Source organism: Streptomyces sp. P17, assembly GCF_032436805.1.
GTDB lineage: Bacteria > Actinomycetota > Actinomycetes > Streptomycetales > Streptomycetaceae > Streptomyces.
Genome location: NZ_JAVRBF010000064.1, coordinates 1 through 43,654, shown reverse-complemented (window position 1 = coordinate 43,654; position 43,654 = coordinate 1). Strand labels below are relative to the sequence as shown.

Genomic DNA, 43,654 nt, shown 5'->3' with positions numbered 1-43,654 from the left:
CCTTCGTCCGGCACGCCGAGGGCACGCACCGAACACCGCGGGCACCGCACAGGACTTTCAAAACACCCCCTAGCTCCTCGCCAGGCGGAGGGTCAGGATCTGGAACGGGCGCAGCTCGACGCGTACGGCGCCGTCGGCGACCTCCGCCTCGGACAGCGGGCGTTCGAGGAGGTCGGTGACCTGGGCGCTTGCGAGCGTGAAGCCGGGGCGCAGGACGCCCTGGGCGCGGCCGCCGCGGGACTCGTAGAGCCGTACGACGACATCGCCGGACCGGTCGTCGGCGAGCTTGACCGCCTCGACCGTCACGCCCTCGCCGTCCACGCGGACCACGGGCTCGGGCGCCCCCGCCGCGTCCGCCACCCGCAGCGGGAGGTTGAGGGCGTAGCCCTCGGCGACGGCGTCCTCGATGGTCGCGCCGGGGAGCAGCGCGTACGTGAACCGGTGCTTGCCCTGGTCGGCCTCGGGGTCGGGGACGCGCGGGGCGCGGACCAGGCTGAGGCGGACCGTGGTGGTCGTCCCGCCGTCCTCGCGGACCGTGCGGGAGATGTCGTGGCCGTAGGTGGAGTCGTTGATGACGGCGACGCCGTAGCCGGGTTCGCCGAGGTGCACCCAGCGGTGTCCCGACACCTCGAAGCGGGCCGCCTCCCAGGTGGTGTTGGTGTGCGTGGGCCGCTGGATGTGACCGAACTGGATCTCGGCGCAGGAGTGGGGGGCCCGGATGTCGATCGGGAAGCCCGCCTTGAGGAACTTCTCGGCCTCGTGCCAGTCGATCTCGGTCTCGAAGTCGATGCGGGGGCTGTCGGCGCGCAGGGTGATGGTCTGGGTGATCGTCGAGCCCCTGCCGAAGGACCGCACGACCCGGATCGAGCCGACCAGCGGGTCCCGCTCGACGGCCGCGATCTCCGAGGCGTCCAGCAGGTCCGTGTAGCGGTTCCTGTAGTGCTTGTCGACGTCCCAGGCGTCCCAGTAGTTGGGCAGGTCGGTGTGGAGGCGGAGCAAGTTGCCCTGGTCGGCGAGGACTTCGCGGCCCGCGCGCCGGTCGTACACGGAGGACAGGGTGCCGTCCTCGGCCAGCTCGACGCGGACGAGGCCGTTGTCGAGGGCTCGGTCCTCGACGATGACGACGTCGTTCGGGGAGGCGTCGGAGACGGGGGCGCTGGCACCGGCCGGTACCTCCACCAAGCGGGTCCCGCCGTCCCGGCCGCGCACCACCTCGCGCCGCTGATACGGGCTGGTGTTGAAGACCCGCGTCTCCCCCGCGCCCAGCGCACCGACCGCCTCGGCCGTCAGCGCCTCCAACTCCTCGGCGACCCGCGCGTATTCGGCCTCCGCCTCCCGGTGCACCCACGCGATCGAGGACCCCGGCAGGATGTCGTGGAACTGGTGCAGCAGCACCGTCTTCCACAGCCGGTCCAGCTTCTCGTACGGGTACACATAGCCCGGCGCGTGCAGCGCCGCCGTCGTCGCCCACAACTCCGCCTCGCGCAGCTTGTGTTCGCTGCGCCGGTTGCCCTGCTTGGTGCGGGCCTGGGTGGTGTAGGTGGCGCGGTGCAGCTCCAGGTAGAGCTCACCGACCCAGACCGGGGCGTCCGGGTACTCCTCGCGGGCCTTGGCGAAGAAGTCGTCCGGATGTTCCACCACGACCTTGGGCGAGCCCTCCAAGTCGGCGAGCCTGCGCGCCCGTTCCATGATCTCGCGGGTGGGACCGCCACCGCCGTCGCCCCAGCCGAAGGGAGCCAGGGAGCGGGTGGCCCCGCCCTTCTCGGAGTAGTTGCGGACCGCGCGGGACATCTCCTCGCCGCTGAAGCGGGCGTTGTAGGTGTCGACGGGCGGGAAGTGCGTGAAGATGCGGGTCCCGTCGATGCCCTCCCACCAGAAGGTGTGGTGGGGGAACTTGTTGGTCTGGTTCCAGGAGATCTTCTGGGTGAGGAACCACTCGTTGCCCGCGAGCTTGGCGAGCTGCGGGTAGGCCGCGTTGTAGCCGAAGGAGTCCGGCAGCCACACGCCCTTGGTCTCGATGCCGAAGTGCTCGATGAAGAACCGCTTGCCGTGGATGAACTGCCGGGCGACCGCCTCGCCGCCGGGCAGATTGCCGTCGGCCTCCACCCACATGCCGCCGACGGGCGCCCACTGGCCCTTCTTCACCGATTCCTGGATACGCGCCCACACCTTCGGGTGGTTGTCGCGCACCCACTCGTACTGCTGGGCCTGTGAGCAGGCGAAGATGAAGTCGTCGTACTCCTCGGCGAGCGCGGTGACATTGGAGAAGGTCCGGGACGTCTTGCGCTTGGTCTCGCGGATCGGCCAGAGCCAGGCGGAGTCGATGTGCGCGTGGCCGACGCCGGAGATCACATGGGCGCTGGCGTGGGCGGGCTTGGACAGGGCGGGCACCAGGGCCTCGCGGACCGCGGCCGCCGAGCCGGAGATGTCGTCCAGGTCGAGCAGGTCCATCGCCCGGTCCAGGGCGTGCGCGATCTCGTGCCGGCGCGGGTCGTGCTCGCCGAGTTCCAGCATCAGTTCGCGCAGCACCTGGATGTCCAGGTCGAGGTGGAAGACCTCCTCGTCGAGGACGGCGAGGTCGGCGCGTTTGAAGGTGTAGAGCGGCTTGTCGCCGGCGGTCAGGACGTCGCCGAGCGGGGTCGGGCCCGCGAAGTCGTTGGCCAGGATGTCCGGGTTGGAGGCCGCCTCGACGAGGTAGTCGATCCGCTCGCCGCCGGTCGCCGGGTTGGCGATCGGGACGTACTGGTTGAGGGGGTTGACCGCCTTGAGCGGGGTGCCGTCGGTCAGGTGGACCAGGGCCTCGGCCTGGTTGCCGGGCCAGTCCCCGACGAAGCCGAGGTCGATGACCGCCTCGACGCGCCTGCCCGCCCACTCCTCGGGTACCTGTCCGCGCATCCGGAACCAGGTCGTGCCCCAGGGCGGGCCCCAGGGCGTGTCCATCGCGAAGGGGGCGTAGGAGGCTGCCGCCGCCTCCTCGAAGGGGACCGGCTCGCCCGGCGCCTGCCAGGCCTCGACCTCGAAGGGGGCAGTGGCCGCGTAGCGGGCGGGCTTGATGCGCTGGGTGTGGAGGCGCTCGACGCGCTCCTCGATCCGTCGGCGTTCGTCGTGCATGGAAGTCTCCAGGGAGCGAGCGGGGGAAAGCGCCTACACGGGTTGCCCAAGGTACGCGAGGCCTGGATGGACCGCGGTGTAGCCCTGGACCAGCCTGCGGGCGACGTTCACCGAGTCGACCAGCGGGTGCAGCGCGAAGGCCTTCACGGCCGTCGTTAGGGAGCCGGACTCGGCGGCGGCGAGGACCTCGCGCTCGACCGCCTTGACCGAGCAGACGAGTCCGGTGGCGTGACCGGGCAGGGGGTCGACGGCGACGGGGTGCGCGCCGTTGGCGTCGACGAGGCAGGGAACCTCGATGACGGCGTCGTTGTCGAGGACGGAGAGGGTGCTCTGGTTGCGCACATTGAGGATCAGGGTGGTGCGCTCGTCGCGGGCGATGGCCCGCATCAGCGCGAGGGCGACCTTCTCGTAGCCGCCGGACAGGTCGTCGGCGTCGCGCTCGCCGGCGCCCGCCGTCTGCCGGTTCTCCGACATGTAGGTGGCCTCGCGCTCGGCGCGGGTGCGGTCCCAGGCGGTCAGCGCCTCGGCGTCCGGGTCGGTCATCTCGTCGTAGAACCGGGCCTGTTGGTCGCGCAGGAAGGCGCCGCGGGTCTGCTCGGCCTCCTGGTAGGCGTGTACGGCCTCGCGGTTGAAGTAGTAGTAGTGCAGATACTCGTTGGGGATCGCGCCGAGGGACTGGAGCCAGTCGGGGCCGAAGAGCTTGCCCTCCTCGAAGGAGCCGAGCAGGGCGGGGTCGGCGAGCAGCCGCGGGAGTTCGTCGCGGCCGGCGACGCGCAGGCCGCGGACCCAGCCGAGGTGGTTGAGGCCGACGTAGTCGATCCACGCCTCGGCCGGGTTCTTCACGCCGAGCACGCGGGCGATACGGCGGCCGAGGCCGACCGGGGAGTCACAGATGCCGATGACGCGGTTGCCGAGGTGGCGGGACATGGCCTCGGTGACCAGCCCTGCGGGGTTGGTGAAGTTGATGACCCAGGCGTCGGGCGCGAGCCGGGCCACGCGCCGGGCGATGTCGACGGCGACGGGCACGGTCCGCAGGCCGTATGCAATACCACCGGCGCCCACCGTCTCCTGTCCGAGGACACCCTCGGCGAGGGCGACGCGCTCGTCGTTCGCGCGGCCCTCAAGGCCGCCGACGCGGATCGCGGAGAAGACGAAGTCGGCGCCGCGCAGCGCCTCGTCGAGGTCGGTGGTGGCCGTCACCTCGGGCGCGTCGGGGACCTGCGCGGCCTGCTCGGCCAGCACCCGGGTCACCGCGCCGAGCCGCCGCGGATCCAGGTCGTGCAGGACGACCTCGGTCACCCGCCCCTCGCCCCGGTCACCGAGCAGCGCCCCGTACACGAGCGGCACCCGGAATCCGCCGCCGCCCAGAATCGTCAGCTTCACTTCTGCACCTTTCCTGCCACGACCACGTCGACGCCGGCCTCCTCCATGGCGGAGCGGGTCACCGTGTCCACGGGAGCGTTCGTCACCACCACGTCCAGGTCCTCCGGACCGCAGACCCTCGCCATACCCGTGCCCGGGAACTTCGCCGAGTCCGCCAGCAGGACGGCCTTCTCGCTCGCCGCGATCATGGCCCGCTTGACCGGCACCTCGACCACGGTCGTGTCCATCACCTGCCCGCCGGGGCGCACTCCGCTGGTGCCGAGGAAGAGCCAGTCGGCGTGCAGCTGGCGCAGATTGTCCTCGGTGAGGAAGCCGACCAGGGAGCGGTACTCGCGGCGGACCATGCCGCCGAGGATGACCAGCTCGATGCCCTCGTCGTCGGCGAGTTCCTCGTAGACCACCAGATTGCTGGTGATCACGGTGATCCGGCGGCCGTGCAGTTGACGGGCGAGGCGATAGGCGGTGGTGCCGATGTCGAGCAGCACCGACTGACCTTCCTTGATCATCGCCGCTGCACGTTCCGCTATGGCGTCCTTCTCGGCCACGCGGACCTCGGCGACCTCCGCGAACGGCTGGTCGCCCTCGTCCACGACCGCTCCGCCGTGGACCCGGGTGAGCAGGCCCTCCTCCTCCAGTTTGAGCAGGTCACGCCGGATGGTGGCGGGGCTCACCCCGAGCTGCTCGGAGAGATCGGTCACGGCTGCGGGGCCGCCGGAGCGCAGGGCCCGCAGGATGAGTTGATGTCGTCGTTCTGCCAGCACAGCATGAACACTACTCGTCATTTTCAATCAAATCTATGCTCAGTTCTGCTCGAATATTGGCCAATCTCGCGGAGCGGCGCACGATTCCGGACACCGAAATGAAGAGTTCTGACGAGCTCCAGCTTTGACGACCTCCCGACGACCTCCCGGCCGCTTCCGACGAAGGGATGTGCGCGTGGACGACGACCGGCCCGATGTGCTGCTGACCGGGCTGCTCTTCTACGACCTCGTCCTGACCGGTCTCGGCAGGCCACCGACGCCGGGCGAGGAGATCTGGACCGAGGGCATGGGAAGCAGCCCCGGCGGCATCGCCAACCTCGCGGTGGCCGCCTCCCGCTTCGGCCTGAGGACCTCCCTGGCCACGGTCTTCGGCGACGACTTCTACGGCACCCACTGCCGTGCCGTCCTCGCCGGCCAGGAGGGCATCGACCTCGCGCTCTCCCGCACCGCGCCCGGCTGGCCCACCCCGGTCACCGTCTCCCTGGCGTACGGCGCCGACCGCGCCCTCGTCACCCACGGCCAGGAACCGCCGCACTCGCAGGACGCGCTGATGGGCGACCCGCCCGAGGCGCGCACCGCCCTCGTGCACCTGGAGGCCGAACCGCGCGAGTGGATCGGCAAGGCGGCCGCGAACGGCACGCTCGTCTACGCCGACGTCGGCTGGGACCCCACCCAGCAGTGGTCGGCGAGCCTGCTCGACCAGCTCTCCCTGTGCCATGCCTTCCTCCCCAACGAGACCGAGGCGATGGCCTACACCCGGACCGACAGCGCCCGCGCCGCGCTCGGCACGCTCGCCGAACTGGTGCCGGTGGCCGTGGTCACGGTCGCTGGGCAACGAGTCCGACTACGGGGCGAACCACGACGCGGCGGCGGGCTGGGTGCGCCGGCACGATCCGACGCGGCCGGTCCCGTACGAGGGCGCGGCCAAGCTCGACTGGGCGGCTGCGGACGACGCCTCCGACATCGCCTGCCCGATGTACGCGCCGATCGAGGACTGTGCCGCGCACGCGCTCTCCGGGGAGCAGACGAGGCCGCTGATCCCGTGCGAGTACGCGCACGCCATGGGCAACAGCAACGGCACGCTGGCCGACCACTGGTCCGCCATCGAGTCAACGCCGGGTCTTCAGGGCAGCTTCATCTGGGAGTTCTGGGACCACGGGATTCTGCAGCGCGTGACAGACGGCAGACCCGCCGGGCGCTCCGGCGCCGGGCCGTACGACAACGGTGTCGCCGCGCCCGGCTATCGCTGGGCGTACGGCGGCGACTTCGGCGAGGCGATCCACGACGGCGCGTTCATCGCCGACGGGATCGTCTTCCCCGACCGCACGCCCAAGCCCGTGATGTACGAACACCGGGAGATCGCGGCGCCTGTGCTCCTGCAGTCCTACCGGCATGAGGGTCCGGTGGTGTTGAACCACCAGTGCTTCCGGGGCCTGGACTGGCTCGAAGCCCGCTGGGAACTGACGCTCGCGGACGGCCGTACCCTCACCGCTCCCGCCGAGCTGCCGGATCTGAGGCCCGGCGAGACGGCGGCGTTGCCGCTGCCCTTCGCGCTGCCGGACGACGGTGGTGAGGCCTGGGTGACGCTCCGGGTGACCACGAAGGACGACGAGCCGTGGGGACCGCGTGGCACCGAGGTGTGCGCGCCCCAACTGCGGCTGCGCGGCGCCCAGGCCGAATGCGACGCGATCGGCGAGGCGTTCGAGCTGCTCGACCGGCGCGGCGTCGGTTACAGCGTCCTCGCGGGCAACCACGACGTCCGCTCCTCGACGAACGACCAGCGCGGTGCGACGCCGTACCTCGACACCTTCGGCCCGGAGCCCTTCGCCGGCAAGCCGACCTTCGGCGGGGCCTCGCCCGACGGCTACAACACCTTCCATCTCTTCAAGGCGGCCGGGCGCGAGTGGCTCGTCCTCGCCCTGGACTGGCGTCTTTCGGACAAGGGCTACGCCTGGGCGAAGGACGTCATCGCCCGCCACCCGAGCGCGCCCGTCATCCTCACCACCCACGAACTCGTCTACGGCGACGACGCGTTGTCCTCCTACGGCCAGCAGCTGTGGGACAAGCTGGTCAAGGACCACGACCAGATCTTCCTCACGCTCAACGGCCACTACTGGCCGGCCGCCCGCGCCGTCCGCAAGAACGCCGCGGGGAACGACGTTCACCTGCACCTGACCAACTATCAGAACCGCTACTACGGCGGCGCGGCGATGATCCGCCTCTACCACTTCGACCTCGACCGGAACACGATCGACGTGGAGACGCTCTCGCCGTGGATCCTGGGCCGCGCCGCGAAGGGGCTCAACGAGCTGGAGCGGGAGGAGATGGTGCTGTCCGGTGACGCGGACCGGTTCTCCGTCGACATCGACTCGCGGGACCGCGACCACGGCCGGGGGGTCACTCTGGGCGGCCGACTGCGCGTCCGCAAGGGCGAGCGGCTCACCCTCAGTATCACGGTGACCAGCGCCTCCCGCCCCAACCCCCAGGGAATCCTGCCGGAGTTGGCGCATGTGGACGTCATCCGGGGCGCGGTGCGCGGTCCGGTGGCCGACCGGGACAGCTGGCGGGCGCCCGACACCAAGGTCGTGCACACCAGGGACGTCAGCGGCCGCAAGGGGACCTACACCCTGCGCATCCCGCTGGTCGCCGGGGACGAGTCCTTCTACGTCCGTCTGCGCGGCAGCGACGGCAACCGGAACGGCGCCGGATACCTCGGCGCGTCGGTCGACCCGCACGGGCCGATCGTCCACGAGCCCGGCAACGGTGACCCGTGGGCCGATACGTGGTTCTATTCCAACCCGGTGTTCGTCGACGTGAAGGGTGTTTGATGAAGCGTCAACTCGTGTCCCTGACCGCCTTATTGGGTGCCTTCGTGCTCGGCGCGGGCACCGCCTCTGCCGCCGGTGACCCGCGCTGGGAGGAGACCGGCACGGCGTACACCGACACCCTGGGCGGCGGGCAGGGTCTCGCGAGCCGGGCCGACGGCTCGCTGCTGTACCGGGGCCTGGCGGACATTCCGCTGTCGCTGCGGATCAAGGGCTGGAACCACGTCGGCGACCCGGACATCGCCCAGGGCCATGTCTTCGACGCCTACCAGGGCCCGGACACGGCCACCTCCAAGATGTTCGCGGTGACCACACCGGCCGGGAAGCGCTACGAGTACGTGCACCGGCTCAACCCGGGCGAGAAGCTGAACAACTCCTTCGCGACCGTCTCGCCGGACGGACAGTGGATGGTGTCGGGCGAGTGGGGTGAACAGAACCGCCTCCAGGTCTTCCCCACCCCGCTGCTCAACCCCTCCACCCCGCCGGCCGGCGGCGACCTGAAGGAGGCCTGGCAGATCACCCTGGACAAGCCGGTACGGGACATCCAGGGCTGCGACTTCGTCACGGACACCCGCCTGGTGTGCGCCTCCAACGACGCCACCGGCTCCCTCTTCCCGGAGATCCGCCCGCTCCTCCAGGTCGACCTGCCCCGCAAGCTCGACGGCGGGCCGATCACCGGTGCGGTGAAGTCCCTGTTCGCCCTGCCGCAGCGCGGTATCTGCACGGGCGCCTTCGAGGCGGAGGGTGTGGACTACGACACGAAGAGCGGCACCCTGCGCGCCGAGGTGATCCAGCCCGGCGTGTGCGCGGTGTCGACGACTGTGTACTCGTACCACCAGGTCACCAACTGATCGACCAGGGGTTACGGTGGCCGCGTGACCACGGAAGAGTCGCTGCGGCCCCAGTCCCTCATGCTGACGTTCCTGGGCGAGCAGGTGCTCGGCCGGGACGTCTGCGTGTACTCGGGCAGCGTCATCGATGTCTTCGCCCGCGCGGGCATCGGCGAGCAGGCGACGCGCTCGACACTGACCCGGATGGTCAACCGCGGCCTGCTGCGCCGCCAGCGCGAGGGCCGCCGGATGTACTTCGGACTCACGGACCGCTCGACGGCCGTGCTGCGCGACGGCGAGCGGCGGATCTGGCACACCGGCGCGGTCAACCGGCAGTGGGACGGCACCTGGACCCTGCTCGGCTTCTCGCTCCCCGAGTCCTGGCAGCGCCAGCGCCACGACCTGCGCTCCCAGCTCACCTGGAGCGGTTTCGGACCGCTGTTCAACGGCCTGTGGATCGCGCCGGGGCAGATCGATGTGACGGAACTGGTCGCCGAACTCGGCCTGTCCGCCCATGTGAAGGTCTTCCGTGCCCACGCGGACACCGGCACCGACATCGGCGCGATGATCGAGGAGACCTGGGAACTGTCCGAACTGGCGGCCCGCTACGAGGCGTTCGTGGAACGCTGGCAGCCGTGGGAGACCCAGGTCCCCGGCGCCGACGACGCCCTCACCCTGCGTCTGCGGCTTCAGGCGGAGTGGCTGCGCCTGATCCGCCGCGACCCCCGGCTGCCGGTCCGCCATCTGCCGGAGGACTGGCCGGCGGACCGGGCCGAGAAGACGTTCCGGGCCGTTCATGAACGGCTCACGCCGCTCGCTCAGGAGGCCGCGGAACGTCTGCTGGACCTGGTGCCGGTGCGCGACGATCAGGCGTAGAACCGCGACAGGCTCTGCAACACGGCCGCCGGCTTCGCCCCGCCCTCGATCTCGATCGTGCCGTCGACGGTGATCTGCACACCCCCCGGCACCTCCTCGACGTCAGCGAGCTTTCCCACGAGACGGATCCTCGACCCGACCTTCACCGGGGAAGGGAAACGCACCTTGTTCAGGCCGTAGTTGACCTTCGTGGTGACGCCCTGGACGTCGAGCAGCCCGGTGAACAGGGGGATGAAGAGGGAGAGGGTGAGATAGCCGTGGGCGATGGGAGCGCCGAAGGGGCCCGCGGCGGCCTTCTCGGGATCCACATGGATCCACTGGTGGTCCCCGGTGGCATCGGCGAAGGTGTCGATGCGCTCCTGGGTGACCTCGGTCCACTCGCTGGTGCCGAGGTCGCTGCCGGCCAGCTTCTTCAGCTCGTCGAGGCCGTTCACGGTGATGCTCATGGGGGTTCCTTAACTGTTGCCGTACCGACTGCGGACACGGGACTTGAGGAGTTTTCCGGAGGCGGTGCGCGGGAGGGCGTCCGCGAGCACCACCGACTTGGGGATCTTGTACTTGGCGAGGCGGCCGGAGAGGGAGGCGAGGATGTCGTCGGGGTCGAGCGAGGCGCCCTCGCGGGGCACCACGACCGCGCGCGGGACCTCGCCCCACTTGTCGTCGGGCACGCCGATGACCGCGCACTCGACGATGTCCGGGTGGGCGAGGAGCAGGTCCTCGATCTCGGCGGGGTAAATGTTCTCCCCACCGGAGATGATCATGTCCTTGATGCGGTCGACGATGAAGACATAGCCGTCCTCGTCGATCCGGGCCGCGTCCCCGCTGCGGAACCAGCCGTCCGCGAAGGAGGCGGCCGTCTCCTCGGGCAGCCCCCAGTAGCCGGACATGACGTGCGGTCCGCGCACGACCACTTCCCCGGTCTCGCCGACGTCGGCCGGGGTCAGGTCGGGGCGCACCACCCGCACGTCGCTGAAGAAGTGCGGCACGCCCGCCGACCCCGCCTTGCTCACCGCGTGTTCGGCGTCCAGGAAGAGCGCGCCGGGCGCGGTCTCGGTCATGCCGTAGCCCTGGAGGAAGGTCAGTCCGCGCTCCTGGTAGGCGGCGATCAGCGGGGTCGGCACCGGGGAGCCGCCGCAGGTCAGGATCCGCAGGGAGGACAGATCGGCCCCGGCCCAGCGCGGATGCCGGGCCAGCTGGTCGAACATGGTCGGCACCCCGAACATGAAGCTGATCCGGTGCCGTTCGACCAGGTCGAAGGTGGCGTCCGGGTCGAAGGCCTCGACCAGGACACAGGTGCCGCCCTTCAGCAGGACCGGGAGCGCCAGCATGTTCAGGCCGGCCGTGTGGAACAAGGGGGCGGAGACCAGGGCGCGTTCGTCGGTGACGAGGTCGGTGTCGACGAGGACGTTGACCGCGTTCCAGATGAGGTTGCCGTGGCTGAGCATGGCGCCCTTGGGGCGGCCGGTCGTCCCCGAGGTGTACATGATGATGCCGGTGTCGTCGGGGGCGACGGGTTGGTCGATGGGTTCGTCCGAGGCCGCGGCGAGGACGGCCTCGTACTCCTCGCCCACCTCCACAAAGGTGCGTACGTCCGTGCCGCCCGGCAGTCCCGCGACGAGCCCGGTGTGCGACGGGCCGTGGATCAGCGCCTTGGCGCCGGAGTCGGCGAGCTGGTAGGCGATCTCGGGTCCGGCGAGGCGGGTGTTGAGCGGGACGAAGACCGCGCCGAGGGTGCCCGCGGCGAACAGGGTCTCCAGGTAGGAGGGGTGGTTGGGGCCGAGGTAGGCGATCCGGTCGCCGCGGCGCAGGCCCCGGGCGCGCAGGGCATGGGCGAGGCGCGTGGTGCGGTCGTACAGCTCGGCGTACGTGAAGGCCGTGTCGCCGTGGATCAGGGCGGTGCGGTGCGGGGTCTTGCGGGCCCGGCGTGCGGGCCAGGACCCCGTTCCCTCGTTGCGCATCGGGCACCCCTTACGGTGTGGTCAGCCCGAGCAGACGGGCGGCGTTCTCCTTGAGGATCTTCGGCCGGACCTCTTCCTTGATCTCCAGCTTCGCGAAGTCGGCGAGCCAGCGGTCGGGGGTGAGGACGGGGAAGTCCGAGCCGAAGAGGACCTTGTCCTTCAGCAGTGTGTTGGCGTACTGCACGAGCTGCGGCGGGAAGTACTTGGGCGACCAGCCCGACAGGTCGATGTGCACGCCCGGCTTGTGGGTGGCGACGGCGAGGGCCTCGTCCTGCCAGGGGAAGGACGGATGCGCCAGGATGATCTTCAGGTGGGGAAAGTCGGCGGCTACGTCGTCGATGTGGAGCGGGTTGGAGTACTTCAGCCGGATTCCGCCGCCGCCCGGCACCCCGGCGCCGATCCCGGTCTGCCCCGTGTGGAACAGGGCTATGGTCCCCGTCTCCTCGATCACCTCGTAGAGGGCGTACGCCACCGAGCGGTCGTTGGGGAAGAAGCCCTGGATGCTGGGGTGGAACTTGAAGCCCTTCACGCCGTACTCCTCGACGAGGCGGCGGGCCTGGCGGACCCCGGCCTTGCCGCGGAAGGGGTCGATGGAGGCGAAGGGGATGAGGACGTCGGAGTTGGCCGCCGCGGCCTCCGCGACCTCCTCGTTCGGGACGGGCGCGGTGCCGGTGGCGGACTCGGCGTCGACCGTGAAGATCACGGCGGCCATGTTCCGCTCCCGGTAGTGGGCGGCGGTCTCCTCCAGGGTCGGCTTCCGCTTGCCCTCGACCTTGAAGTAGGCCGAGGAGGCGGCGTGCAGGTCGTCGTCCAGGGAGGAGTGGCCCTTGGAGGAGACCTCCGCGTGGGTGTGGACGTCGATCGCGACGAGTTCGCTGATGTCCATCAGGCCTCCGGAAGCTTCGGCGCCGGGATGCCGACCGTCTGGAGTTCCGCGCCGACCGATGCGGGCCAGGCGTCGGCCAGGGTGTCGGGGGTCCAGCCGCCGTCGGCGTACGCCGTGCTGATCTCCTGCGGATGCGACCAGAGTGCCACCTTGTCGCCGCCGATGCCGATGCACTGCCCGGTCACCGTCCGGGCCGCCGCGGAGGCGAGGAAGGGGACGAGGGCCGCGCAGTCCTCGGGGGTGCCGAAGCCCTCGCCCTTGCGAAGCACGTCGGGGAGCGGCTCACCGTTCCTCATGGCCTCGATGTACGGCGCGAAGGCCGGGATCGTCTCGGTCATCGCGGTCGCGGCGACCGGCACGATCGCGTTGACGGTGATGTTCGCGCGGCCCAGCTCCATCGACCAGGTGCGGGCCATGGCGGCGATGCCCGCCTTGGCCGCCGCGTAGTTGGTCTGCCCGAAGTTGCCGCGCTGTCCGGCCGGGGAGCCGACCAGGATCAGGCTGCCGCCCTCGCCCTGCTCGCGCATCCGGACGGCGGCGGCCCGGGCGCAGGTGAATGTGCCCTTCAGATGGGTGGTGATCACCGCGTCGAAGTCGTCGTCGGTCATCTTCCACAGCACCTTGTCGCGCAGGATGCCGGCGTTGGTGACCAGGATGTCCAGCCGCCCGAACGCCTCGACCGCGCGGTTCACGAGCCGCTCGGCGGCTTCCGTGGTGCCGACCGCGACCACCTCGTCGACGGCCGTGCCGCCCGCCTCGGTGATCGACTTCACGGCCTGTCCGGCGACCGCCTCGTCCATGTCGTTGACGACCACCGAGGCGCCGTGGGCGGCCAGGGCGTGGGCGTAGGCGAGGCCGAGGCCCCGGCCACCGCCGGTGACGACGGCGGCCTTGCCGGTGAGATCGATGCTGGGCACGAGCGAATCCCTTCACATGGGCTGCGGGGTGAGATCGAAGTTAAGAGCAATAATTGGTGACGTCAATAGTTGTCCCCGACCGCCGGCTGCGAAAGACTGGGGCCATGAACACCAAGACCACCTCGATCGACGCGAACGAGCCGTGGATGCGCGAGCTGCACGCGGACACCGGCTATCTGCTCTACCGGCTGGGCCTGCGCTCGGGGCAGCTGTTCAACTCCTGCCTCCAGGAGTCCGGACTGCGGCTGCGCCACTACGCGGTGCTGCGCTACCTCGCCACCTGCGACGGCGCCCTCCAGCGCGAGCTGAGCGCCCGCCTCGGCTACGACCCGAGCGCGATCGTCGGCCTGGTCGACGACCTGGAGAAGGCGGGCTTCGCCGAGCGCCGCCCCTCCCCCGACGACCGCCGCAGCCGGATCGTCGTCCTGACCGAGGCCGGCCGCGCCTTCCTGCGCGACACCGACGAGGCAGGCCTGAAGGTGACCAACGAACTCCTGGAACCGCTCGACGCGGGCGAGCGCGAGACCCTGCACGCCCTGCTGCTGCGGATCGCACAGGACGGACTGAACTGATGTTGTGCAAATGATTGACGGCTGCACGGCAACTGCCTAACTTCACGGAGGCATCGCCCCGTCCCCCAGGGAGCCCACCGTGCAGCCATCCCGAACCACCCCGGAATCCCGGCAGTTGCGCAGAGTCGCCCTGTCCGGCCTGCTCGGCACCGCTGTCGAGTTCTACGACTTCCTCGTCTACGGCACGGTCGCCGCGCTCGTCTTCGGCGACCTGTTCTTCCCCGACGCCGACCCTGCCGTCGGCACGATCGCCGCCTTCGGCACCTTCGCCGCCGGTTATCTGGCCCGGCCCCTCGGCGGCATCCTCTTCGGCCACTTCGGCGACCGGGTCGGCCGTAAGTCGATGATGCTGCTGACCATGCTTCTGATGGGCAGCGGCAGCTTCCTGATCGGTCTGCTGCCCACCTACGACGCGATCGGCGTCTGGGCGCCCGTCCTGCTGGTCCTGCTCCGTGTCGTGCAGGGCATCGCGATCGGCGGTGAGTGGGGCGGCGCCACGCTCATGGTCGTCGAGCACGCCGAGCGGACCCAGGGCGCGCGGCGCGGGTTGTGGTCCAGCTTCACCCAACTCGGCGCGCCGCTGGGCTCCTTGCTCTCGGCCGGGGTCGTCACGCTGGTCGCCGCCCTGCCCGACGACGACTTCCGCTCCTGGGGCTGGCGCGTGCCGTTCCTGCTGAGTGTCGTGCTGCTCGGCGTCGGTATGTTCGTCCGCCTCAAGGTCGCCGAGAGCCCGCTGTTCACCAAGCCCGAGCCGAGCGAGAAGCCGCCCGTGCTGGAGGTGCTGCGGCGCCCGAAGCCGGTCCTGCTGGCGGCCTGTGTGGGTATCGGCGCGTTCACCGCGCAGTCGCTGCTGACCAGCTTCATGATCACGTATGCCGTGGACGAGGGCTACAGCCGCTCGCAGGTGCTCACCGCCGTGACCGTCGCCTCCGGCGTCGCCCTGCTGGTGCTGCCCACCGCCTCCGCCCTGTCCGACCGGGTCGGCCGCCGCCCCGTGGTGCTGACCGGCGCGATCGCCTCCGCCGCGCTCGCCTTCCCGGTCCTGGCCCTGGTCAACTCCGGCTCACCCGGACTGCTCATCCTCGCCCTCGCCCTCGGCCACGGCGTCGCCCAGTCCACGATGTACGGCCCCCTGGGCGCCCTGCTCACCGAGATGTTCGGCACCCGGGTCCGCTACACCGGCGCCTCCCTCGGCTACCAGGCGGCCACCCTGCTCGGCGCGGGCTTCTCCCCGCTGATCGCCAGCAGCCTGCTCGCCTCGAACGGCGGCGGCAGCACGCCGGTCTCCCTGCTGCTGTGCGGCGGCGCTGCGATCACCGCGCTGACGGTGTGGCGGATCCGGGAGACTCACACCGACGCCCTGCAGCCCAGCACGACCCGTTCCGCGACCCCCACCCCGGAAGGGACTCCCCGTTGAGAACTCTCGCCGTCGCGCTGGCCGTCACCCTCACGACAGCCGCCGCACTGCCCGCCTCCGGCACCCACCTGGAGGGCCGACTCCCCTCGGGCGCCACCTATGTGATGGACATACCCGCGGACTGGAACGGCACGGTCCTGCTGTACAGCCACGGCTACCGGGCCGACGGCTGGCCCAACCCGCCCCAGAACGCTCCCGATTCAGGCACCAAGGACCGGCTCCTGGACCAGGGCTACGCACTCATCGGCTCCTCCTACGCCACGACCGGCTGGGCCGTGACCGACGCCGTACCCGACCAGCTCGCCACGCTCGACGTCTTCACGGAGAAGTTCGGCACGGCGGACCGGACCCTGGCGTGGGGCACCTCCTACGGCGGCCTGGTCACGACCACCCTCGCCGAACGGCACGCCGACCGCTTCGACGGCTCCCTGTCGATGTGCGGCCTGGTCCAGGGCGGAGTGGCGAACTGGAACAGCACCCTGGACCCGGCGTTCGCGCTGAACACGCTGCTCGGCTCGGACGTCCGGCTCACCGGATTCGCGGACCAGGCCCAGGCACAGGGCGCCGCGGAGACGCTCACCGCGGACGTCACGGCCGCCCAGGAGACCCCGCAGGGCCGTGCCCGCATCGCCCTCGCCGGGGCCCTGCACAACATCCCCGGCGACGCCGTACCGGGCCTGATCCAGCTTCCCGCCTTCAGCTGGCGCCAGGAGGCCGAGAACCGGGCGGGCGGCAACCCCTCCTGGAACACGGGCGTCGACTACACGGCGATGCTCCAGCGCTCGCCCCTCCGCAAGGAGGTGACCGAGCTGTACAAGAAGGCGGGGATGTCCCTGCGCGCCGACCTCAAGGCCCTCAACCGCGCACCCCGTATCACCGCCGACACCCCGGCCGTACGGTGGATGCGCGGGACCAGCGTCTTCAAGGGCCGTCTCACCGACCCCCAGTTGAACATCCACACGACCGGCGACACCCTGATACCCGTACAGGCCGAGAGCGCCTACCGCAGGGCCGCCACCGCGGCGGGCTCGGGCGCCCTGCTCGCCCAGGCCTACGTCGAGGCGCCCGGCCACTGCACCTTCACCCCGGGAGAGATGGTGGGCGCCCTGCACACCCTGGAGTCCCGGCTGGACACCGGCCGCTGGAAGGCATCGCCGGATGCGCTCAACTCCCTTGCGCGGCAGGCGGATCCGACCTCCGAGCCCCGCTACACCGGGTACACGCCCGCCCCCTACCCCCGCCCCTACGACCTCGCCCACCCGGGAGACGCCCGGCCATGACGCCTCGCTCCGCGCCCGGCCGGCTGCTGTCCGTGCTCGCCGCGTTCGACCACGAGCACCCGGCCCTGAGCCTGACGGACATCAGCCGGCGGGCCGGACTGAGCCTGACCACCGCGCACCGCCTGGTGGGCGCCCTCACCGAGTGGGGCGCGCTGGAGCGCGACTCCTCCGGCGTCTACCACGTGGGACTCAGACTGTGGGAGCTCGCGGCACTGGCACCGCGCGGTCTCGCCCTGAGGCAGGTCGCGCTGCCGTATCTGGAGGACCTGTACGAAGCGACCCACGAGAACGTGCAGTTGGCGGTGCGGGACGGAGCGGAGGTCGTCTACATCGAGTGGCTCTCGGGCCGTTCGGCGGTGGGCGTCCATATCCGCGTCGGCGCCCGCTGGCCCCTGCACGCCACCGGAGTCGGCCTGGCCCTGCTGGCCCACGACGACCCCGCCCACCAGGAGGAGTACTGCACCGGCCCGCTCGCGTCCTTCACCCCGTACACCGTCACCGACCCCGCCCGGCTCCGCCGTGAACTGGCCGAAGTCCGCCGCACGGGCGTGGCGGTGAGCAGTCGTCAGGTCACCGCCGACGCCCTGTCGGTGGCCGCGCCGATCCGCGGTCCCGGCGGCGCGGTGGTCGCCGCCGTGTCGGTGGTGGTCCCCGAAGCCGGCGCCCAGGTACCGGTGCTGGCCCCGGCGGTGCGGATCGCGGCGCGGGGGATCTCGCGGGGGTTGGGGTGGCTCCCGGCGGGACGCTGAGCCACCCCGACGCTCGCGTCAGGCGCGGGTCACTTCTGCTCCACCCTCACCCAGTCCACCTCCGCCCGCACTCCCCCGGCCGCGATGCGGTCCACGCTGGACTGCGGGAGGCCCCAGTACGGGGACGTGACCTTGTTCCAGCCGGCCGGATAGGCCCCGCCCAGAGCGAGGTTGAGGATCACGTACTGGTTGTGGTCGTAGACCCACTGGCCCCGGGTCGACTCCAGCTTGTTGCGGGAGGTCTCCTGGACCAGGCGGTCGTCGACGTAGAAGCGCATGCCGACCGGGGTCCACTCCACCGCGTAGGTGTGCCACTGGTCGGCACGGCCGCCGTTCGGATAGATCTGACGGGCGCCGATGTTGCCGTCGGCGGAGTAGCCGGGGCCGTGCAGGGCGGTGCTGGTCCAGTCGCCGTAGCCGATGTTCTCCATGATGTCGGTCTCACCGGACGCCGGCCAGGACACCGACGGGTCGTCGACGTTGCTGCCGAGCAGCCAGAACGCCGGCCAGAAGCCGTCGCCCACCGGAAGCCGCATCCGTGCGCTGACCCGGCCGTAGGTGAAGTCGAACTTGGTGTTGGTGTCGATGCGGCCCGAGGTGAAGTCGTAGGTAGCGCCGCCCGCCTGGGTGCAGCCCTTGCAGTGCTTGGCCTCCAGGATCAGACTGCCGTTCTCCTGGCGGATGGTGTCCGGGGAGTCGACATAGGCCTGGGACTCGCCGTTGACCGAGCCCATCTCCGTGCCGGTGCGAACCACGCGCCACTTGGAGCGGTCCAGGGATGCGGTGGTGAAGTCGTCGAAGAAGGTGGTGCGGTACGCGCCCGGCTGGTCCGCCGGGAGCGCCGGATAGGCCGCCGCCTCGCTGCCGCCGGTGCCCCAGACCTGGAACTCGTAGAGCGAGTAGCCGAACTGGGCGGTGGCCGGGGCCGGGTTGTAGAAGGAGCGGCGTTCCTTGCCGAGCATGCGGACGTAGCGCCCGGTGGCCGGCTGGGGAAGGCGGATCGAGTCGTGCAGGCCCACCGCCTCCGCCGGGGACTTCACGTTCGCCCGGCGGGACGCCACCTCGGCCGCCGAGGGGCGGTACACCGTGCGCCAGGAGCGGTTGTCGTCGGAGACCTGGAGTTCGTAGTCGACGGCGAACGCGGCCTCCCAGTAGAGGTCGATCGTGTCGATCGTCGAGGGTGCGCCCAGATCGACGGAGACCCAGCGGTCCGCGTTCCAGTCGCTGGACCAGCGGGTCTGGTCCGCCTTCAGGTCGGCCGGCCAGCCTCCGTCGGTGACGAACGCCGGGGAGTTGCCCGCGTGTTGGTAGAAGTTCGTGTAGGCCGGATGGTTCAGGGCCAGGTTGGCGCGGCTCGTGGCGGCGGGGGCCGGTTCGCCGCCGTACACCTTGAACGAGTAGAGGGAGTAGCCCCACGGGGTGGCGCGTTCCACGCCGCGCATACGGACGTAGCGGCCGGTGACTTCCTGAGGGTACGTGTGGGCCGTGACCGAGCCTCCGGTGCCGTCGGTCTCCGTGTAGAAGGGGGTCCAGTCCGTGCCGTTTCCCGACACCTCCAGGACGTAGCGCTTGCCGTAGGCGGCTTCCCAGTCGAGGACGACGCGGTTGATGCGGATCGTCTGTCCGAGGTCCAGTCGGATCCACGCGTTGTCGGCGAAGTCGCTGGACCAGCGGGTCGCGCCGTTGCCGTCGAAGGCGAGGCCGGGGGCGAGGCCCGCGCTCTCGCTGCCGGAGGCGGTGACGCCGGCCGGGTTCGCCGCGTACGCGGCTGCCGCGCGGTCGGTGTCCCAGGCGACGGCGGCCGCGACCTGCTCGGGCGCGGGGGCGGCGAAGGCGGGGCCCGCCGTGAGCACGGCCGCCGTGCCGAGCGCGGTCAGGAGGATGTGTGGGGTACGGGTGGGCATGCAGCTCTCCTTGAGCAGGGAGGTGGGGGCGCCGGTTCCCCGTAAAGCCTCAGGGCTTAATTTAGGTTGTGATTTAAAACTCAATGGAAGCGGTCGTCAAGATGTTGCGCATGCGGGACCGCCGACCGGAAGCTACGGGGAACCGGTGCCGTGGCACGCGCGCCGACCGACGCCGGCGGTCGGACGTGTCGGGTACCGCGTCGGTGGCGGCCCTTCCGGGCGGAACTGCGGGAGGGGCCGCCGCGCGGCGCGCTGCCCTTCCCGGCGGAACTGCGGGAGGGGCCGCCGCGCGGCGCGCTGCCGCAACCCCTGCGCGTTCAGCCCAGCAACGTGCGGGCCAGGTACGTCACTTCCTCACCGGCGTGCCGCGCCGTCGCCCGGCACGCGAGGGTCGTGTCGGAGGTGACCTGTGCCGGGGTGATCCGCCAGCGGACCGTCAGTTCGTCGCCCGCTCGCAGGACGGGGGCCGTGAGCGGGTCCAGGGCCTGGATGTCCCAGCCGCCGGGGGCGCGGAGGGTGAGGCGGGGGGTGGTCCAGGGGCGGGCCGAGCCGTTGGCGAGGGTGGCGGTGAGGGTGAACTCCGGGCCCTGGCCGGTCACTTCCAGCGTCAGCCCGAACGGTTCGCGGGGGTGGGCCGGCGACCAGGAGTCACGCATCAGCCTCACCAGGGCGTCCGCCTGGGCCGGGCGCGCCGACGCCAGGTCGTTTTCCTCGCCGGGGTCCCGGGACAGGTCGTACAGCTCCACGTCCCACTCCTCGTCGGGCGCGCCGCGGTCCTGGCCCGGCGCGAAGCGCACCGCCTTGAGGTCGCCGCGCCGCAGCGCCTCCGCCAGGCGCCGGCCCCGGCCCCGGTCCACCGCGTCGGAACGCGGGGTGACTCCACTGTGGTTGCGGTAGAAGTACAGGCTGTTGTGGCGGGCCGGGTCGTCGGAGCCGCGCAGCAGCGGGGCCAGGGAGAGGCCGTCCACGTCCGTCGGGGCGGGGGCCCCGGCCAGGTCGGCGAGGGTCGGCAGGAGGTCGGTGAGGGGAGTGGGGCGGTCCGTCGTGCCGGCCGGGATGTGCCTCGGGGACCAGGCGATGAGCGGGACGCGGATGCCGCCCTCGTAGAGGTTGCGTTTGTAGCCGCGCAACGGGCCGTTCGCGTCGAAGAGATCGGGGTTCGTGCCGCCCTCCTCGTGCGGGCCGTTGTCACTGGTGATCAGGACGAGGGTGCGGCCCGCCACGCCGAGTCGGGTGAGGCGGTCGACGACGTCGCCGACCAGCGAGTCGAAGGTGGTGATCTGCGCGGCGTGCCGTCGGTCGGGGCCCGGCCAGGGGCGGTCGCCGTACTCGCCGTCGTCCGGTGTCTGGCTGGGGGCATGCGGCAGGGTCGGGGTGAGGTACAGCAGGAACGGCTCGGCCCGGTGCGCGTCCAGGAAGGCCAGCGCGCGCTCCTTGAGCAGGTCGGGCGCGTAGATCTCGCGGGCGTCGCCGCGGTTGGCGGGGATCTCCTGGCGGGTGCCGTTGTGCCACAGGTACTCGGGGAAGTAGTCGTGGGCGTGGCGGTGGTCGATGTAGCCGTAGAACTCCTCGAAGCCACGGGAGTTGGGGTGGCTCGGCTGGTCCGGCTGCTCGGGTCCGAAGCCCCACTTGCCGAAGACGCCGGTGCGGTAGCCGAGCGACCGCAGCGCCTCGGCGAAGGTGAAGTCCCGGTCGGTGAGCGCCCCTTGGCCGCCCGGGCCCCACGGGTTCTCCCTGACGGTGGCGTGGCCGGCGTGCAGTCCGGTGAGCACCGAGCAGCGTGAGGGCGCGCAGACGGGGGCGGTGGCGTAGGCGTCGGTGAAGCGCAGGCCCTCGGCGGCCAGGGCGTCCAGGCGGGGGGTGCGGATGAGTTTCTGGCCGTAGGAGCCGAGTTCGCCGTAGCCGAGGTCGTCGGCGAGGATCACCACGAAGTTGAGCCGGCCCGAACCGGACTGCCCGGCCGGTACGGCGGAGGCATGCTTGCCGTCCGGCGCGGGCCGCGCCTTGTCGCCCTCTTCGCACGCGGTGACCGCCGTGGCCGCGACCGGCACGGCGGCGGCCGCGGTGAGGAAGCGGCGGCGGCTCGGCATACGTGTCTCCTGAGAGGCGACGGGCGTGGGGTCCGGAGACGATGGTGATCGCAGCCGTCGGTCCAAGACCAGGCACACGCTGTGAACGCTCTGTTTCGACTTTGGAGAGGGAAAGTCCCGACCCCTGGTTCCTTCTCCACCGCATCGAAATGATCACAAGCGGAGGCACGATATCCCTCTCACCGGTGAGGACGCCGCCCCATCCGGCCTCCGATACTGAAACGGCCTCTTGCCCCGAGGAGCCGCCCATGTCCCCGCCGCCCTGGCTCGCCCCTGCCGTCACCCGCCTGCGCACGGCCAATCCGTACGTCGTCGACGCCGCGCTCGCCGCGCTGGTGCTGTTCGCCGCCTCCCTCCAGTGGATCTTCCCGGACGAGGGGGACGACCGCCTCACCTGGCAGGGCTGGCTGCTGGCCGCCGCCACCGCGGTGCCCCTGGTGTGGCGGCGCCGGGCGCCGTTCGCCACGGCGTGCGCCGTCTCCATGGCCACGCCCGCGATGGCCCTGTATCACGCGCCGCCACCGGACGTGGTGTACGGCGGTCTCGTCGTCCTCTACACGATGGCCGCCCAGGGCCGGGTGTGGCAGCACCGGTTCATGCTGGGGGGCTGGATCCTCGGGGTCGTCCTCACCATGCAGCACAAGGAGGAGCCGCTGCCCTTCGAGTACGCCTTCCAACTGCTGAGCGTGGTCGGGGCGTACGGCTTCGGGATGCTCTCCCGGGTCCAGCGCGCCTACACCGCCGCCCTGGTGGACCGGGCCCGGCGCCTGGAGCGGGAGGGGGCCGCGGACACGGCCCGGGCTACGGCCCAGGGCTCCCGGTGCCTGGGGGTGCGCGTCGGCTCGGCGACCACCTCCGCTCCGGCGTCCGACGGCTTCCGCGTCGTCGCCGTGGAGTCGTCCACCTGGAACGCCACCCGGATGTGTCCGGCGACGCGCCGCCCGACCTCGGCCTCGTCGATGAACGCGGCGTGGTTCGGGTCGGTCAGCTCCAGGGTTGCGCGGCCCGCCTCCAGGATGGTGACCCGCCCTCCGGGGGAGGAGAACGCGGCGCGTTCGGGCAGGCCGGGGACATCGCGGTAGAAGCGCAAGGCCTCGTCGTAGTCGTCCGCTGTGACGACAGGGCGGAGTTCCCGGACAGCGGGTGCGTCAGACCTGGGAGCTCCTCGAAGATCGTGAGTGCGGCCATGGTCAACTCTCCTGCCGGCACCGTTGATTCCTCCCCCGGGGGAGCGATACGACCCCGCCTCTCCCCCGTACGACCGAGCCCGGCAAACCGCTCCCTCCGGCGATCCCGTGACCCCCGGCCCAGGACGAACCTGAGAGCACTCGTCCACCGTCCGGCCGCCGGAGGCCCCCGTGCTTTCCACGCTCGCCCGGACGGCCACGCGCCGTCCGCTCACCGTCATCCTGCTCTGGCTGCTCTTCCTGCTGCTCGGCTTCGGGCTGGGCGCGGGCGTCTTCGGGCGGCTCTCCGACGATGTGCCGGACGTGCCCGGCACCGAGTCGGAGCTGGCCGAGGAGTATCTGTCCGGCCTGGATCCGGCCGGTGAGACCGTCACCGCCGTCGTCGCGGGCGAGCCGGTCTCCGACGCCGCTCTCCGCGCCCAGGTCGAACGGGCCGTCGCCGAGGTCCGCGTGATCGCCGGAGTGGCCGCCGTACCCGATCCGTACACCACGCCCGGGCTCACGGCCCGGGACGGACAGGCCCTGATCATCCCGGTGACTTCCCGAGCGTGTTCCTGCGCAGCATGGGTCTGGCCGTGGCCGCCGTGGTGGTCGTCGACATGCTGGCCGCGGTCACTCTGCTGCCCGCCCTGCTGACGAAGTTCGGTGGCAAGATCCCACCCTCGCGCGTGAAGCCGGACAGGGAGGAGGGCCGCCTGTTCGCCCGCCTGGCCCGCTTCGCCGCGCGCCGCCGTATCGCCGTGGTGGCCACCGTCGTACCGGTGCTCCTGGTGCTGGCGCTGCCGGTCGCCGGCATGACGATCAACATCGGCGACGCCAAGCAACTGCCGTCCAGCACCGAGGCACGGCAGCTGTACGACACCGTCGACGCGCACTTCCCGCCCGGCACCGGGGTCTCCCCGATCACCGTCGTCGTCAAGCCCGGTACCGATCCGGCGACCGCCGAGCGGATCAGCGCGCTGTCCGGCGCCGAGTCGCGTGAACTGCCGGGCGGCACCACGGTCGTGGAGATCCAGCCGCCCGGCAGCGTCGACGGCTGGGCCGCGACGGACCTGGTCGAGCGGATACGGGACCTGCGCGGCGACGAACCCGTCGAGGTGACCGGGGTCGCGGCCCGGCTGGTGGACTTCAGGGAGATGCTCGCCGAACGGGCGCCCTGGGCCGCCGTGACCGTCCTGGCCGGAATCTTCGCACTGCTCTTCGCCTTCACCGGCTCGGTGCTGATCCCGCTGCGCACCATCGCGACCACCCTGCTCAGCCTGGGCGCCGCGCTCGGTGTGGTGGTGTGGGTGTTCCAGGACGGGCATCTGGCCGGACTGCTCGGCGCCGAGGGCCTGGGCGCCCTGAGCCTCACCGCGCCGCCGCTGATCGTCGCCATCGCCTTCGGGCTCGCCATGGACTACGAGCTGTTCATCCTGGCCCGGATGCGCGAGGCACGGGAGCGGGGTGAGGACGACAGGGAGGCCGTGGTGAGCGGGCTGCGCCGCTCCGGGCGCGTGGTCACCTGTGCGGCGCTGCTCCTCGCGGTCGTGTTCGGCGCCTTCATGACGGGCGGCTTCTCGCCCATCCTGCAGATCGGCCTCGGGCTCACCCTGGCGGTGCTGATCGACGCCACCGTCGTACGGATGCCGCTGGTCCCGGCGACGATGGCGCTGCTCGGCCGCCGTGCCTGGTGGGCGCCGCGTCCGCTGCGGCGGATCCATGACCGGTTCGGTCTGAAGGAGGCGCCGACGGCGCCCGAGCCGCCGGTGCCGACGAAGGTCTGAGACGCACCGGAATCTCATACCGCTCACGCCGGTTCAAAGGATCACCCCAGGTACGAGGCGCACGATGCAGAGTTCTACGACAGCTCGATGCTCGGTGACGTGGTGGTCGTGACCAACTCCGGGGAGGAGACGGTCGACCCGGCCAACGGCCTGAACGGCTGGAACCCGTCCTGGGAGCAATGGAAGGCAGGCAACGCGCTGTAGCGCATTCACGGGGTGAACTCCGTTGGCGTGAACGGGATTTCTCTGCTTCACCTCTTGACGACCGGAGTGCCGGGGAGCACATTGGCGGCACTTTGAGAGCGCTCTCAAAGGTTCTCAAGGGCTCCCCGCACCCCACACCCGTACCCGAGAGGCAGCACCCCCCATGAGTGAAACCTCCGGCACACCCCACAGACGACGGCGCCCGGTGCGGCGCGCACTCGTCGCGGTCCTCAGCGCCCTGGGCCTGGCGGCGGCCGCCGTCGCGTCCGCGGACGCCGCCGCTCCGCCACCCCCGTCGGGCTGGACGCAGGTCTTCGTGGACGACTTCAACGGCGCCGCGGGCACCGGCGTCAACACCGCCAACTGGCAGTACGCGACCGGCCACGGCTACCCCGGCGGCCCCGCCAACTGGGGCACCGGCGAGATCGAGAACATGACGTCCAGCACCGACAACGTGTCCCTGGACGGCAACGGCAACCTCCGCATCACCCCGCGCCGGGACGCCTCCGGCAACTGGACGTCCGGCCGTATCGAGACCAACCGCGGTGACTTCCAGCCGCCGGCGGGCGGCAAGCTGCGGGTGCAGTCCCGGATCCAGATGCCCAACGTCACCGGCGCGGCCGCCCGCGGCTACTGGCCGGCGTTCTGGATGCTGGGCACGCCCTACCGCGGCAACTACTGGAACTGGCCGAGCGTGGGCGAGCTGGACATCATGGAGAACGTCCAGGGCCTCAACACCGTGTGGTCGACGATGCACTGCGGTACGAGCCCCGGCGGTCCGTGCAACGAGACGACGGGCCTCGGCGGTTCGCGGGCCTGTCCCGGCGCCACCTGCCAGGCGGGCTTCCACACCTACGCGATGGAGTGGGACCGCTCGACCAGCCCGGAGCAGATCCGCTTCTACGTCGACGACGTCAACTACCAAACCGTGCGGGCCGATCAGGTCGACGCGACGACCTGGGCCAACGCCACCAACCACGGCTTCTTCATCATCCTGAACGTGGCGATGGGCGGCGGTTTCGTCGACGCGTTCGGCGGCGGCCCGGACGCGGCGACCGTGCCCGGGCAGTCGATGGTCGTCGACTATGTCCAGGTGCTGTCCAGTGGGAGCGGTACCACACCTCCGCCGACCGGCAACCGTGACGCCTACAGCGCCATCCAGGCCGAGTCCCACGACAGCCAGTCCGGCACGATCACCGAGGCGACCTCGGACACGGGCGGCGGCCAGAACATCGGAGCGATCGCCAACGGCGACTGGGCGCTGTTCCGGGGTGTCAACTTCGGCTCCACGGCGGCAACTCAGTTCGTCGCCCGGGTCGCGAGCGGCGCCGGGTCCGGGGTGAGCGGCCTGGTCGAGGTGCGCCTGGACAGCCGTAGCAACGCACCCATCGGGAGTTTCGCGCTGGCCAACACGGGCGGCTGGCAGAGCTGGCGCACGGTCCCGGCCAACATCAGCGCGGTGACGGGCACGCACGATGTCTATCTGACCTTCACCAGCGGACAGCCCGCCGACTTCGTGAACGTCAACTGGTTCAACTTCGGCCGCTGAGAGGAGCGGTGACGCGCCGGCGGTCCGGTCCTCGGACGGGAAAGACCGGACCGCCGGCACGGCTCACGGTGCGAGACTGCGCGACATGCCCAGCGAACTGGACTACCTCCGTGAGGTCGAGCGCCTCGCCCACCAGATCAAGGTGGCGGCGTACGACGAGGGCTGGCCCGCCCTGGACGCGGACCCCGAGGCCGCGACGCCGCTCCAGCGCCGGGTGAACGCCCTGGCCAGGGCGCTGCACCACTACCACTTCGAGGGCGACGGCTGCCTGCAGGAGGACCGCCCCCTGGTCCGGCTGTTCGGTGCCGCGGTACTGAAGCCGGGGATCATGGAGGGGTACGACGAGCTCTGCGCGCGGTTCGGAGTGGAACCCCGGCCCGAAGGCTGGGCGTTGTGGCACACCTGGGGTGACGGCGAGCTGAAGGTGACCATGGTGGTGTCCGCCGTGGAGACCACCGAGGGCCTCTTCCAGAACTGGTCGCACGGCAGACCGGTGGATCCGGTGACCCCACTGCCGTCCCGGGTCGCGCTGGTCCATGGGGGCTGGATCGGCCCGATGACGTTGTCACCACGCGGTGCCCGCCGCTTGGGCACTGAAGGACGAACGCTCAGGTAGACGCCCCTGAGGGGCGCGGGGCTGTGTCGATATGCGGCTCCGCCGCGTGGGCGCGACCAGCCACAACGGCACCGCACCCGACCGACGACCCAGGGGCCCCGTCAGCGCAACTCCGCCCGGAACGCCGCCGGCGTCACCTCCGTGTGCTGGTAGAAGAACTTGGAGAAGTTCGCCGCGTCGGGGAAGCCGATCGCCGCGCCGACCCGGCCGACCGGCAGATCCGTGTGGGCCAGCAACCGCTTCGCCTCCAGAATCACCCGCTTGTCGATAAAGCTCTTCGGCGTCTCACCCGTCGCCGCGCGTACTGCCCGCACGAGGGTACGGCGCGAGCAGCCGAGCTGATCGGCATACGCGCTCACGCTGTGATTCGTGGCGAAGTCCCGCTCCACCGCGTCCCGGAAGTGGGTGAAGGCCGAGTCGGCCTCCCTGCGAGCCGTGTCGTGCGAACTCGCCGCCAGATGCGCGAGCCGCAACAAGAACGCCGAAAGTGAGTGCCGCAGAACCGCGGTGTGCAGGCTCAGGGGGAGCGTGGTCGTGTCCTTGTACTCGCGGCGGAGCTGGCCGAGCGCCGAGCGGAGTGCCGCCAGTTGCGGCTCGTCGGGGTGGAGCAGGGGCGGCAGGTCGTAGCGGTACAGGCCGGTCGCCTCCACCGTCGCCCGGGGCAGGAAGCCGGGCTGCATGGTGAGGACGGTTCCCCGGTACTCGCTCGTCGTCGAGAAGCGGTGGATCTGCCCGGGCCGGATCCAGAGCAGGTCACCGGCGCCCGCCTCGTGCTCGGTGAAGTCGATCATGTGGCGGACGGGACCCTCGTCGAAGAGCATCACGACATGGAAGTCGATGCGGTGCACCCGCTCCAGCGGCACATCGGCGTGCCAGGTGCGGTCGGGGCGCATCGGGCCGACCTGCATGCCGACGCCGAGCACGCTCAGGTCGACCGGGAAGGGGAAGGTTCTGATTCCGTCCTCGCCGCCGCCTCGCACTCTTCTGTCCGCCATGTCCGCCCGTGTCTCGTGCTCGGTGTCCCACTTTCACCACAGGCTGACACACGGCGACCTTCCCTCGAAAAAGTCCGACTTTTAGTTTTGAACGCGTCAGAGCAGGAACCCCCTCCCATCGAGGACTTCTTGAAGATGAGCACGCAGACACCGGACAGCTTCGAATGGACCGAACTCGACCGGCGTGCCGTCGACACCGCGCGGCTGCTGGCGGCGGATGCCGTGCAGAAGGTCGGCAACGGCCACCCTGGCACCGCGATGAGCCTCGCGCCCGCCGCGTACACGATCTTTCAGAAGGTGATGCGACACGACCCCGCGGATCCGGAGTGGACCGGCCGTGACCGCTTCGTCCTCTCCCCCGGCCACACCTCACTGACGCTGTACACCCAGCTCTTCCTCGCCGGGTACGAGCTGGAGCTGGACGACCTGAAGGCCTTCCGCACCCAGGGTTCGAAGACGCCCGGTCACCCGGAGTACGGCCACACCGCGGGCGTCGAGACCACCACGGGGCCGCTCGGCCAGGGCGTCGCGAACGCCGTCGGCATGGCGATGGCCGCCCGCTACGAGCGCGGCCTGTTCGACCCCGGGACTCCCGAGGGCGAGTCCCCCTTCGACCACACCATCTGGGCGATCGTCTCCGACGGCGACCTGCAGGAGGGCGTCTCCGCCGAGGCCTCCTCGCTGGCCGGCCACCAGAAGCTGGGCAACCTCGTCTTCCTCTACGACGACAACCACATCTCCATCGAGGGCGACACCGCGACCGCGTTCTCCGAGGACGTGCTGAAGCGCTACGAGGCCTACGGCTGGCACACCCAGCGGATCGAGCCCTCCGAGGACGGCGACGTCGACGTCCACGCCCTGTACGCGGCGCTCAAGGCCGCGCGGGACGAGACCGAGCGCCCCTCGATCATCGCGATGCGCACGATCATCGCCTGGCCCGCCCCGAACGCGCAGAACACCGAGGCCTCGCACGGCTCCGCGCTCGGCGAGGACGAGATCGCCGCCACCAAGCGCGTCCTGGCCTTCGACCCCGCGCGCACCTTCGAGGTCGCCGACGAGGTCCTCGCCCACAGCCGCCGCGCCCTCGACCGGGGCGCCGAGGCCCACGCCGCCTGGGACAAGCAGATCGACAAGTGGCGCGGCGCCAACCCCGAGCGCGCCCAGCTCTTCGACCGCGTCGTCGCCGGTCTGCTCCCCGAGGGCTGGGAGTCCGCGGTCCCGGTGTTCGAGCCCGGCAAGTCCGTCGCCACCCGTGCCGCCTCCGGCAAGGTCCTCCAGGCGCTCGGCGCGGTCCTGCCCGAGCTGTGGGGCGGCTCCGCCGACCTGGCCGGCTCCAACAACACCACGATCGACAAGACCAGCTCCTTCCTGCCGATGGGCAACCCGCTCCCGGAGGCCGACCCCTACGGCCGTACCGTCCACTTCGGCATCCGCGAGTTCTCCATGGCCGCGGAGATGAACGGCATCGCCCTGCACGGCAACACGCGCATCTACGGTGGCACCTTCCTGGTGTTCTCCGACTACATGCGCAACGCCGTCCGGATGTCCGCGCTGATGCAACTGCCCGTCACCTATGTGTGGACGCACGACTCCATCGGCCTCGGCGAGGACGGTCCCACCCACCAGCCGGTCGAGCATCTCGCCGCGCTGCGCGCCATCCCGGGCCTGAACGTCGTGCGGCCCGCCGACGCCAACGAGACGGCCGTCGCCTGGGCGGAGATCCTGCGCCGGCACGCCACCGACCCGGCCCCGCACGGCCTCGCGCTGACCCGTCAGGGCGTGCCGACGTACGAGCGCAACGAGGACGCGGCCAAGGGCGGTTACGTCCTGCGCGAGGCCTCGACCGGGACACCGGACGTCGTCCTCATCGCCACCGGCTCCGAGGTGCAGCTCGCCGTCGCCGCGCGCGAGCAGCTGGAGGCCGAGGGGATCGGCACCCGGGTGGTGTCGATGCCGTCCGTGGAGTGGTTCGAGCAGCAGCCGCGCGAGTACCGGGAGGCCGTCATTCCGCCGTCCGTGCGAGCGCGTGTCGCCGTGGAAGCCGGGATCGGTCTGACGTGGTACCGGTTCGTGGGTGACGCAGGACGCATCGTCTCCCTCGAACACTTCGGCGCCTCCGCCGACGCCAAGACCCTGTTCGCCGAGTACGGCTTCACCGCCGAGAACGTCGCCGCAGCGGCCCGGGCAGTGCTCAATTCGAAAACGGGCCTCGCCGCCGCGCGTGGTTGATCCGACCGCCAGAAAGAAGATGATCGCGAAATGACCGAAGTACCCGTCCTCAAGCGCCTGTCCGACGAGGGCGTCTCCATCTGGCTGGACGACCTGTCCCGTAAGCGGATCGCCTCCGGCAACCTCGCCGAACTCATCGCCACGAAGCACGTGGTGGGCGTCACCACCAACCCGTCCATCTTCCAGGCCGCGATCGGCTCCGGATGGGGGTCCCCCCGGTCGAGCGAGGCCGAGACTGGGGGAGGCTACGAGGAGCAGCTCGCCGACCTGGCCGTACGCGGGGTCACCGTCGACGAGGCCGTACGGATGATGACGACCGCCGATGTGCGCGCCGCCGCCGACGTGCTGCGTCCGGTGTACAACTCCACCGGCGGCCGGGACGGCCGGGTCTCCATCGAGGTCGACCCGCGGCTCGCCCACGACACCGCCGCCACCGTCGCCGAGGCCAGGCAGCTCGCCTGGCTCGTCGACCGCCCCAACGTCATGATCAAGATCCCGGCGACCAGGGCGGGCCTGCCGGCCATCACCACGGTCCTCGCCGAGGGCATCAGCGTCAATGTCACGCTGATCTTCTCGCTGGAGCGCTACCGCGAGGTCATGGACGCCTATCTGCTGGGCCTGGAGAAGGCCGCCGAGCGGGGCCTCGACCTGGCCGCCATCCACTCCGTGGCGTCCTTCTTCGTCTCCCGCGTGGACAGCGAGATCGACAAGCGGCTGACCGTCCTCGGCACCGACGAGGCCCTCGCGCTCAGGGGCCGCGCCGCCCTCGCCAACGCCCGCCTCGCCTACGAGGCGTACGAGGAGGTCTTCGCCTCCGACCGCTTCGTGAAGCTGGCGACCGCGCAGGCCAACAAGCAGCGCCCGCTGTGGGCGTCGACCGGGGTGAAGGACCCGGCGTACAAGGACACGCTCTACGTCGACGAGCTCGTCGCGCCCGGCACGGTCAACACCATGCCGGAGGGCACCCTGAACGCGACGGCCGACCACGGCCGGATCACCGGCGACACCGTCACCGGCGGCTATGTCCAGGCCCGCGCCGACCTGGCCGCCGTAGAGGCTCTCGGGATCTCGTACGACGAGGTCGTGCAGCGGCTGGAGGACGAGGGTGTCGCCAAGTTCGAGGCGGCCTGGCAGGACCTGCTGGACGCCGTCACCAAGTCTCTGCAGAACAAGGGGGTCGACGGGGAATGACCACCGACTGGACCAACCCGCTGCGCGACGCCCGCGACCGGCGCCTCCCGCGGATCGCGGGACCCTCGGGGCTCGTCATCTTCGGCGTCACCGGCGACCTGTCCCGCAAGAAGCTGATGCCGGCCGTCTACGACCTCGCCAACCGCGGTCTGCTGCCGCCGGGCTTCTCCCTCGTCGGGTTCGCCCGCCGGGACTGGGAGGACCAGGACTTCGCGCAGGTCGTGCACGACGCCGTCAAGGAGCACGCCCGCACCCCCTTCCGCGAGGAGGTCTGGCAGCAGCTCGCCGAGGGCATGCGGTTCATCCCGGGTGACTTCGACGACGACCAGGCGTTCAAGCAACTGCGCGCCGCCGTCGACGAGTTGGACACCTCCCGGGGCACCAGCGGCAACTACGCCTTCTATCTCTCCGTACCGCCGAAGTTCTTCCCGAAGGTCGTCCAGCAGCTGAAGAAGCACGGTCTCGCCGACGCGCCGCAGGACTCCTGGCGGCGTGCGGTCATCGAGAAGCCGTTCGGCCACGACCTGAAGTCGGCCGAGGAGCTCAACAAGGTCGTCCACGAGGTGTTCGACCCGGAGCAGGTCTTCCGGATCGACCACTACCTGGGCAAGGAGACCGTCCAGAACATCCTGGCGCTGCGCTTCGCCAACCAGATGTTCGAGCCGATCTGGAACCGGTCGTATGTCGACCACATCCAGATCACGATGGCCGAGGACATCGGCATCGGCGGCCGGGCCGGCTACTACGACGGCATCGGCTCGGCCCGTGACGTCATCCAGAACCACCTGCTCCAGCTGCTGGCGCTCACCGCCATGGAGGAGCCCGCCGCCTTCGACGCCGGTTCGCTGCTGACGGAGAAGCTGAAGGTCCTCAAGGCCGTGAAGATTCCGGAGGACCTGGGCCGGCACACCGTGCGCGCGCAGTACGCGCCCGCCTGGCAGGGCGGCGAGAAGGTCCGCGGCTACCTCCAGGAGGACGGCATCGACCCCGCCTCCACCACGGACACGTACGCCGCGATCAAGCTGCAGGTCGACAACCGCCGCTGGGCCGGAGTGCCGTTCTACCTGCGCACCGGCAAGCGGCTCGGCCGCCGGGTCACCGAGATCGCGGTGGTCTTCCAGCAGGCGCCGCATTCCCCCTTCGACCGCACCGCCACGGAGGAGCTGGGCAAGAACGCGATCGTCATCCGCGTCCAGCCCGACGAGGGCATCACCGTCCGCTTCGGCTCCAAGGTGCCCGGCACCTCCATGGAGATCCGGGACGTGACGATGGACTTCGCCTACGGCGAGTCGTTCACGGAGTCCAGCCCGGAGGCGTACGAACGCCTCATCCTGGACGTCCTGCTCGGCGACGCCAATTTGTTCCCCCGTCACCAGGAAGTGGAAGAGTCCTGGAAGATCCTCGACCCCATCGAGGAGTACTGGGCACGGCACGGCAAGCCGGCGCGGTACGCCTCGGGCAGCTGGGGACCCGAGGAAGCCGACGAGATGCTCGCACGAGACGGACGGAGCTGGCGCAGGCCATGAAGATCGACCTGACCGACACCACGGCAAGCAAGATCAACAAGGCCCTCGTGCAGGGTCGCCGCGCCATCGGCACCCCCGCCGTGGGCATGGTCCTGACGATGGTGATCGTCACGGACGAGGAGAACGCCTACGACGCGATCAAGGCATCCGAGGAGGCCTCGCACGAGCACCCCTCGCGCACCCTGGTCGTCATCAAGCGGCACGCCCGCACCCCCCGCGACCGCACCGCCTCCCGCCTCGACGCCGAGGTGCGGGTGGGCGCCGACGCGGGCACCGGCGAGACGGTGATCCTGCGGACCTACGGCGAGGTCTCCGAGCACGCCGACTCGGTGGTCCTGCCGCTGCTGCTGCCGGACGCCCCGGTGGTCGTGTGGTGGCCGGTTGAGGCTCCCGAGAACCCGGCCAAGGACCCGCTGGGCGCGCTCGCCCAGCGCCGGATCACGGACCTGTACGCGGTGGAGAACCCCTTCGAGGTCCTGGAGACCCGGGTCCGCTCCTACGCGCCCGGCGACACCGACCTCGCCTGGACCCGGCTGACGCCGTGGCGGTCGATGCTCGCCGCGGCCCTGGACCAGGCCCGGGAACGGATCATCTCGGGAGCCGTGGAGGCCGAGGCCGACAACCCGGCCGCCGAACTGCTCGCGCGCTGGCTGGAGGCACGGCTGGGCGTGAAGATCGACCGGATCGTCACCGCGGGACCCGTGGTCACCGCCGTCCGTCTCGGCACCTCGAAGGGCGAGATCGTCATCGACCGCCCCGAGGGCCCGCTGGCCACGCTGTCCCTGCCGGGCCAGCCCTCGCGCACCCTCGCGCTGAAGGTCCGCTCCACCTCCGAACTCATCGCCGAGGAGCTCAGGCGCCTCGACGCGGACGAGATGTACGCCGTCGCCCTGCGGGGCGAGGTCGCCAAGGAGACCCCCTCTCATGTCTGACTCCCCCAAGCTCACCCGGCGGCCCCAGTGGACCGCCCTGGAGGACCACCGCGCCGAGTGGCACACGCACCTGCGTGACCTGTTCGCCGCGGACCCCGAGCGCGCGGACCGGTATGTGGTGCGCGTGGGCGATCTGCGCATCGACTACTCCAAGAACCTCGTCACCGACGAGACGCTCGCCCTGCTCCAGGAACTGGCGGCCGCCACCGATGTGTCCGGACTGCGCGACGCCATGTTCCGCGGCGAGCGGATCAACATCACCGAGGACCGGGCGGTGCTGCACACCGCGCTGCGCGCCCCGCGGGACGCGGTGGTCGAGGTGGACGGCGAGAACGTGGTGCCGGGAGTGCACGCCGTCCTCGACAGGATGAGCGACTTCGCGAACCGCGTCCGCTCCGGCGAGTGGACCGGCCACACCGGCAGGCGCATCAGGAACGTCGTCAACATCGGCATCGGCGGCTCGGACCTCGGCCCGGCGATGGCCTACGAGGTGCTGCGGCCGTACTCCGACCGCGAGTTGACGTTCCGCTTCGTCTCCAACGTCGACGGCGCCGACCTGCACGAGGCCGTGCGCGACCTCGACCCCGCGGAGACGTTGTTCATCGTCGCCTCGAAGACCTTCACCACCATCGAGACGATCACCAACGCCACCTCCGCCCGCTCCTGGCTGCTGGCCGGGCTCGGCGGCGAGGAGAAGGCGGTCGCCAGGCACTTCGTCGCCCTGTCGACGAACGCGGAGAAGGTCACCGGGTTCGGTATCGACCCGGACAACATGTTCGAGTTCTGGGACTGGGTCGGCGGCCGCTACTCGTTCGACTCCGCGATCGGCCTCTCCCTGATGATCGCCGTCGGTCCCGAGAACTTCCGGGAGCTGCTGGACGGCTTCCGGATCGTCGACGACCACTTCAGGAGCGCCCCCGCCGAGGCCAACGCCCCACTGATCCTGGGCCTGCTGGGCATCTGGTACGGCAACTTCTTCAGTGCCCAGTCGCACGCGGTGCTGCCGTACAGCCACTACCTGTCGAAGTTCACGGCCTACCTCCAGCAGCTGGACATGGAGTCCAACGGCAAGTCGGTGGACCGCGAGGGACATCCGGTGGACTGGCAGACCGGCCCCGTGGTGTGGGGCACGCCCGGCACCAACGGGCAGCACGCCTACTACCAGTTGATCCACCAGGGCACCAAGCTGATCCCGGCCGACCTGATCGGGTTCGCCCGGCCCGTGGCCGAGCTGAGCGAGGAACTCAAGGCGCAGCACGACCTGTTGATGGCCAACCTGTTCGCACAGGGGCAGGCGCTCGCCTTCGGCAAGACCGCCGAGGAGGTCCGCGCGGAGGGCGTGGCCGAGGAGCAGGTGCCGCACCGCACCTTCCGCGGCAACCACCCGACGACCACGATCCTCGCCCGTGAGCTGACCCCGTCGGTGCTCGGCCAGCTGATCGCCCTCTACGAGCACAAGGTGTTCGTCCAGGGCGCCGTCTGGAACATCGACTCCTTCGACCAGTGGGGCGTGGAGCTCGGCAAGGTCCTCGCCAAGCGCGTCGAGCCCGCCCTCACCGAAGGCGCCGAGGTCCCCGGCCTCGACGCCTCCACCGCGGCTCTCGTGGCCGCCTACCGTGAACTCAAGGAAGTGCACTGACATGCAGCTCGGACTCATCGGCCTCGGCAAGATGGGCGGCAACATGCGCGAGCGGATCCGCCGCGCCGGCCACACCGTCATCGGCTACGACCGCAACCCGGACCTCGCCGACGTCGCCTCCCTCGCCGAACTGGTCGACAGGCTCGAAGGACCGCGCGTGGTGTGGGTGATGGTCCCGGCGGGGGCCGCAACCCAGTCCGTCGTGGACGAGCTGGGACAGCTCCTGTCCCCCGGCGACGTCGTGGTCGACGGCGGCAACTCCCGCTGGAGCGACGACGAGAAGCACGCCAAGGAACTCGGCGAGAAGGGCATCGGCTTCGTGGACGCCGGTGTCTCCGGCGGCGTCTGGGGCCTGGAGAACGGCTACGCGCTGATGGTCGGCGGCGACGCCGAGCACGTGGCCAGGGTCCAGCCGTTCTTCGACGCGCTCAAGCCGGAGGGCCCGTACGGCTATGTCCACGCGGGCAAGGTCGGCGCCGGCCACTTCGCGAAGATGGTCCACAACGGCATCGAGTACGCCATGATGCAGGCCTACGCCGAGGGCTGGGAGCTGCTGGAGAAGGTCGACTCCGTCACCGACGTGCGCGAGGTCTTCCGCTCCTGGCAGGAGGGCACGGTCATCCGCTCCTGGCTGCTGGACCTCGCGGTCAGCGCCCTCGACGAGGACGAGCACCTGGGCAAGCTGCGCGGCTACGCGGAGGACTCCGGCGAGGGCCGCTGGACCGTCGAGGCGGCCATCGACAACGCCGTACCCCTCCCGGCGATCACCGCCTCCCTCTTCGCCCGGTTCGCCTCCCGCCAGGAGGACTCCCCGCAGATGAAGATGATCGCGGCGCTGCGCAACCAGTTCGGCGGCCACGCCGTCGAGTCGGCGAAGTAGGTCAGGACGTGGGGGATCTCCTGCTGGTCCGCCACGGCGAGACGGAGTGGAGCGTGTCGGGACAGCACACCAGCTGGACCGACCTGCCCCTCACCGAGCAGGGAGAGGAACAGGCCAAGTCGCTCGCTCCGCTGCTCTCGTCCCGGACCTTCTCCCTGGCGCTGACCAGCCCCCTGGGCCGCGCCCGCCGCACCGCCGAACTCGCGGGCGTCACAGGGGCGTTGCCCTGCGAAGACCTCCACGAGTGGGACTACGGCGGGTACGAGGGCATCACGACGGTCGACATACACCGCACGCGGCCGGACTGGTATCTGTGGACCGACGGCGTCCCGCCCGGCCCTTCCGGGCACCCCGGCGAGTCTCCGGCGGAGGTGGGACAGCGGGCCGACCGCGTGCTGGCCCGGGTGGACGAAGCCGAGGGGGACGTGGTCCTCGTGGCCCACGGTCACTTCCTGCGGGTACTGACCGCGCGGCGGCTGGGGCTGTCCCCGGCGGAGGGCCGACTGTTCCAACTGGCCACCGGCACGGTGAGCCGGCTGTCGACGGAGCACGGGCGACCGGTCATCGCCGAATGGAACGTACGGGCATAGGGGTTTGACACCGCCCAGGAGGCCCGCCAGAGTCGCGGCTGATGGAGATCAACGATCTGACACCGGCCGAACAGCGCGTCTGGCGGGCCTTTCCCACGGGCGCGGACGTGGACTTCCGGTCCGACACCAGCGACGGGGGCCCCGAACCCACCGTCCGGGCACGCGTGTTGCGGGCGCTCCTGCTCAACGGGCCGCACGAACCGGGTGAGACGGCCGCCCTCAAGGTGGCGGGCGCCCGCGTCACCGGGATTCTCGATCTGCGCTACGCGACGGTCGACAGTGTCGTACGTCTGAGCCACTGCCACTTCGACGAGGTCCCGGACCTCTCCGGCGCCCAGCTGAAGTACCTCAACCTGACCGGGTCGGACCTGCCCGGTCTGGCGCCCGCGCGGGTCCGGGTCGACGGCGGGCTGCGGCTGACGGACTGCCGGTTCCGGGGGCCGGTACGGCTCGATGGGGCGCAGATCGCCGGGGCGCTGTATCTGGCTGGCGGGCTGGATCCTGGCCCACGACGATCCGGGCCGGCGTGACCCGCACCGTCAGCCGCCAGTGACCGCCCGTACGGCGTGCTGCGCGGCCAGCCGCACCGGCGCGTTCTGGGCGCCGTAGCCCCGGTAACCGTCGTCGCGCTGGACGAGTTCGAAGAAGACGCGGCCCACGGTCCGGGTGTAGCAGTGCCGGAAGGCGCCGCCCGTGTCCTGGTCGTAGAGGATGCCCAGTTCGCGGTAGGACTCCAACTCGCCGTCGGCGAAGTCGAATCGGGCGGCGAGGTCGTCGTAGTAGTTGGCGGGGACCGGGAGCAGGCGCCCGCCCGCCGCACGGAAGCGCCGCGCCGCCGTGACCACGTCGTCGGTGGCGAGGGCGATGTGCTGGGCGTGCACCGTGTCGTCCCCCGGCGCCGCGCCGACGGTCAGGGCGATACGGACGCTGCCGTCGGCGTTGGTGACGGCTCGGCTGCGCAGCAGTCCGTAGGGGTCGGCGACGTCCACGCTGGGCTGGGCGTGCAGACCCAGGACGCTGCGGTGGAAGAGGGTCGCCTCGTCGAAGTGGTGCCAGGGCTGGGTGAGCGCGAGGTGGTCGACACCGGTCACAGAGGTGGCCGCGGGGGTGTGCGGTACGTCCTCGAAGTCGCCGCGCCAGTCGGACAGCGCCCCGCAGAAGAAGAGTTCCGTGCCGTCGGGAGCCGCCACCGCGTCCAGGGCCGCGTCCTCGGGGGCGCGGCGGCGTGGCAGCACCGGGGCGAGCAGGGCCTCGGCGCGGCGGGCGGCGCCCTCGGGGTCGGGTGACTCCAGGCCGATCGCGGCGAGTTGGACGCTTTCCCGGCGGGCGGCACCGCCGGTGTTGACCAGGAGCCGGGCCTCGCCCTGCTGCCACAGGTCGACGGGCTTGCTGCGGTGGCGTGCGGCGCGGGCGAAGCCCAGGGCGGACAGTACCGCCGTGACCGGTTCGGCGTCCGGCGTGAGGAGTTCGGCGAAGGCGACCCCGGTGGGGACGACGGGGGCGGGCGGCTCGGCCAGGCCCACGGCCTCCTTGAGGACCAGCAGGGAGCGCCGGCCGTCCACGGCGGTGGGGCCCGCCTCGGCCTGCCTGAAGACGTCGTTGAAGACCTCCAGCGACAGGGGACCTTCGTATCCGCTGCGCAGGACGTGCCGGACGAGCCCGGCGACGTCGAAGCCGCCCTGGCCGGGGAAGCAGCGGTGATGGCGGCTCCACTGGAGGACGTCCATGCCGAGCAGCGGGGCGTCGGCCAGTTGCAGGAAGAAGATCTTCTCGCCGGGGATGTCCTCGACGCCCTTGGGGTCGGAGCCGCGGGAGAGGATGTGGAAGCTGTCCAGGCAGGTGCCGAGGGCAGGGTGGTCGGCGGTCTCGACGATGTGCCAGGCGTGGTCGTACGTACTGACGTGACGGCCCCAGGCGAGCGCCTCGTAGGCGACACGGATGCCGAAGTCCTGTGCGAGTTCCGCGAGTTCGCTCAGCTGCCGGGCGGCGAGTTCGTCGTCGTCGATCGCCCTGGGGTCAACGCTGGAGCAGACCAGCACCGTGTCGGCGCCGAGGCGGCCCATGAGTTCGAACTTGTGCCGGGCCCTGCGCAGATTGCGGGCGAAGTCGTTCTCGGGCACGGCCTCGATGTCCCGCATCGGCTGGTAGAGGTCGATGGTCAGACCCAGGTCCGCGCAGCGGGCGCGGACCTCCTCGGGGGTGAGCGGGCTGGCCAGCAGGTCGTTCTCGAAGATCTCGATCCCGTCGAAGCCGGCCCGGGCCGCGGCCGTGAGTTTCTCGGTGAGGGATCCGCTCAGACAGACGGTGGCGATGGACGTACGCATGTCGATGACTCCTAGGGGGTGTTTTGAAAGTCCTGTGCGGTGCCCGCGGTGTTCGGTGCGTGCCCTCGGCGTGCCGGACGAAGGCCCTCGTACTGGACGTACTTGGGTCTTTGGCCGGTGCGGCGAGGGTGCGTGCCGGGCGCCGTGGGTGCTGTGCGGGACTTTCAAAACACCCCCTAGGGGACGGCCGGTACGGTGTCCGCGAGTTCGGCGATGTCCGCGAGCATCCGCGCGCTGTCCGGCTCACGGCCGGTGAACAGCCGGAACGCGTCGACGGCCTGGAACACGGCCATGCCGCCGCCGTCGAGAGTGGCGCAGCCCAACTCGCTGGCGGAGCGGAGCAGTTCGGTCTCCAGCGGGCGGTAGACCACCTCGGCCACCCACAGCCCGGGGTGCAGCAGCTCGGCGGGGAAGGGCAGTCCGGGGTGGGCGGCCATGCCGGTCGGGGTGGCGTGCACGATGCCGTCGGCCGCCCGCAGGAGCCCGGCCAGCCGGTCGGGGGACGCCGTATCGGCGCGTCCCTCGCCGAAGTGCCGGTTCAGGGAGCCGGCGAGGTCGGCGGCCCGCTCGGGCAGCGCGTCGACGACGGTGACGCGCTCGGCGCCAAGGGTGAGGATGGCGTGCGCGACGGCCGCACCGGCGCCGCCCGCGCCGAGCTGGACGACCCGCTCCAGCGGCGCGTCGGGCAGCCCGCGCGCGAAGGACGCGGCGAATCCGGTGACGTCGGTGTTGTGGCCGACGGCCCGCCCGCCCTCGAAGACGACGGTGTTGACCGCCCCGAGCGCCTGGGCCTGCGGGGACAGCGCGTCGAGGTGCTCGATGACGAGCTGCTTGCACGGGTGGGTGATGTTGAGCCCGTCGAAGCCGAGATCACGCGCGGCGCGCACCAGCTCGCCGACCCGCTCGGGCGGTGCGCCGAGGACGTCGATGTCGATCAGCCGGTACAGATATCTGAGCCCCTGCCGGTCGGCCTCCCGCTCGTGGAGGGCCGGGCTGAGCGAGGGTCCGATACCGGAACCGATCAGTCCGACGAGATACGAGTCCTTGGGCACCGCGGACCTCCAGGGCAACTAATGTACGAACTAGTACGTTAGTCATAGCACCCTTCCCTGGGCAGAGGAAGTAGTCCGCGGCGAGCTCTTACAATCGCGACACCGATCGCGACACCGATCCACACCCGCCCTCGCCCGAAGGAACCCGATGACCAGCGTCGACGAACAGGCACAGCAGGGCGGACGGATCCGTGACGCCGCCCGCACCCAGGCCGAGATCCTCGACGTGGCGACCCAGGAGTTCGCACGCGCCGGCTACGACGGCGCCCGCGTCGACGAGATCGCGGCCCGCACCCGCACCACGAAGCGGATGATCTACTACTACTTCGGCGGCAAGGAGCAGCTGTTCACGGCCGTCCTGGAGCGGGCGTACGGCGTGATCCGCGAGGCCGAGCAGCAGCTCGACGTCGAGCACCTCGACCCGGTCGCGGCCATCCGGCGCCTGGCGGAGGTCACCTTCGACCACCACGAGGCGCACCCCGACTTCATCCGCCTGGTCAGCATCGAGAACATCCACGGCGCCGAGCACATCGCCGCCTCCGAGAAGCTGGGCAGGATCAGCTCACCGGCGCTGGACGTGATCCGCCGCATCCTGGCGGCGGGCCAGGAGTCCGGCCTGTTCACGGCCGACGTCGACGCCGTCGACCTGCACGCGATGATCAGCTCCTTCTGCTTCTTCCGGGTCGCCAACCGGCACACCTTCGGCGCCCTGTTCGGCCGTGACCTGGTCGATCCCGCCCAGCGCGAGCACTACCGCACGATGCTCGGCGACATGGTGATCGCCTACCTGACGGCGGAGCGCGCGGCGGACTGACCGGACACCGGGCGCGCGCGACAGCGCGTACGGCACGACCCCTTGACACGCGGGAAACGCGGGCGCAACATCCCTTCCCACCGGGACTAACTATCCAGTGGGTTAATTAGCCGAAGATCCGGCCCTTCTCCCCGCCGCTCACTCCCCCGTAAGTTGGAGTTCCCTCAAAGGAGCCGCCGTGTCCGTCCCCACCCCCGCCCCCCCGCCCGGGCAGCCGAAGAAAGCCGCGACCGCTGCCTGGATCGGCAGCGCCCTGGAGTACTACGACTTCTTCATCTACGGCAGCGCGGCCGCCCTGATCTTCCCCGAGGTCTTCTTCGACGAGTCCGACCCCGCCACCGCGACCCTGCTGTCGCTGGCCACCTTCGGCGTGGCGTACGCCGCCCGCCCGATCGGTGCGCTCTTCCTCGGCCACTACGGCGACCGGGTGGGCCGTAAGAAGATCATGGTCTTCACGCTGATCCTCATGGGTCTGTCGACGTTCCTGATCGGCTGTCTGCCCACCCGGGAGCAGGTCGGCACGCTCGCCCCGGTGCTGCTGGTGCTCTGCCGTGTCCTGCAGGGCATCTCGGCGGCCGGCGAGCAGGCCAGCGCCAACTCGATGACGCTGGAACACGCGCCACCGAACCGGCGCGGCTTCTTCACCAGCTTCACCCTCAGCGGCACCCAGGGCGGCCAGCTGCTCGCCACGCTCGTCTTCATCCCGATCGCCGCGCTCCCCGAGGAGCAGTTGCTGTCGTGGGGCTGGCGGGTGCCGTTCTGGATGAGCATCGCGGTCGCCGTCGTCGGCTACGTCATCCGCCGCAAGCTGGACGAGACGCCGGCCTTCGCCCAGCAGGCGGCGACGGAAGGCGTGGTCAGGCTGCCGCTGGCGGTGCTGGTGCGCGAGCACTGGGCGGATGTGCTGCGGGTGATCGCGGGTGCGCTGGTCGCCTCGGTGAGCACGATCTTCACGGTGTGGGCGCTGGCGTACGCGACGAGCGACTCCGTCGGCATGAGCCGCTCCTCGATGCTGTGGGTGGGCGCGCTGGCGAACCTCGTCGCGCTCGCCGCGATCCCCCTGTGGGCCACGCTGTCGGACCGCATCGGGCGCCGCCCCGTGTTCCTGACCGGCGCGGCGGGCAGCGCGGTGATGATGTTCCTCTACCTGTGGTCGATCTCGACGGGCAGCTACCCGCTGACCCTGCTCCTGGGCATCGTGACCTTCGGTGTCGTCTACAGCGCCGCGAACGGTGTCTGGCCCTCCTTCTACGGCGAGATGTTCTCGACGCGGATCCGGCTGTCCGGCATGGCGATCGGCACGCAGATCGGCTTCGCGGTCGCCGGTTTCGCGGTGACCTTCGCCGCGCAGATCGCGGGCCCGGACGGCGACAACTGGTCGGCGGTGGCCCTGTTCACCGCGGCCCTGTGCATCCCGCCGGTCATCGCCGCCGTCTCGGCCCGCGAGACCCACAAGGTCCCGACGGAGCAGCTCGGCGAGCGCACGCCCAAGGAGGCGGCCCAGCGGGAGACGGTGACGGCCTGACCTCGCACTCCGCAGCGAACCCCGGACGTCCCTGAGGCTCCGGGGTTCGCGCGGTCAGGCATTCGACCAGCCCCGCTCGCAGAGGACGAGCCGATAGCCGTCGGGGTCCTCGATCGTGACACCCCACTGGTTCCAGTACGGGTTCGGCGACGGCACCCGCTTGCCGCCGTGCTCTTCGATCCGCGTGACGAGAGCCTCCGGGACAGGCCCGTCGACATAGATCACCAGCAGGTCTTCCTCGGTGGGCCGGGGCTCGACGGGCCGGGCGGGCTCATGGACGAGTTCGAGGTGCCAGTCGGCGTCGGGCCAGCCGAGCATCAGCAGATCGTGCTCGCCGGGTTCGGCTCCGCCCTCCGCCCGCCATACGACGCCGAGCCCCAGCCCCTCGCCCCAGAAACGCTCGGCGGCCGCCAGGTCGCGGCAGGGGCGGGCGATACGGATGTGACTGCGACCGTCGACGGGCATCGGGTCCTCTTCTCCTCCCGGCTGCCTGATCTCCTCGGCAGCGTAGGCGGCGCGTGGCCGCCGGACCATCGGTCGTCGGCCCTGCGCCGTTGGTCCTAGGACTCCGGGGCGCGGTTATGGTTGCCGATCACAGGGCCGGGCGAGGCGAAGGGCGGGGCGTGGGCGTGGCGGGGGCCGGATGGATACGGGTGCCGGTCGGCGATGACGCGACGCGCTGGGCCACGCGGGGCCGGGGACACCGGGTGCTGCTCGTCGTCCACAACGTGACCGCGGCGACGCGACTGCTGGACGTACTGCCCCTTTTCCACGACGACTTCAGGGTGCAGCTGCTCGCCACCTGCCCGGGGTCCTCGGCGTTCGCGGCCGGCGTGGAGGACGTGCTGGCCGGGATGGGGGTGCCTGTGCTGCCGTGGGAGCAGGCCGCGGGGACCCCGGTCTCATTGGCGATATCGGCGAGCTTTGGCGGTCAACTACGGTCACTTCCTGGACAGTTGGCCGTATTGTCCCATGGTGTCGGATACACTAAAAGGCTGGCGACACCCGACACCCGACACCCGACACCCGACACCCGACACCCGACACCCGACACCCGACACCCGACACCCGACACC

The 43,654-nt window shown here is 70.8% G+C and carries 31 protein-coding genes and 6 pseudogenes; 23 read left to right on the top strand and 14 right to left on the bottom strand.

The features are described from left to right. Positions 1-69: 69 nt before the first annotated feature. Genes RMT89_RS32640 through RMT89_RS32630 form a run of 3 tightly spaced genes read right to left on the bottom strand, consistent with a single transcriptional unit; the run spans position 70 to position 5,255 of the window. Positions 70-3,111, bottom strand: coding sequence for a glycoside hydrolase family 38 C-terminal domain-containing protein (locus RMT89_RS32640; protein ID WP_315887352.1), 3,042 nt, complete (start codon positions 3,109-3,111; stop codon positions 70-72). Between the two features lie 33 nt (positions 3,112-3,144). Beyond that, positions 3,145-4,494, bottom strand: a complete 1,350-nt coding sequence (locus tag RMT89_RS32635; protein WP_315887351.1) for a 6-phospho-beta-glucosidase — start codon at positions 4,492-4,494, stop codon at positions 3,145-3,147. After that, positions 4,491-5,255 carry a DeoR/GlpR family DNA-binding transcription regulator gene (locus tag RMT89_RS32630; RefSeq protein WP_315887350.1) on the bottom strand — a complete coding sequence of 255 codons (765 nt, stop codon included), beginning with the start codon at positions 5,253-5,255 and terminating at the stop codon, positions 4,491-4,493. Before RMT89_RS32630 ends, RMT89_RS32635 begins: the two co-directional genes overlap by 4 nt. A gap of 175 nt (positions 5,256-5,430) precedes the next feature. Here RMT89_RS32630 and RMT89_RS32625 point away from each other — a divergent pair. The 4 genes and pseudogenes from RMT89_RS32625 to RMT89_RS32610 form a co-directional block, all read left to right on the top strand. After that, positions 5,431-6,087, top strand: a pseudogene (locus RMT89_RS32625) (PfkB family carbohydrate kinase); the annotation flags it as partial. Further along, the gene (locus tag RMT89_RS32620; RefSeq protein WP_315887349.1) at positions 5,972-8,083 is read left to right on the top strand and encodes a glycoside hydrolase family 2 TIM barrel-domain containing protein; all 2,112 of its coding nucleotides are present in this window, start codon (positions 5,972-5,974) and stop codon (positions 8,081-8,083) included. The pseudogene RMT89_RS32625 and the gene RMT89_RS32620, both read left to right, overlap by 116 nt. Next, positions 8,083-8,931 carry a hypothetical protein gene (locus tag RMT89_RS32615; protein ID WP_315887348.1) on the top strand — a complete coding sequence of 283 codons (849 nt, stop codon included), beginning with the start codon at positions 8,083-8,085 and terminating at the stop codon, positions 8,929-8,931. Before RMT89_RS32620 ends, RMT89_RS32615 begins: the two co-directional genes overlap by 1 nt. Positions 8,932-8,955: 24 nt before the next feature. Then, a complete protein-coding gene (locus tag RMT89_RS32610) occupies positions 8,956-9,786 on the top strand; it encodes a PaaX family transcriptional regulator C-terminal domain-containing protein (RefSeq protein ID WP_315887347.1) in 831 nt (276 codons plus the stop codon). On the opposite strand, the gene RMT89_RS32605 is transcribed toward RMT89_RS32610, so the two are convergent. From RMT89_RS32605 to RMT89_RS32590, 4 genes are read right to left on the bottom strand one after another with little or no spacing between them, the layout of a single operon-like run. Beyond that, positions 9,777-10,232, bottom strand: a complete 456-nt coding sequence (locus tag RMT89_RS32605; RefSeq protein WP_315887346.1) for a MaoC family dehydratase — start codon at positions 10,230-10,232, stop codon at positions 9,777-9,779. The two genes, RMT89_RS32610 and RMT89_RS32605, sit on opposite strands and share 10 nt — an antisense overlap. 9 nt (positions 10,233-10,241) lie before the next feature. After that, on the bottom strand, positions 10,242-11,744 hold the full coding sequence (gene menE / locus RMT89_RS32600) for an o-succinylbenzoate--CoA ligase (protein ID WP_315887345.1): 1,503 nt from the start codon (positions 11,742-11,744) through the stop codon (positions 10,242-10,244). A gap of 10 nt (positions 11,745-11,754) precedes the next feature. Further along, complete coding sequence (locus RMT89_RS32595) at positions 11,755-12,630, bottom strand: amidohydrolase family protein (RefSeq protein WP_315887344.1); 876 nt, start codon at positions 12,628-12,630, stop codon at positions 11,755-11,757. Beyond that, positions 12,630-13,547, bottom strand: coding sequence for an SDR family oxidoreductase (locus tag RMT89_RS32590; RefSeq protein WP_315887343.1), 918 nt, complete (start codon positions 13,545-13,547; stop codon positions 12,630-12,632). The genes RMT89_RS32595 and RMT89_RS32590 overlap by 1 nt, the downstream gene beginning before the upstream one ends. Before the next feature lie 104 nt (positions 13,548-13,651). On the opposite strand from RMT89_RS32590, the gene RMT89_RS32585 reads away from it, so the two are divergent. From RMT89_RS32585 to RMT89_RS32570, 4 genes are all read left to right on the top strand, one after another. Next, positions 13,652-14,119 carry a MarR family transcriptional regulator gene (locus RMT89_RS32585; RefSeq protein WP_315887342.1) on the top strand — a complete coding sequence of 156 codons (468 nt, stop codon included), beginning with the start codon at positions 13,652-13,654 and terminating at the stop codon, positions 14,117-14,119. 79 nt (positions 14,120-14,198) lie between these two features. Continuing rightward, entirely contained in the window at positions 14,199-15,536 is a 1,338-nt protein-coding gene (locus RMT89_RS32580) for an MFS transporter (RefSeq protein WP_315887341.1), read from the top strand. Continuing rightward, positions 15,533-16,816 (top strand): prolyl oligopeptidase family serine peptidase, encoded by a 1,284-nt coding sequence (locus RMT89_RS32575; RefSeq protein WP_315887340.1) that lies wholly within the window; start codon positions 15,533-15,535, stop codon positions 16,814-16,816. Before RMT89_RS32580 ends, RMT89_RS32575 begins: the two co-directional genes overlap by 4 nt. Continuing rightward, positions 16,813-17,565, top strand: coding sequence for an IclR family transcriptional regulator (locus RMT89_RS32570; protein WP_315887339.1), 753 nt, complete (start codon positions 16,813-16,815; stop codon positions 17,563-17,565). Before RMT89_RS32575 ends, RMT89_RS32570 begins: the two co-directional genes overlap by 4 nt. A gap of 29 nt (positions 17,566-17,594) precedes the next feature. On the opposite strand, the gene RMT89_RS32565 is transcribed toward RMT89_RS32570, so the two are convergent. Together RMT89_RS32565 and RMT89_RS32560 are read right to left on the bottom strand one after the other, a co-directional pair. Beyond that, positions 17,595-19,469 (bottom strand): discoidin domain-containing protein, encoded by a 1,875-nt coding sequence (locus RMT89_RS32565; protein WP_315887338.1) that lies wholly within the window; start codon positions 19,467-19,469, stop codon positions 17,595-17,597. A gap of 317 nt (positions 19,470-19,786) precedes the next feature. Beyond that, the gene (locus tag RMT89_RS32560; RefSeq protein WP_315887337.1) at positions 19,787-21,559 is read right to left on the bottom strand and encodes a sulfatase-like hydrolase/transferase; all 1,773 of its coding nucleotides are present in this window, start codon (positions 21,557-21,559) and stop codon (positions 19,787-19,789) included. Between the two features lie 248 nt (positions 21,560-21,807). Here RMT89_RS32560 and RMT89_RS32555 point away from each other — a divergent pair. Further along, positions 21,808-22,371: pseudogene (locus tag RMT89_RS32555) on the top strand (sensor histidine kinase); the annotation flags it as partial. A gap of 14 nt (positions 22,372-22,385) precedes the next feature. Here RMT89_RS32555 and RMT89_RS32550 read toward each other — a convergent pair. Further along, positions 22,386-22,709 (bottom strand): annotated as a pseudogene (locus RMT89_RS32550) (VOC family protein); the annotation flags it as partial. Between the two features lie 208 nt (positions 22,710-22,917). On the opposite strand from RMT89_RS32550, the pseudogene RMT89_RS32545 reads away from it, so the two are divergent. From RMT89_RS32545 to RMT89_RS32535, 3 genes and pseudogenes are all read left to right on the top strand, one after another. Then, positions 22,918-24,512: pseudogene (locus RMT89_RS32545) on the top strand (MMPL family transporter). Between the two features lie 367 nt (positions 24,513-24,879). Further along, positions 24,880-26,265 carry a glycoside hydrolase family 16 protein gene (locus RMT89_RS32540; RefSeq protein ID WP_315887336.1) on the top strand — a complete coding sequence of 462 codons (1,386 nt, stop codon included), beginning with the start codon at positions 24,880-24,882 and terminating at the stop codon, positions 26,263-26,265. Between the two features lie 85 nt (positions 26,266-26,350). Further along, entirely contained in the window at positions 26,351-26,881 is a 531-nt protein-coding gene (locus RMT89_RS32535) for a hypothetical protein (protein ID WP_315887335.1), read from the top strand. 101 nt (positions 26,882-26,982) lie between these two features. On the opposite strand, the gene RMT89_RS32530 is transcribed toward RMT89_RS32535, so the two are convergent. Beyond that, positions 26,983-27,876 carry an AraC family transcriptional regulator gene (locus tag RMT89_RS32530; protein ID WP_315887334.1) on the bottom strand — a complete coding sequence of 298 codons (894 nt, stop codon included), beginning with the start codon at positions 27,874-27,876 and terminating at the stop codon, positions 26,983-26,985. Positions 27,877-28,011: 135 nt separating this feature from the next. Between RMT89_RS32530 and tkt the strand changes: the two genes are divergently transcribed. The 8 genes and pseudogenes from tkt to RMT89_RS32490 all read left to right on the top strand — a co-directional run. Continuing rightward, on the top strand, positions 28,012-30,105 hold the full coding sequence (gene tkt, locus RMT89_RS32525) for a transketolase (RefSeq protein WP_315887333.1): 2,094 nt from the start codon (positions 28,012-28,014) through the stop codon (positions 30,103-30,105). Between the two features lie 30 nt (positions 30,106-30,135). Then, the gene (gene tal, locus RMT89_RS32520; protein ID WP_315887332.1) at positions 30,136-31,296 is read left to right on the top strand and encodes a transaldolase; all 1,161 of its coding nucleotides are present in this window, start codon (positions 30,136-30,138) and stop codon (positions 31,294-31,296) included. After that, positions 31,293-32,822: a glucose-6-phosphate dehydrogenase gene (zwf, locus tag RMT89_RS32515; RefSeq protein WP_315887331.1), complete on the top strand. Its 1,530-nt coding sequence runs from the start codon at positions 31,293-31,295 to the stop codon at positions 32,820-32,822. The genes tal and zwf overlap by 4 nt, the downstream gene beginning before the upstream one ends. After that, the gene (gene opcA, locus RMT89_RS32510; RefSeq protein ID WP_315887330.1) at positions 32,819-33,754 is read left to right on the top strand and encodes a glucose-6-phosphate dehydrogenase assembly protein OpcA; all 936 of its coding nucleotides are present in this window, start codon (positions 32,819-32,821) and stop codon (positions 33,752-33,754) included. Before zwf ends, opcA begins: the two co-directional genes overlap by 4 nt. Next, positions 33,747-35,393: a glucose-6-phosphate isomerase gene (pgi, locus tag RMT89_RS32505; protein ID WP_315887329.1), complete on the top strand. Its 1,647-nt coding sequence runs from the start codon at positions 33,747-33,749 to the stop codon at positions 35,391-35,393. The genes opcA and pgi overlap by 8 nt, the downstream gene beginning before the upstream one ends. Position 35,394: 1 nt before the next feature. Then, positions 35,395-36,273: a phosphogluconate dehydrogenase (NAD(+)-dependent, decarboxylating) gene (gene gnd / locus RMT89_RS32500; protein ID WP_315887328.1), complete on the top strand. Its 879-nt coding sequence runs from the start codon at positions 35,395-35,397 to the stop codon at positions 36,271-36,273. An 8-nt stretch (positions 36,274-36,281) separates the two neighbouring features. Further along, the gene (locus RMT89_RS32495; RefSeq protein WP_315887327.1) at positions 36,282-36,863 is read left to right on the top strand and encodes a histidine phosphatase family protein; all 582 of its coding nucleotides are present in this window, start codon (positions 36,282-36,284) and stop codon (positions 36,861-36,863) included. Positions 36,864-36,904: 41 nt separating this feature from the next. Continuing rightward, positions 36,905-37,348 (top strand): annotated as a pseudogene (locus RMT89_RS32490) (membrane-associated oxidoreductase); the annotation flags it as partial. A 54-nt stretch (positions 37,349-37,402) separates the two neighbouring features. On the opposite strand, the gene RMT89_RS32485 reads toward RMT89_RS32490, so the two are convergent. Beyond that, positions 37,403-39,187 carry a TIM barrel protein gene (locus tag RMT89_RS32485; protein ID WP_315887326.1) on the bottom strand — a complete coding sequence of 595 codons (1,785 nt, stop codon included), beginning with the start codon at positions 39,185-39,187 and terminating at the stop codon, positions 37,403-37,405. A gap of 176 nt (positions 39,188-39,363) precedes the next feature. Then, a complete protein-coding gene (locus RMT89_RS32480) occupies positions 39,364-40,239 on the bottom strand; it encodes a shikimate dehydrogenase (protein WP_315887325.1) in 876 nt (291 codons plus the stop codon). A gap of 148 nt (positions 40,240-40,387) precedes the next feature. Between RMT89_RS32480 and RMT89_RS32475 the strand changes: the two genes are divergently transcribed. After that, positions 40,388-41,053: a TetR/AcrR family transcriptional regulator gene (locus tag RMT89_RS32475; protein WP_315887324.1), complete on the top strand. Its 666-nt coding sequence runs from the start codon at positions 40,388-40,390 to the stop codon at positions 41,051-41,053. A 178-nt stretch (positions 41,054-41,231) separates the two neighbouring features. Beyond that, a complete protein-coding gene (locus tag RMT89_RS32470; RefSeq protein WP_315887323.1) occupies positions 41,232-42,578 on the top strand; it encodes an MFS transporter in 1,347 nt (448 codons plus the stop codon). A gap of 54 nt (positions 42,579-42,632) precedes the next feature. On the opposite strand, the gene RMT89_RS32465 is transcribed toward RMT89_RS32470, so the two are convergent. Then, the gene (locus RMT89_RS32465; protein WP_315887322.1) at positions 42,633-43,043 is read right to left on the bottom strand and encodes a VOC family protein; all 411 of its coding nucleotides are present in this window, start codon (positions 43,041-43,043) and stop codon (positions 42,633-42,635) included. Positions 43,044-43,159: 116 nt separating this feature from the next. On the opposite strand from RMT89_RS32465, the pseudogene RMT89_RS32460 reads away from it, so the two are divergent. Beyond that, positions 43,160-43,654 (top strand): annotated as a pseudogene (locus RMT89_RS32460) (hypothetical protein); the annotation flags it as partial.

What these genes read in the sequence shown, in the direction of transcription:
- opcA (WP_315887330.1), top strand. Translation starts at nt 32,819, where the DNA reads ATGAAGATCGACCTGACCGACACCACGGCAAGCAAGATCAACAAGGCC.
- RMT89_RS32530 (WP_315887334.1), bottom strand. Translation starts at nt 27,876, where the DNA reads ATGGCGGACAGAAGAGTGCGAGGCGGCGGCGAGGACGGAATCAGAACC.
- pgi (WP_315887329.1), top strand. Translation starts at nt 33,747, where the DNA reads ATGTCTGACTCCCCCAAGCTCACCCGGCGGCCCCAGTGGACCGCCCTG.
- menE (WP_315887345.1), bottom strand. Translation starts at nt 11,744, where the DNA reads ATGCGCAACGAGGGAACGGGGTCCTGGCCCGCACGCCGGGCCCGCAAG.
- RMT89_RS32475 (WP_315887324.1), top strand. Translation starts at nt 40,388, where the DNA reads ATGACCAGCGTCGACGAACAGGCACAGCAGGGCGGACGGATCCGTGAC.
- RMT89_RS32560 (WP_315887337.1), bottom strand. Translation starts at nt 21,559, where the DNA reads ATGCCGAGCCGCCGCCGCTTCCTCACCGCGGCCGCCGCCGTGCCGGTC.
- gnd (WP_315887328.1), top strand. Translation starts at nt 35,395, where the DNA reads ATGCAGCTCGGACTCATCGGCCTCGGCAAGATGGGCGGCAACATGCGC.
- RMT89_RS32640 (WP_315887352.1), bottom strand. Translation starts at nt 3,111, where the DNA reads ATGCACGACGAACGCCGACGGATCGAGGAGCGCGTCGAGCGCCTCCAC.
- RMT89_RS32620 (WP_315887349.1), top strand. Translation starts at nt 5,972, where the DNA reads ATGCCTTCCTCCCCAACGAGACCGAGGCGATGGCCTACACCCGGACCG.
- RMT89_RS32485 (WP_315887326.1), bottom strand. Translation starts at nt 39,187, where the DNA reads ATGCGTACGTCCATCGCCACCGTCTGTCTGAGCGGATCCCTCACCGAG.
- RMT89_RS32570 (WP_315887339.1), top strand. Translation starts at nt 16,813, where the DNA reads ATGACGCCTCGCTCCGCGCCCGGCCGGCTGCTGTCCGTGCTCGCCGCG.
- RMT89_RS32540 (WP_315887336.1), top strand. Translation starts at nt 24,880, where the DNA reads ATGAGTGAAACCTCCGGCACACCCCACAGACGACGGCGCCCGGTGCGG.
- RMT89_RS32565 (WP_315887338.1), bottom strand. Translation starts at nt 19,469, where the DNA reads ATGCCCACCCGTACCCCACACATCCTCCTGACCGCGCTCGGCACGGCG.
- tkt (WP_315887333.1), top strand. Translation starts at nt 28,012, where the DNA reads ATGAGCACGCAGACACCGGACAGCTTCGAATGGACCGAACTCGACCGG.
- RMT89_RS32615 (WP_315887348.1), top strand. Translation starts at nt 8,083, where the DNA reads ATGAAGCGTCAACTCGTGTCCCTGACCGCCTTATTGGGTGCCTTCGTG.
- RMT89_RS32465 (WP_315887322.1), bottom strand. Translation starts at nt 43,043, where the DNA reads ATGCCCGTCGACGGTCGCAGTCACATCCGTATCGCCCGCCCCTGCCGC.
- RMT89_RS32585 (WP_315887342.1), top strand. Translation starts at nt 13,652, where the DNA reads ATGAACACCAAGACCACCTCGATCGACGCGAACGAGCCGTGGATGCGC.
- RMT89_RS32535 (WP_315887335.1), top strand. Translation starts at nt 26,351, where the DNA reads ATGCCCAGCGAACTGGACTACCTCCGTGAGGTCGAGCGCCTCGCCCAC.
- zwf (WP_315887331.1), top strand. Translation starts at nt 31,293, where the DNA reads ATGACCACCGACTGGACCAACCCGCTGCGCGACGCCCGCGACCGGCGC.
- tal (WP_315887332.1), top strand. Translation starts at nt 30,136, where the DNA reads ATGACCGAAGTACCCGTCCTCAAGCGCCTGTCCGACGAGGGCGTCTCC.
- RMT89_RS32605 (WP_315887346.1), bottom strand. Translation starts at nt 10,232, where the DNA reads ATGAGCATCACCGTGAACGGCCTCGACGAGCTGAAGAAGCTGGCCGGC.
- RMT89_RS32595 (WP_315887344.1), bottom strand. Translation starts at nt 12,630, where the DNA reads ATGGACATCAGCGAACTCGTCGCGATCGACGTCCACACCCACGCGGAG.